Genomic DNA, 57,671 nt, shown 5'->3' with positions numbered 1-57,671 from the left:
CGTGTTTCGGTTTAAACATACATATCCTCCTTTCTTATAATATTATTTTTCAAATTCGACAAAATATCGCATCATTTTTAATAAAGATGACGAAATCGTCACTTCAAGAACAGTTATTTATGGGTATAATAAAACTAATGCGAAAGGATGGATTTTGATGGAAATTTTATTAATTGAGGATGACTCATCAATTATTATGGGATTAAGTTTTGCCTTGAAACAAGAAGGATTTCAGGTTCAATCAGTTGGTACGGTTAAAGAGGCTAAAGCATTATTAAACCAAAAGACGTTCGATTTGTTGCTTTTAGATGTTGGATTACCTGACGGTGATGGCTATGAAGTGTGTCAGTTTTTAAAAAGTTCAAATGCCACTCAAACACCTGTTATTTTCCTAACTGCTTGTGACGCTGAAGTTAATATTGTGATGGGATTAGAACTAGGAGCTGATGATTATATTACAAAACCTTTTGGTATTCGGGAGTTAATTGCACGTATCAAATCTGTGCTTCGCCGTAGCGGCAAGACACAAGCACAACCAAGTTCGTTAACATTTGGCAATGTCAGTTTAGATCTGGCTAAAGCTAAAGTATATAAACATTCCAAAGAAGTTTTGTTAACCGCACTTGAGTATCGTTTATTCTTGATACTTGTTCATCATAAAAATCAAGTGTTAAGTCGCGTTCAGCTACTTGATAGCATTTGGGATGTGGCTGGTGATTTTGTGAACGATAATACTCTAACAGTTTATATTAAGCGTCTTCGTGAAAAACTTGAAGACAATCCACAAAAACCAACTTTAATTCAAACCGTCCGAGGACTTGGCTATAAGTTAGAGGTGAAGGAATGAGCCGAAATAAAGAATTTTTCATCTTCATGAGTATCCAATTTATTTTAATGTGTTTAGTAACTATCGTTTGTCTGATCGTGAATGTACGCTTAGGGCTTTTTGTATTAGGGATGCAGGTGTTAATGTGGATTGCTTTTTTTATGTATCATCGCTGGCGATACATTCAAATAGCGAAGCTTTCTGAAACATTACGGCGCGTCAGTCTTGGACATTATGAATTAGAAATTCGAGATAATCAAGAAGGTGAACTTAGTATTTTAAAAAGTGAACTGTATAAAGTGACGTTACGGCTCAAAGAAGCAAATGAGTTACTTGAACAAGAAACACAGTATTTAGCAGATGCCATGTCTGATATTTCTCATCAATTAAAAACACCATTAACCTCGATGCGTATGATGAATGAATTATTAGCTGATCCCAATTTAGATGAACAAACACGACTGATGTTTATAAGTCAAAATAAAACTCAACTCGATCGTTTACAGTGGTTAGTCAGTTCATTATTAAAATTTGCGAAGCTCGATACAAAAACTGCTGATTTTAAACAAGAGATACTCTCAGTTAAAACTTTAATTCAACATGCGATTGAACCTTTAATGATTCCACTAGAAATTAAAGAGCAACAGTTTATCGTTCAAGGAGACGAGTGCAAAATTGTCGGTGATTTTCACTGGACTGTTGAGGCATTAACTAATATTTTTAAAAATGCGATTGAACATACGCCCGTTTGTGGAACGATTCAAGTAAATATACAAAAAAATCCGATTTATACAGAGATTACAATTAAAGATAATGGGGAAGGAATTGATAAAGAGGATCTTCCGTACTTATTTAAACGATTTTATCGTGGGAAAAATGCAAATCGTGATAGCGTCGGGATTGGACTGGCCATGGCCAAAAGTATTATTAATGAACAAAATGGTGATATATTAGTCGAAAGTATACTAGGTGTTGGAACAACCTTTAAATTAAAATTTTATAAACTCATTGTTTAAGTGACTATTCTGTCACTTTTTTAGTCACTAAGCTGTCACCTTCGAACGGTATACTTAAGTTATCAAATCAAACAAGGAGGATTAGAAATGGAAATTTTAAAAGTTGAACATGTTAGTAAAGTATATGGCGAAGGACCAACAGCCGTTAAAGCTTTAGATGATATTAGTTTTTCCGTTAATAAAGGAGAGTTCGTTGCGATTATTGGACCTTCAGGTTCTGGAAAATCAACATTACTTCATATTTTAGGGGGAGTCGATTATCCAAGTAGTGGGAATGTTTATATTGATCAAACAAATATTTATGACTTAAATGAGACACAGTTAGCTGTATTTCGTCGCCGACAAATCGGATTAATTTATCAATTTTATAACTTAATGCCTGTATTAAATGTACGTGAAAATGTTGCACTTCCTCTACTTCTTGATCACCGTAAGGTTGATGAAGCTCAATTAGATGAATTATTAAAAACACTCGGCCTAAGTGAACGTGTCAATCACCTTCCTAATGAATTATCAGGTGGTCAACAACAACGTGTTTCAATTGGACGTGCACTGATTAACTACCCTGCACTTGTGTTAGCCGATGAACCTACTGGAAATTTAGATGGGAAGAACAGCCAGGAGATCTTAGAATTATTAAAGTTATCGAATAAAAAATATAATCAAACATTAATTGTTATTACACATGATGAGAAAATTGCTTTACAAGCTGATCGTATCATTTCAATTGAAGATGGTCGCATCATGAAAGATGAGGTGATTCGTCGATGAACATTATTCAAAAGTTAACGATTAGTTATTTAAAAGAAAATAAAAGACAAACATTAGTGACATTAATTGGAGTTATTTTATCGGTGACGATGATCACAGCCGTTGCCACTTCAGCAGCATCATTTATGGATTTACTTCAACGACGCACGATTCAAATCGATGGAAACTGGCATGTTTTATATGAAGATGTTCCGAAAGAATCTTTATCTGTGATTGAAAATGACTCAGATACAAAAGCTACTTTCTATTCTCAATCACTTGGGCATGCTCGCTTAGATGAGAATAAGTATTCTAGTAAACCTTATTTTCATCTTCTTGCTTTTAATGAATCTGCACAAGAAGCTTTTCCTGTTAATTTAATTCAAGGACGTTTCCCTGCTAATTCACATGAGATTCTCTTATCAAAAGATGCAATTTATAATAGCGGTGTTAATTATCAAATTGGGGATACGATTACTTTGACGGTTGGTCAACGTGTGAATGAGTTTGGAGAGTATTTATCTCCAAGTGATTGGGGAGGTGACTGTAACATAGAAACATTAGTTGATACAAAAGAATATACATTCACTATTGTTGGAATTACTTCTGAACCACGCTACATTTCGTCATGGGGCCCTGCTTTTACGGTGATTACTGCTTTAGATTCTGAATTAGATGCTACTCTTTCAAGTGTAGATGTTTCCGTGCAACTAAGTCATATTACACCAAAGCTTTATAACCATGCGATGCAAGTAGCAAGTGAAGCAAATGTTCCTAAAGACGCAACTGAGAGTCCAATGATTGCCTTTAATAAAGAGTTATTACGATTTTACGGTGTGACAGGAAATGATTCAATGAATCTGATGATTTATTCCCTTGCTTTCTTCTTTATGTGTGTGATTATGATAGGATCTGTGAGTGTCATTTATAATGCCTTCTCTATTTCAGCGAGTAAGCGAATGAAGCATTTAGGGATGCTTGCAAGTGTTGGGGCAACAAAAGCTCAAAAACGTAGCGCGATTTTGTTTGAAGGTGTTGTGATTGGAACAATTGCCATTCCACTAGGACTTTTATTTGGAACAATTGGAATGGGAGTCACTTTCAATCTTGTTAATCCTATTTTTCAATCAGCCGCTAATATGACGATCGCGCTTCGACTCGTCATTTCTGCTCCTTCCATTATTATTGCGATTTTATTTTCTATCTTAACTATTTTTATTTCAGCATGGATTCCTGCTCGTCGTGCAGCAAAGGTCTCACCGATGATTGCAATTCGTCAAAATACTGAAGTGAAAATTCCACGTCGAGCAGTCAAAACATCAAAAGTAGTCTCAAAGATCTTTGGAATTGAAGGTGATTTAGCTCTTAAAAATATTAAGCGCCAAAAACGCCGCTATCGTGCAACTGTCTTTTCCCTTATTTTAAGTTTTTCTTTATTTTTAATAACCACTTATTTTTTAAATACTTTACAGTCTGCTTATAATTTAACGTTGGAAACAATTAATTATGATTTATACATGAGTGGAGATAGTACTGATTATGGATACGCTCTAAGTCATTCTTCAGAAAGTCTTTTAATCGATGAAATTGTTAGCTTACCAAGTGTCAAAGACTATAACTATATTCAAAAAGCTTACACTTACACTTCAATTACAGAAGATCTTTTAACTGAACAAGCAATTGAACTTTTAAAAGGCGAACAATCAGATACAGACTTTTCAGCTTTACTCAATCAGTTTGAATTAAAAATTTATGGAATACGAGATGATGTCTTCAATCGTTATATTGATCAAAATAATGAAATAAGTAATTCGTCAACAATTCCAATCGTTGTCATTAATACAAACCAATTCTTAAAAGATAATAAATATATGCAGGTTAATCTATTAAAAGAAATCGATCATTTAACCTTTCACTCAAACGAATATCAATTTAACGTACTTGGTTATACAAGTGAGCTACCTATGGGAATAACTTACGATTTCCTTTCAAATAACATCCCTGTAATTACTCCTCTATCAGCTATTGAAGGGATGTTTGAGCAAGGTGTATTTGACGGAGGTTATAGCAATTTATCTCTCTATTTAACAAGTGATGATACTTCTACATTAGAGAATGAAATCGTCAATTTATATCAGGAAGCTAATTCATTAACAATGCCTAGTATTTTTAGTCTTCAAAAGTCGCATGAGTCACAGAAACAGCTAGAACTATTAATTTCAATTTTTGCCTATGGATTCATTTGTTTAATTACGCTTATCTGTCTCGTGAACGTGTTTAACACAATTACAACTAGTATGCTTCTTCGTACGCGTGAATTTGCTATGATTCGCTCGGTTGGAATGGATTCAAAATCATTTAATAAAATGATTCGATTTGAAAGTCTATTTTATGGATTAAAAGCATTATTATATGGAATCCCACTCAGTATCGGGTTAATGTACATCGTTTATCAAATTTTAAAATCAAATTTTGAAATACCATTTACTCTACCCTGGTCTTCATTTATCATTGCTATCTTTGGAATCTTTATTTTTGTTGGATTATCGATGTGGTACTCACTCATTCAAATAAGAAAACTAAACATTATCGACGCTTTGAAACAAGAAAATATATAAAAAGAAAGCTCATCAACAAATAGCAGTTGATGAGCTTTTTTAATTTTATAGGCTAGGACGCCTCTCATTCTAATGATTATATTATTTCCTCTAAACTAAGGATGAAAGTTAACATGGTAGCTATATAGAAACAGAAATGTATTTCATCATTCTATATCAGTCTTAGTTAATCGATTGCTTTAATACTAAGACAGACTATAGTCCAGCTAAAAGTTTTCCGATATGAAAAACTTATCTGGACTTATATATATTAAATTTTAATAAATTTCTTTAAGTTAAAAACATCTATTAGAAATAGCTGTTATATTTTTTGTTGATTTTTAAGTCGATGATAGCGGCGTGTTAAATAAATTTGTGCTAAAGCCGCTGATGGAATAGAAACAATCATTCCAACCATTCCTAAATAGTGTCCACCAATTAAGATAGCAATTAAGACCCAAACTGGATTTAATCCAACACTATTACTTAATAACTTTGGTTGAATAACATTTGCATCTAATTGTTGATAAATGGTTAATAAAATTAATGATAAGATGGCTAAATTTAAGCTTGAGAATAACCCCAGGACACAACCTAACAAAGCTCCTAAAATTGGCCCGATGTATGGAATAACATTTGTGACTCCTGTTACAAGTCCAACTAAGATGGCAAATGGATGACGAATGACTAATAAAATTAATGTTGAGAATACTCCAGCTAGGATTGCTGCAATTAATTGAGCAATTAAAAAACCACCAAACACTACATCTAAATCATGAAGCAGTTGTTTCATACGTTTTAAAAGTCTTGGTGATAATAATGCTTGAGCACCTTTATCCACCGAATTAATTAAGATTTCTTTATCTTTTAAGAAATAGATCGACAAAATAATCGTTGTTAACGTACTAATGGCAAATCCAGTTACATTCGTAATGACTCCAGTTCCTAACTGTAAGATTTGGGTCCCTATCGCACTTAGTAAATTAGTAATAAAGTTCGATATTTGATCAATTTGTTGTTGATTAATAAAGGATTCCACATACGGACCTAACTCTTTAATGTAATAATTCATACTTTCTTGAAACATTGGTAATGATTCTAATAATAATCGTAAATTTTTCATAATTGGTGGAATAATGCTATTAAATAAAACGTAAATAGACCCGACTACAAGGATGAATAAAAGTAAAATGGTGAATCCTCGACTAGCACCTGATGCTAGCTCCTTTTTAAATATTTTGCGACTTAAGTCTTTTAGCTTTTTTTCAATATATATCATTGGTCGATTTAAAACATAAGCAATTCCAAAAGCAATAATAACCGGACGAATTAATAAGATGAATGTATGAATCTGATTAGTAATCAGGCCTAAATTCTTTAAAATATAATAGATAAAGATTAATCCAACTCCGACAATGAATATACTTAAACAATTTAACCATAATTGCTTATTCTTTTTCAGTTGTTCTAGCATGACTAACACCTCATTTCAATAAATAGCTATGACATCATTTTACCATTATTATTATCTTTTTAAAGTTTTCTGTTTCTTTTTTTCAATATCATACAATTTTTATAAAATTTTTTGATATTGAAAAAACCTAGTAGCTAAACTACTAGGTTTTTAACTATATAAAAACAGAGAAATAATCTACATTTTCAGAATCATCCTCAGTTTCTAGTCCTTTTTAAGTTCAAGGCCAACTATCGTCCAGGGGTCACCTGGCGATTATCAAAGATAATCTAATCCTCCACTGCTAGGGAATGGGTCACCTACGATTTCTGAAAGAAATCTAATTCCCTACTATTAGGGCTTGGGTCACCTACCATTTTCGAAGAAAATGTATCTACCGTTAGTAGGGCTTAAATTTTCTATGAAGAAAATTTATCTGGACTTATATAAATATATTTTTAGTGCTATTCTACTCTAAACATATATAAGACTTGAGCTTGGTAATTATCTGCTTCATTTTCATATGCGATAAATACTGAGTAACTCCCTGTTTCGTATGAAGTGGTATCAAATGAGATTACACCATTTTCATTCATACTTGTTGCTAAATCAATAGGCATTTCTGTAAAGGTTTGATTATGACGCACCATAATACTCGATGGAATAACACGCTCACCTTGACGGTTAATTACTTTATGATCAATAGACACTTTATTTTCTGTACGCTCTAACATTCCTCCCTCAATAATTTGCCAATCTGCAACAATTTTTGTTAGTTTTGTTAAATCTTTTAAGGGAGATAAATCTGTGACTTCAGCATGAGGGAACACAAGGCTCTCTAAGTTTTTAGCATATTGTAATCCCTCTAAATTTTTAACACGATTACTTAACGTAAGTGATGTTAAATTTAATAGATCACCTACTGTTACTTCATTTTTTTGAAGGTTTAACGTTTTGATTATTTCAGCTTTTAAGTAGTCATCTTTAATCCCAACCACTTGATTTAAATCTTCTGATTTTTCTAATTGATTAATTGCAGTTTGAAGTTTTTCAATCATTTGATCGACTTCTGGTTGAAGTGTTGCATTTTCTACTAATGCTTTTGCTTGCTCTAAAGTAGTTTGTAACTGTTCAACACTTTCAGACGTGTAAGCTGATAAGTCCATCTCTTCTACAGTTGTAATTAATTGAACTAATTCATCAAAACTAACAACCTTTTCTAGTTTCTCGTAAGCTTCTTGTAAAGTAGCTGTTAATTGATTGATTGTTTCTTGATTATATCCCGCTGCTAATTGTGTAGTTACTTCTTGAAGAACTTGCATTAAGTTTAACCACGATGATTCAGTATAATCAGAAGCCGTTAGTGAGTCAATTTCTTCTAATAAAGTATCTAATGATTCACGGTTAATTTCTTCACGTTCACTATTAGCAAAATGAAGTTTTGTATCTCCCCATGTTGCATGGTCTGATCCGTCACCATTTCCACCATCTGTCACCACAAGTTTTAATTCTTTCGCACCTGCTAAATTAACCTCTACATACTGTTGTGGGTCTCTTGAATTCATTAATCCGCTATCAAACTGTTTTTCCCCATCAACATAAACTTGAAAAACAACACTTCCGACTGAACCATACATTTGACGATCGACCCCAACATATGAGCTGAAAAATTGATAATCTTTATCGCTTAAATCATAGATAATCGTTGACGTTGAATGAGCACCAATTCCGTGTTCATAAGTCGCTACTGATCCATCTTCATTTGTTAATCTCAAGGTATTTCCACTTGCAGAGATATCTTTTTTCGCACTTCCATAACTTTGATTTGCTGATTTCCAGTCGTAATCTGTTAGATACGTAAAATCATTCATATCAACGACTGAAATCGTACGAGTTTTTTCAACTTGATTCCCATCTGAATCTGTAACAGTATAAGTAATTGTATATTTTCCTGGACAATCGAAGTTAACGTTTTCTGCTCCTGATACTTGTACTGATCCTGTTAATTCTCCATCTTCAGCATCTTTTGCCGTGTATGTACCGATAATGTCTTCTAATTTTTGTCCTACTTTCACAGCTGCATCCTTTGGAATTGTTAATTGCGGTTTGGCATTATTTGTAATTAATTTCGGATTAGCGATTATAGCATGGTCTGACGTATTTCCATTCCCTGCATCATTTATCTCAATTACTAATTCCTTAACTCCTTTAACTGGCACATCGACAGATACCATATTATCGGCATGTTTTAAAATTGGCGTCTTTGCTAAAACTTGACCATCTGCAATAACCTTCACTTGTAAACTTGAATTTAATTGAGAGGCAATATTCATGTCTACCCCAATTAATGCTTCAAATCGATCATAGTCTAAATCTGTTAAATCATACGTTATTTTTCCATTCGCATGAATTCCAAATCCTTGTTCAAAGGTTTGAATGTCACCATTTATACGACCTTTAATATTTTCATTTCGTCGTGGTGTTCCCCATACTGTTTCAACATCTGTCCATTCAATATCTGATAAATAGTCATAGTCACTAACCACTTCGACTTTAATAGTTTTAGCCGTTGTCATTCCTTGATCTTCGGCCATGAAAGTGACTGGATAGATTCCTTTTTGACTCATATCAACTGAATGATTAACTGTTACTGCATTCGTCATCTCTTCACCAGTATATGTATAAGCTTTTGCAAGATTCATCGGTTCAAATGCCTCATTTAATTTGAATATTACCTTTTCTTGACTAGTCATAATTGTCGGCGCTAATGAATGAAGATGAACTTCTTCACCTGGATTTAACTTCTTATCATAAGGAATTACCTTGTACTCAACCGCTTCTCCAACTTCAGTCGTTGTATCAATAAAACTATTTGTTGAAGTAAATCCGATTAATTCTTCATCTTTAAAAATCTCATATCCTAAAACATCAGCGGCAACATCAGCATTTACTTTGAATACTAACTGATTATGTTCACCATGCGTTAAACGTTCAACCACTAATCCTGTCTCTTTTTCAAAGCCATTTCCTTTATATTCAATATAGTCATAATTTGCATACCACGTTTTAACTTCTGGTTTTTTATATTGGCTGACAAATTCTTTTGTCTCATCTGAAACAAAGAACCCATGGCGTTCAAAATGTTCAGTTAAATCTAACTCTAACGCAATACTTGAGTATTTTGCTAATTGATTTAATTTATCGTTTGCTGAATCTTGTGAATCTAATACAACATTGTTCTCACGATATTGTCGATTAAGTTTAGCCCAATAACCAGGATAAATCATTTCTAATTGCCAAAATACTGCTAAATTTTCAAAGTATGAACCTGAATAATACTCATTATTATCTTTGGAAATTACATTTTTATAAATATGACTTTCAAATGGGATACGCTTATCTGGTTTATTATAGTAATACGATGAATTCTGTGGAATCATGTTATTTGTAACTTCTCCGATTGTTCGAACTCCAATATCTAATCGATGACCCATTTCATGGTCAACACCCCAACCACCGACACTCGTTAACATACTAACCATAACATCGCCTTGAACCCCGATATGATTTGTATAAGCATACATATATCCAAATGGTTGAGCTAGACGAATATTTTCACGCGTATACTTCACATCATTTAATTCATTGCTACCATCCAATCCTAAATATTCAAATACTAAATCCATGTGGTCATTATACATGTTTACAGTTTGAAGTGGACTAAACTCTTGGTTCACATAGGCTTCATATGCACCGGTTGCTGTTCCCGTGAATACTAAATGATCAGATACAATTTCAACGATATCAATCATTTGACGATTCATAACATCTGGATTTGCTTTTTTATCTGCATCTAATCGCGCTTTATAATCTTTTAATAACTGTAAAAACTCTTGCTCATCTGTATTTTTATCCATCATTGGGAATACTTCAACACCTTTAGCAAATCGGATAACTGGTGACTTTCCTTGTTGCTCCTCTGTATAAGGATTAACAATATATACCGCTCCACCCGGTGTTACTGAATGATGGTACCACCCATCATTTTGAGTGACTTCTGGCACTGTAATGACATTTTTTCCAGCATGTAAACTAACCGTTCTTCCCCAGTTTGCAAAACTTCCCTCTTGCTGTGAGAAAAACAGTTGAGGTAATGGTTTTCCTGGTTCAGCATCAACATAAACAACAACTGTATCACCTGGTTTCGCCAACACTCCAGTTGGTTGATTATTATTTCCAAATCCAAACTTTAAATTCTGATTACTGTGTGCAGTTCGGTCACCATGTTGCTCTACGGTAACTGTTTTTACCGTTTGTAATTCATTATTAATAATATCTTTTGCTAACTGAATATCTTCTTGATAAATAGAAGCTAATGGATGCTCACTCACTTTATTCTCTAAAATTTCTAATTTTTCAATTGTATTAAAAGCTTCAGATACTTCATTCATCAGTCCATTTGTAAATAGATTTTTCATTTGATCTGCAGTAGCATCTTCCTTATAAACACGGATATCTCCAATAGATGACCAATCTTGATGAGCTTCTTCAAAAACAAATTTAATACGCTTTGCTTTTGTTGAATCAAACTTGATTTCTAACAGGTCATTTGTCACCGCATAGTGACCTTCCGAAACTTTTTGGAAGTTATCCCCTGTAGCAACTGGCGAAATATAGATACTAAATTTTGTTGGGAATCCTTTATTAATCGTTCGAGCTTTATAAGTTAAACGATCGACTTCTGTTGTTTTTTCTAACGTTAAAATAACTTCATTTTTAAATGTATCACTATTAGGTTTCCCAGTCTCCCAATGTGTTGTGACATCTTCATCAATTGCATATTGAAGTGGGGCTCCTGGATAATTTCCACCATTATTACTAATCGCAGAAATAGGCACACGGAACATCTCATCATATTGTTTGATATATTCTGTATAGAATGGTGTAAATTTACTTACATTAGAAGTTCCCGATTGGATGGTACCAAATTCTATTAACTCTTTAGCAATGTTCAACTTTTCCATATACTCATCGGCAAATGGATGATTTTTTACCTGTTCAGTCAATGATTCTATCATTGCAATTGTAGCAAATTCCGGGTTTAATTCACTCATAGTCTTATCTATGAATAAGCGATCCATTACTTCAGAGATACTATCTGGTTTATAAATTCCAAACTCAGAAGCAATTGCCCAGTTTTCATATCCTTCTGTAAACACAAATTTAATACGACGTGCATCTGTTGGATTAAATAAAATCTCCATCGTATTTTTTGTATCAATCGCCATCTCTCCAGCTGTTACTTTTTCAAATGTATCACCTTGAGATGTTTTTGAGATATAAATTTCAAATGCTTGGGCATATCCTCTAGAGTGATTATTTGAATACATTAAGCGATTAATTGTTGTTAATTCTTCTAATGTAATAATAACTTCATTCGTATGGCTTGAACTATTTTGAGATCTCGAATGCCATCTTGTATTGATGTCATTATCCATTGCATTTAAAATGCTATGACTTGCATAATGACCACCATTCGTCGTGATACTTGTGATTTTTTCAGAAGGCACTTTATATAATGCATCATAAGCCTCTAATCTCTCATCATCAAAAGAAGTAAACGTTGAAATCATCGCATTCATATAGTTAACTTCTGTTAATTCTAATAAAATTCGAGCATTAGCAATATCCTCTTTAAAATCATCATAAAATGGATGTTGCTGTGCAAGAACCTCAAATTCATTTAACTTCTCAATGGTATTAAATTCTTCACTTAGTTCATTTTTAGACTCATTCGTAAAAATGTGATTCATTTGATTCAGAAGTGCATCTTCTTTATAGAACCAAAATTCTGATGCACTGGCCCAATCTTGATTAGCTGATTTAAAAACAAATTTAATTTTTTTAGCTTGAATCGTATCAAACTTAAACTCCATCATATTTCCTGTTGTAGTATGACTTCCAGTAACAGCTAATCGAAAATCATCATCTTCCCCAGACAACGAAGCATAAATTTCAAATTCATTTGGGAATCCTTTTCCTTTAGCCACATCTTATCGAGTGGCATAAACAATACGATCAATAGATTTAATCTGATTAAATTCAATAATCACTTCATTGATAAATGAGGAAGTATTTTTTGTTCCAGTTTCCCAATGAGTTGATAAATTATTATCAAATGCTTTATCTAACGAACTTGAATTATATTGTCCCCCATTATTTGAGAATGAGACTATCTCATCTCGTGAGACGCGATACTTTTCATTGTAAGCATTAAAGTTATCATAGCTATTTAATGCAAAGCCTCTAACAATCGCTTCACTCACTTTATTTTCTTTAGTTTCTTCTTCTGAAACTTTCACTTGTGTTTGCCATTCATTGGCGAATACACTTAGTGTTGGCGAAAAATTTGAGATAATTAGTGATAATGCTAATACACTCGGTAAACTTTTTTTCATGATCTTACCCCTTTTTCTTAATGATAATTCGAAAGTGATAAAAAACTACTCATTTCTCTTATTGCTTATATAAGCAAGAAGGGTACCACGCCTAAGAATAAAAAAACTACCTATAAAAGGTAGTTGCCATCTTATTTCAATATCACAAAAAAACATCATAAAAAAAGCCTGTTCAAAGCTTGTTATTATTTCTTTTATGAAATACAAAGAATTATCATTCTTCGGCAACTGGCTGGCATAGTTTATATAAACCTTAGCCCCTTTAGCTTTGCGCCTCTAGATTTCCCTAGATTTGCCAATATATTCACTTTACACATACATTTTATAATATTTTTTCCATAATTAAAATATTTTTTCGAATTTTATCCATATTTTTTCTTTAACAGCAAGGTTAATTTATAAAATTTAGAATGATTACCATTATTTTTAATACATCTAATTTTTTTCTCTTATCTAATGATCTGATTATTTTTACTTTTATGGATTAGTTCTATCATTTTAGTAAATGATAACGATTATGGAGGTGAATTACGATGTCTGGTAAAATGCATAAGTATAATGAAAAGAAAGTGAAACAACCAGGTAAAATTTATGAACCTGGTGAACCTGTTCCTGGAACAGGTGTCACAACAAAGAAAAAAGAACAAAAACATTAACCTTTAACGCATATCGAACCATAGAATACACTAACAAAAAGACTGCTAGGACGCTAGCCAGTCTTTTTTGTTAGATTCACTTCTCCCAAACTAATTGAAATAGAACGAGATAAACCAAGACCGCCACTTCTTTTCCAAGTACCAGTGTTGATAATGGATAAGTTAAAAGTGCGCCTAAAATCCATGTTCCTATGATTTCATCTGATACAGCTAACTCAATTTGTTTAATAAATATCCTGCTAAAAAAAGCTCCAACTATACTTCTAGGAAACTCTAATCCACTTCCTATTAAAGTATTCTTTCAAAGTAAGCGGGTAATATAAACCTGTCTATTTTGACCTCCAACTTTGAGCTAAAATGAAGCTATCAAAGAAAAGGAGGTCAATTTTTTTATGAAAGAAAATCCGATCATTGTTCCTGTTCAGTTGAATCAACCTTCATCTGATCAGCGCTATACCGATATCCCTTCATGTTACTTCAAAATAAACGGTGCTGAAGCGACGTTTTATAACGGAGTTGATAAACATATCTTACATGCCGTTTTAGCGGAGATGTCTAAATATGCTCGTTAATTTCTCGAATGTTCAAAACATATTTATTCCCTACCAGTGGAGGAGATATTTACTTCGTAAATGGTAGGTGACCCATCGTTTGTGGTCACACTGATATGCGCTGTGGCATTGATGGACTAGCAGGTATCATTACGAACAAGTATAATCTTGATTTATTTAACGATGCCCTTTTCCTATTTTGTGGACGAAAAAAAGATCGATTCAAAGCCCTTTATTGGGATAAAGACGGTTTTATCTTATTATATAAACGGATTGAGAAGGGTAACCTTCAATGGCCACGAAACCAAGAAGAAGTCAAAAAATTAACGAGTCAGGAGCTTCGTTGGCTACTTGAAGGCTTATCTATCCAACAACCTAAAGCCATTAAACCAGCTCAAACAGGATGTCTGATTTAAATCATTATAAAATGGTAATAAAACCTGTATTTTCTATCTACTTTTGGGCATACTAAGCCTAACATGAATCATTTAGAAAAAGAGGTGGCACCGTTGAGTACGTTTGAATCAAAACTAATCAAAGAAAATCAGAACTTATTAAAAAAACTGGATCAACAAACTCAACGAATCACTCAACAAGATCAACAAATCACTGAGCAGACTCTAAAAATTCAACAATTAACGGAACAAGTAGAATTTCTAACAAAAAAGCTTTTTGGATCCTCAAGCGAGAAAACTAAAGTTGATCCCAATCAACTCTCACTTTTTGAGGATCCTCATTTAGAAAACCACGAAACAAAGACTGAACCCACAGAAGAAATCACGTATCGTCGACGTAAGGTATCCGGTCGTAAAGCCGAGTTAACCAAAGATTTACCGATTGAAGAAGTTCACTGTGAGTTACACGATGAAGCTTGCCAATGTGAGTCTTGTGGTGAAAAGATGAAACCGATAGGAAAGAAAATTATTCGTGAAGAGGTTTGTTTTATCCCAGCCAAGTTATATAAAAAAGTGTACTATTCACACGCTTATAAGTGTGATTGTCATGATGATTTCTATGAACCACAGCCCATTCAATGTGCTGAAGTCCCTAAAGGACCGATCCAAAGGAGCTTAGCTGGGCCTAGTGTTCTAGCCTGGATGATTCATCAAAAGTATGAATTAAGCCTCCCCCTTTATCGTCAAGAGAAAGAATGGAAGACGTATGGTTTAGAATTAAGTCGACGCACCATGGCGAACTGGATGATCAAAGTCGCCAATGATTGGTTACGCCCACTTTACGATTATTTCGCCAAAATCTTAGTAAAAGAAGAAGTTCTTCATGCCGATGAAACACACTATCAAGTGTTAAATCGAACGGATGGACGTGACCCAACCTCTCAAGCACGAATCTGGTTAATTCAAACAGGTAAAGAATGCGAAACACCCATCGTTTATTATCACGCAGATTTAACTCGTGCAAGAGTCGTCGCTGAACAATTACTCGATGGATTTAAAGGCTACCTGCATTGTGATGGTTATTCCGGATATAAGAACTTACCGAATATTGAATTAGTGGGATGTTGGGCGCATGCCCGTCGCAAGTTCAAGGATGTGCCAGGGAAGAATGGGAAAGCAAAACAAGCCATTGACTACTGTAACCAAATTTTTAAGATTGAACGAGAACTCCAGGAATTATCGCCTGAGGAGCGTTATGAGCAACGTCAGTTACAGGTCAAGCCAGTGATCGAAGCTTTTTATGACTTTCTAGGGAGCTTCATTCCCATGAAAGGTAAGTTACAAACTGCGGTTCACTATGTTTTAAATCAAAAGAAAGAACTGATGGCATTTTTGAAAGATGGACGATTAGAAGTATCGAATAATCGTGCCGAACGTGCCATCAAAACCGTGGTGATTGGACGGAAAAATTACTTATTTTCAACAAGCTTATCAGGGGCTGAAGCCAATACGATCATTTATAGCGTCATCGAAACGGCTAAGGAACATGGCTTAAATGTCTATAAGTATTTAACTTATTTATTTGAACACCTACCAAATGTTGAGTTTTTAATGAAACCAAAGCTCTTGGAGGACTTTTTACCATGGGCAAAAAATGTTCAAGAATATTGTAAAGGAATCTAAAAGAAAAGAGACCTCATCTGTACTTTCAGTCTACAGGTGAGGTCTTCTTTTTTCTATACGTGTTATTATTACCCGCTTACCTTTCAAACTTTATTTTCAAAAAAATAATAAAAACATTGATAAAGTCGTGATATCAAATTCTAAACAAAGAAATCAGTAATGAATTATAAGAAATTTAAAGAGGGACATCTCAAACGAGGTGTCCCTTTTAGTTATAGTTCTAATTGATAATAGTCAGCTGATGTGACGAGGGTGAAGTTTAAAACTTCGTGTTCGAAGTTATTTAAAATTTGTGTGGCTAATTGATTGTTTGTTTTTGCGACATAATCAACTAATATTTCTTTTAAAATCTCGATATGACGATTTTTCATGTCAAATGCTTTAACATAAGATTCATTTAATTTTTCATTTAAATATTTTGCTTTGTATAGATATAGTAATCCACCTGTCATTCCGGCTCCAACATTCGCTTGAACCGATCCAAGTGAGACAACAACCCCGCCTGTCATATATTCACAAGCATGAACACCCATTCCGTGGTTGACGGCTGTTGCTCCTGAATTACGAACAGCAAAACGTTCTCCAACACGACCTTCTAAATAACATGTTCCTGATGTTGCTCCATAAAGAATCGTGTTCCCAGCAATTAAGTGATGATTTGTATAAGTCGGATCTTGATCGGCTTTTTTACGTGTCGTTTCGTCTGCTTTAACCGTGATATGTCCACCGCTTAATCCTTTCCCAACATAATCATTTGCATAGCCTGTATGGATTAACTCAACACTTTCATTCATAAGAGCTCCAAAACTTTGTCCCGCATAGCCATATGTTTTAAATGTACGTGCTTCCTCACTCACAAATTGAACCCCAAGTGTTCTTAAAGACGTATCAATCGTATTAACTTCATTCGTTGACAGATTGACTGCATTAAGTGTCGGATTCACCACATTCATTTCTTGTGTCACTGGTAATGATTCTAACCAGTCAAGCTTTAAATGATATGCATTTTCTGTTGGAATTTGAATCAATTCTGTACGTCCACGAAGCTCTGCTAACGTGCGAACACCTAAATTAGCCATTAATTCACGAGTTTGACGAGCAACAAATGTCATATATGTTTTTAACATTGTTGGATCCTCTTTTAAACGTGAACGTAATGTTTCATTTTGTGTCGTAATTCCTGCTGGACATTTTCCAGTATGACATTGCTTACATCCAATACAGTCTACCATGACTAAGCACATCGTTCCGAATCCAAATTCATCCGCTCCTAAGATTGATCCTAAAACAACATCATATCCTGACTTAATTTGTCCATCTACTTGAATCAGCGTTTCATGACGTACATCATTTTCAAGTAATGATTTATGAGTTTGGAATAATCCATACTCCCATGGTAGCCCAGTATATTTTAATGATGATTTTGGAGAAGCTCCGGTTCCGCCATTAAATCCTGAAATAACAACTTTTTTTGCACCCGCTTTAACAACTCCATTCGCAATGGTTCCAACATTAGCTAATGAGGCTAATTTCACACTCACCGTTGCGCTTGGATTTGTTGTTTGTAAATCATAAATTAATTGAGCTAAATCTTCAATTGAATAAATATCATGATGTGGAGGTGGTGAAATTAAATCTACTCCTTGTTTCGCATAGCGAACACGGGCGATATGTTCATCGACTTTTGATTTTGGTAAGTGTCCACCCTCTCCTGGTTTTGCTCCCTGTGCCATTTTAATTTGAATTTCTTGGGCACTTCTTAAGTAATCATACGTCACTCCAAAGCGGCCTGATGCGACTTGTTTCACTTTTGAGGCTGTGATTGTCCCAAAACGCTCAACCAATTCTCCACCTTCACCACTATTTGAAGCCGCTCCTAGTTCGTTCATCGCACGAGCAATCGTACGATGAGCTTCAATCGACAAGGCCCCATATGACATGGCTGAGGCAACAAATTGACGAACGATTTCTTCTTCACTTTGTACCTCTTCAAGTGGTAATTGAGTCTCACTCTGCAATTCTAAACAGTCACGTAAGTTGATTTTACGGTTACGCTCGGCTTCCATAATGGCTTTGAACGCATCATAATCATTCGCAACAACAGCTGCTTTAATCTCTTTAATGAACTTTTTCGAGTAAGCATGGTTCATGAAAGTTGAATCCATATTTTGATATTCGTTTACTTTATTTAAGTCAAGACCTTCTCCAAGCAGATTGGCATCAAGGTCTTCAAATGATTTTCCACCAAAAATAGAAGCTTTTGTTGTGAATAAAGATGTGACTTCTTCATCTAGACCAACGACTTCAAATACTTTTGATCCACGATAAGAAGCAATCGTTGCAATCCCCATCTTCGCCATTAATTTTAATAAAGCAGCATCGCATCCTTTAATATAAGTACTCAATGCTTCATCTTTATTTTCTACCTGACGCGCAATATATTCATAGCAGAAATATGGAAAAATAACGTCTGCTCCATAAGCAATTAACATCGCATGATGAATTGGTAAACGTGCATCTGCCGATTTCACAACTAAACGAACTTCTAGACGTTTTCCTAAGTCAACTAATACATCATGTGCCACCGTCGTTGCCATTAATGACGGAATAACTTTTCCCGCTGCTTCTTGATCTAAAATAATGACCTTTGTTCCTTCATTAACCGTCTTTTTAATATTAGCTTTGAAAATTTCAATCGATTCACAAAGGGTTGTTTGGCAAGCTAAGCTAATAATCGCTGGATTAAATTGCTTCTCATTTAAAATGGCTTCAAACTGATCACTCGTGATTAACGGTGTTGAAAATTCATAAACTGGGAAATCGAGTTTACCATCATGTAATGAAGTAACAGACGTTAAGCTGGAAGTTAATGAGAAGACTGATTTTTCACGAATCGAATCTAATGGTGGATTCGTGACTTGAGCAAAGTTTTGTTTAAAGAAATCAAAGAATAATTGTGGACGATCTTGTAATAAATTTAAAGCCGCTGTATAAGGGAATGAGCCAATGGCTTCTTTTCCAGTCTCGACTAATGATTTTAACTCTTGTAAATATTCAGCTTTTGTGTAAGCAAATTTTTTCTCATTTTCTTCAAAGTTCTGAATATCTGGACAGAAGTTGTGCGTCGCATTTGGTTTAATGACTTTCTCACTTAACCACTCGCGATAAGGTTGTTGTGTCGCTAAAACTGCTTTGATATCTGCATCTGTCGTAATCGTTTGTGTATCTAAGTCCACACAAAGAATTTCACTTGCTTGGATACGACTTGCGACTTTGATGTCTTCAAGTGGTGTATTTAAAACTCCGATTTCAGAGGCTAAAATAATTTGATTTTCCGTTTGAATGTAGCGGAATGGACGTAATCCATTACGATCAAGGGTCGCAATTAATTTATGACCATCACAGACGATTACCCCTGCTGGTCCGTCCCATGCTTCTTGTTTTAATCCACTATATTCATAATAAGCTTTTAAGTCATCGCTTAATCGTGCATCTTGCTCATAAGCTTTTGGTAATAAACGAGTCACTGCATCTTCTAACTCGAAGTTTTCATGAAGAAGTGCTTCGAGTGTTCGGTCTAGGTTCGCACTATCTGAGTGTCTCTCATTACAAATTGGATACACTTCTTGATGAGTCGCTAATCCCACACGCGCATTTGACCATTTAATATTCCCTGACACAGTATTAATTTCCCCGTTGTGTGCTAAGTAGCGGAATGGTTGCGCTAAATTCCATGAAGGTTTTGTATTCGTACTAAATCGTTGATGAACGATACAGAAATTTGAGGTAAAATCTTCATCTTTTAAATCTAAATAATAGTTTGGAAGCTCTTCTGGTCGTAATAACCCTTTATAAACAATCGTTTGTGATGAACATGATAAAATATAACATGCTCGATCTGATAATTTTGCATCTTTAAAGTGTTGTTCAATACGACGACGAAGTTTATATAACATGGCCTCATCATAATTAGTCATATCAAAGATAAATTGAGTTGGAATTGGCTCTGTTTTTTTGGCTGTCGGCGTTAAAAATGTTGAGTCAACTGGTACTTCAATTTCTTTAATGACTTTCATATTAAAATGATGAACAGCCTCATAGATACTGTCAACGGCTACTTTGCGATCTTCAATTTCTTTTGGCAAGAATGCCATCATGACCGCAAATGGCCCACTAATTCCATATTTTTTGTGATAAAAATGTTTTGGGATTTGTAATAGGATGCCACATCCATCCCCTGTTCCATCTTTTGATGTTCCACCACGATGGCTAAGGGCTTTTAATAAAGTCATCCCTTGTTCAATAATTTCATGACTATATGCCCCATCTAGATTGGCAATGGCCCCAATCCCACAATTCGAATGATCAAACATATGTTTCCTCCTTACTCCCATACCCACTATTTTTAGGTACTTATACTAATTATGATATGAATGAATATTCCCGTCAACTCTCCCTCCATTTTTTTAACTAATTTTAGCCATTTTACAAAAAAATTGTTTTATTTTATGAAGATTTGAGTTAAAAGAATAAGAAGTATGTAAAAAGAAGTGTTTCATCAGTTTGATGTCATTAATTTATAGGCTATAATAATATTAAATATAACTTTTAAAAATATTAGTAGAGGTGACATATGGGAAAAGGTTTATTAGATCCAAAGGTAGATTTCGTCTTTAAAAATATTTTTGGTTCACCAAAACATCCAAAAGTTTTAATTTCATTTTTAAATGCCGTTTTAAAACCACTCAATAAAATCACAAGTGTGGAACTTCAAGGAACTGAGATTGGTAAGCAGTTTATAGAGGATAAATATTCAAGGTTGGACGTTAAGGCAAAAACAAGTAATGATGAAATAATTAATATCGAAATCCAGTTAAAAAACGAATATAATATGATTAAACGAAGCTTATACTATTTAAGTAAAATGTATGAAGAACAGTTAACATCAGGTGAGGACTATTCACAATTAAACCGTACAGTTTGTATTAATATTTTGAATTTTAAATACTTAAAGTCTAAAAACTATCATACCGGGTATCGTTTTAAAGAGATTGACACACATGAAGAATTAACGGACGTACTAGAGGTTCACTTCATTGAAATACCTAAGCTACCGAAAAATCTTGATGCCACCGATATGCTTGTTGCATGGACGGAGTTTCTAATTAATCCAGAAAGCGAAATTGTTAGAAGCTTAGAGATGAATATCGAGGAAATCCGTGAAGCAAAAGATGAACTTGTTAAGATGAGTAACGATAGTGAGCAGCGACAAATCTATGAAATGCGTGCAAAAATTTTAAAAGATAAAATTAGTGCCTTAAATGAAGCAGAGAGAAAAGGAATAGAAAAAGGAATTAGCCAAGGTCGTGCTGAAGGCGAACGAAATATGGCGATACAAATTGCAAAAAATCTATTAGATGTACTAGATAATGAGATGATTGCAAAGAAAACGGGATTAACAGGTGAAGAAGTGGAAGATTTAAGAAAAAATAAAGGTAATTTATAAGTATACTAGAATATAACCACCAGTGTGAACTGGTGGTTTTCTCTGCGGCTGAAAGCCTCTATTGCCGGCCTAGGCCTGAAAGGCCTCCTGAAGTCCTTAACTTCTGCACCACATTCACTTATTAATCCTCAAAGGATTTCTTGCTTACTCTCTTCATCTTGTTTTTCAGCAACCACTCATTCAAGCGTCATCAGACCAGTTACCTCTTTTCTATCTCTTGACTACCAGCTTATCGAATTTTTACACGAATTATCTTGTCACCTTTAGCCTTACTTTCTAAATAAAGTGAAATCTTCTTTTATAATTACATTCTACCTCTTGTCTCACTTCTCTTAATATTCGTCTACTTTTTACTCTAAGTACCTTTTGATTACCACGCTAAAAGCTTTCCGGAACCACCTGCATAGCAGGTGGTTTTCTCTGCGGCTAAAAGCCTATTTTACCGGCCTAGGCCTGAAAGGCCTTCTGAATTTCTTAACTTCTGCACCACATTCCCTCTTAATCCTCAAAGGATTTCTAGGCTACTCTCTTAATTTCATTTTTTTCAATTCCCTATTTACACCTACGCTTATTAGTTACATCTTCTTTGTCTCTTTAGGACCTACTTTTTTTCATCTCCACATAAATAATCATCTAACCTTTAGCTTTACTTTCAAAACAAAATAAACTCTTTTTTACTATTACTTGTTATCCTATGAATAACTTCCCTTAATATTAGATGACTTTTTCCTCCAAGTATCATCTTATTACCACGCTAAAAGCTTTTTAGAACCACCTGCATAGCAGGTGGTTTTCATTTATACAAAAAAGGAGTAAGTTGTTCTTAGAACAACTTACTCCTTTCTCTTTACTTCATCAACTTTGATGTTTTTTTTCACTAAAGCTTATCGATATACTTTACCGTTAATGCTTGTTTGTCCATTTGGAACTATTTTAAAATAGTACCCTTTACTTGTTGATAAATTTAATGCGTGAACAATAACTTCATCACCTTTATCAAGAGTAATTTTTAATATTTGTTTATTTGTTCCTTGCTCATATAAGTAGAACTTATATGTTTTCTGGAATAAGCGTTGTCCATAGTACTCTTCTAAAAGAATATTCATACGCCCATTATGATTTGTAAAATAATAGTTTGAATAAATATCAGATACGGATGCATTCACTTGGAAATAGTATGGCGATGACAGACTCAATGCTGATCCTGGTCTTGATAACCCACATGTTGCAGGTAGATATAATTGATTATAATGATCAACTTTATCCCAAAATCTCGCTAATGCTAGATCATTTTTCGTAATAACTACTTCAACTTTTGGATCATTAATGATAACTTCACTTGCAAATGATGTCTTACCAGTTGTCATTAAGATAATAAACAAAAACATACCTGTTAATATTTTTTTCATTTTCTTCCCCCTCTTTCTAAGATCATCACCAAAATTATACCATTTTATACAAATTATTGATATAATTTATTTAAAATAGAAAAGGTGGTAAATATGGAATACTTCATTTTAGGCATATTAATCGCTATCCTCATCTTATGCCAGATTTATCGTATTAAAAAGAGAAAGTGCAAATTAAATATTGGAGAAATTTTCATCTTTTTATTTCTCATATATCTTATAGTATTTATTAAATTAAATCTATTAGCAGATACACAATTTACACTTAGCCTAAGTAGTACTATTAAACAAATAAACTTAATTCCTTTATTCACCCTTGATTATGGTCTGAATCAAGGATTAAAGTCAATTATAATCGCTATTCCCTTCGGATTCTTTATTTCTCTCTTCTTTTCAGGTTCCCGAACAGCTCCAAAACTTATAAGATATGGATTCATTATCTCATTTATCATTGAATTATTACAATTATTCAAAACCACTGATTATTTCGATATTAACGATATCATATTTAACGTTATCGGTATCTTAATCGGTGGATTATGTTTTTATATTTTATCGAAAATATTAAATTTTATCAATAAAAGTCAATTAATAGAACAAATAGAAAAAACAAACATAACTCCTGTAATGGTAAGTTGGAAAACAACAAGTTTATTAATTATTAGTTATATTTGTAGTGTATATTTCGTACTGTTTATCCAAACTCAACCTCTCTCTATATTAGATAATAGTAATGTGATAAATATTGAATCATTTGAAATTACATTAGAAGAAAAAATATCTCATATTAACATTAATGTTTACTATAAAACCAACTTTAATAGACTGAGTCAACTTTTCTCTGCCAAATTACCATTAACAAGTGAACCTGTATATGGAGTATATACATTAAATGAACCTTATAAACCCCAAAGTGATATTATGTATGGCATTTTGATTGTTGGATGGAATAAGGATGCAACTAGAGTTGATATTACCTATAAAGATACTACTTATAGTAGTGAATTAAATTCTGGATTATTTGCTGTAGGATATCCTGACTTAGTTATTAATCCACCAATATTAGATATTTATACTCTTTCAGCTCCTAACCTTAATATAACCTTTTATGATCAATTTAATAATATCGTTGAAATTGCATTTAGGCATTCTTTATCAGAATAATAACTTCATTTAAAAGCAAAAGGCAACAAAAAGGAGCAAACATTGCTGTTTGCTCTTTTTATTTATGTTTAATTTTTTTGATTTGGTTAACTGAGTTTCCTTTGAAGGGCCAACGGTTAGCTAGTAGTAGATAGGTTTCAACCCCAAGTATGAGTGTTGATAAGACATATAGTGGGATACTAACTTGGAACATGACAGCTGTGATTCCGAATAGGTGTCCACTTTTTAACATACGACTTCGGCTACATTCTCGATAAGTGTAGCCATGTAATAAAAATAGAATGAATAACGTTAGTTCGTTAATCAGAAGTCCCCCAAATAGTTGGTCAACAAAATTTTTAGTCACAGGTGCTAACATTAAAATAATAAGCAACTGAATAAGCACAGTTGTTAACTTTAAATAACCAATTTCTTTTCTAATCACAACACCATCCCCTCCGATCTCTTTACTATAAAATATGAAAGAGCCTAGAAATGGGAACTGATTTATTTACTGATAAATTTTTTCAATGTCTTTAAAACTAATCAAGGTTACTGTCATCCAATAGACGTTAAAATTTTTAGGGTATTGAAAGACACATTAAATCAATAATCATCAATTCTTATTTTAATGATTGCTAATCGCTTCCTATTATTAAATTCATTCATTTTATCTATAGGTGTGATATACTATTATCAAATAATAAAACTTTTAATAGTGGCAGGTGACCCAATATGAACTTAAACCATCTTCAATACTTTCGAGTTTTAGCTAAGTTAGAACATTATACACAAGCTGCTGAACAACTCTCTATTACTCAACCGAGTTTAAGTCATGCCATTGCTTCACTTGAAAAAGATCTTGGAACATCTCTTTTTGAAAAACACGGACGAAATATTCGTTTAACAAAACACGGACGTTTTTTCCTAACTTACGTCGAAAATGCCTTAGATGAATTGGCGTTAGGCGAAAAAAAATTACGTGAATTAACTAATCAAACAAATGGTTCAATTGAGTTGGGGTTCATTTATACGTTAGGTGCGAGCTTTATTCCTCATCTTATCACGGAATTTTCAAAGCATGAGACTCATCAAAATATTCGCTTCTCATTTGGGCAAGGTAACACAAAACAACTGATTCAAGATTTAAAATCCGAAAAATACGACTTAGCTCTCTGCTCCTATGTTGAAAATGAACCAGACATCGAATTTATTCCAATTACTCAGCAAGAATTGGTGATGATTGTACCGCCTCAGCATCCTTTAGCACAAAAAGAAACGATTGATTTAAACGAGACCATTGATTATCCATTTATCTCCTTCAATAAAGAAAGCGGAGTCCGTAAGATCATTGATTCTTTGTTTAATGCAGCAAATATCCATCCAACCATTCGTTGTGAAGTTGAAGAAGATACTGCAGTAGCAGGTTTAGTCTCTGTGAATTATGGTATTGCAATTATTCCTCGAATTCCATTTTTAGAACAATTCAACGTCAAGATTTTACCGATTACAAACCCTAAACATGAACGTTACATTTATCTGGCATCAGTTCGAAACCAATATGTCACCCCATCCATTACAGCATTTAAAGATTTTCTTTTAAGTCATAGTCAAACGTTGTTAGAAAATACAAAAAAGTAGGTCGAGCGAAACCTACTTTTTATTTAAATCATTTTTTAACTTATCTAAGTATTTCGTTATTAAATTATAATCATCTTCACTTAACATACGATCTTCTATCATTTTAATAAGCATTACTTGTAGTGACTCAATATCATGATTGTTCTTTATCATCTTTAAATCCTTCCCTAACGATACGATATTCAATTCCTTTAATATCATGCTGATAATCATGATCATACACCCATAAATCAATACGGTTGTCCCAACTACAAGCACCACATGCATCTAAAACAATAGCTTTTTGTGTATCTCCTTCTGGATAAGTAATTTCTAAAACTGTTCCATAGTAATTAGGAATGCCACGTTCATTTAGTCCCACTTCTAATACTTCATCAATGTTTATCGCAACAATAGGAAGCCATTCATATTGAGCATCATAATAGTGCATCACGTTATCAATCACCTTAACGCTATCATCTTGATAAGTAAGACCATACCCGACTTTAACCTCACCACCTGTTACACTATAAAATGTCTGACGATAATCTTTAAAAACAGTCTCCGTTTCATCTACTTTACTATCAGAATTTGAGATCGTTGATAGTGGTATCACTTTTACAATTTCATCACCTGAACTACTAAGCTTGAATGCTTGATTTGAAACTTCTTGTTGTGGGTTCTCTTCTAAGTCTTCATTTTGACTTTCACTTAAAGCTGCCTGTAGGTTAGCTAAAGCTACCTTTTTCTTTGCTTCATCTTCCTCTATTCTAGGAATATCACTTACTTCAGAAGATGAGTTCACTTTGTGAAGTTCTTGTGACTCCTGTTTTTGATTTGATGGTGTATCATCATTAGATTCTTTATTTAAAAAACTAATTTGTGTTTCATTTTCCTCGGTAGAAATTAATACATTCATTAATTGTTGTGATTCAATTTGGTTTTGCTCGAGATTAGTAACTAATACGTTTGATGATGACAAGATAGACATCACCGTTAATAGTATGTTCGTTATAATATTTAGCATAATTCACCTCAGTTTGGACTGTTTAACAGAAATCACGTTTTTATTATGAACCAAATCTGAGATATTAAACACGTTTTCACTTTTTTTAGTAATTTGAAACATAAGAATTGTTTAAATTCACATACTATTGGGAGTGTTGACTTGGATTGACAGTTATGAGAACTTGTCAAATCAGATAAAATAAAGTATAATGTTTTATGTAATCAAATTAACCTGGGGATGTTACGGATTCGACTGGGGCATTTGAGCTTAATAAGCAAGTCGTGTTAACCCACGTTAAAAGGTCGAGGTTTTAATAACCGGAAAAACAAACTTACAATTAGCTGCTTAATATAACGTAGCTGCCTACCATTCAATCGCCCATGTTGAATGACTAGGCTCACTGTAGTGGGATACGCTAGTCTGTGCCGTTTGAATAGCCTAGAAGAGATGATCAAACTCGCGGTCTGACAGGTGTGTCGCCTAACCAGTCACCCGTTAAATTTAATAGGAGACTAAACTTGTAGAAAGTTAAGTGGTCGGTGTTTTAGGACGGGGGTTCGACTCCCCCCATCTCCACCATAATATCCACGTCCACAACTGTTACAGGAAAATTAATCCAAATAAAAACCATTATCTGAGTTCAGATTAAATCTGATTTGAGATAATGGTTTTTTTATTTTTTTCTAATACTAACAATATTAAGATAATATATATTCTTTAAGATATGATTTCCTCTACTACCCATTCATCTTCGAGATAATTCTCATAAATCCAATTAATAGCTTCTTTTTTATCAGTAAATATATTCCATTTAGTTTCAATATACTGATGATTAATCCAAACATCATTTAACCACAAAGTTTCACCATGATAATACCCATTATCTAAATCTAAGTAATCACCACTATTGAAATAATATTCAATCATATAGTAACACATTTCACAATAACTATTATCTAGCCCAAGTTTAATTTCTTCAATATCGATTTCTGTTAATTCATACCCTTCTTCTTGTATCATTCTTACAACTGCATCACTCGTAAGTTCTACAATTACGAATTCATGTATACCTTTTTCAGTATCCATTTTAAATTGATGTTGTTCTAACTTGACATACTTTTTATGTTGAGCCTCTATTCGATACACCACATACTCTTCAAATTCATAAGTACAAGAAGGTTTATATACCCACCAGAAATCTAGACTCTTCAATTCTCTGTCACTACAGTACTTTGTAACCAACTTGTTAAATCTAACTATGAAAATAAAATAAACCTATGAAAGTTTATAAAAAATCATTCTAAACCTTTGATATTACGATATCCATAAGTAAAACTTATTTTTTTCATTACATATCGGAATATAAGCTTAATCATACTCTGTTTTATATATTAGTGGCAAGATGGTGGCAAGTAAAGAAAATGGAGAGATAAAATTATGAATAACGATGTTATTAACAAATGGCTAGAAACACACCGACTCCCGCTACAAAAATTAGCAGTTAAACACAACGTCTCCTCAGGAGAAGTACTGGAAATCACAGAGCTTTATTTACTGATTAATTGTACCACAGATGTAATGTACCTTTACAATCAATTAGAATGGTATGGGAATAACGAATTTCAAAAAGAAATCAGTGACTTAGTTTGTGAGACATTTTAAATAAACCCTGACAAAAATTTAAACAACAGATAGTGAGTAATAGTTCATCATATTCTCTCCATCTGTTGTTTTTTGTTATACCTCTAAATAATCAAAATTTGAATTTTCTAACGCTTTAAGTGAATTGTCAATCAACATGTATTTCAAACACAAGAACAATTAGGCTATGAAATTGCAGACTACGTTAACTAGTATCATAACCATAAAATCCATTCTTCAATAGGATACTTATCTCTGGTTGAGCATCGTGCCCCCCCCTTAAAAAGTTGTTTAGTTTAGTGTTGCCATTCCAATAAAACTTTTTTTCGTTACATATCAGAATATAGATTTATTCATGCTCTATTTTAGATATTCGTAGTCAATAAAAAAATAAAGAGATAGATAATGATATTATAAACGAATTGTTATCAACATATTAAACAGGAATTCAACACCAAATACAATGTCTAATGAAAGGAAATCATTGAGATCGTAGAGCTGTATTCATTGATTAACTACTCCCATAGATATACCATATCGTTATAAACAGTTAGAATGGTAAAATAACGATACTAGTCCCAGCTCCGCTTAGCCTATAAGAATTAATCTTAGATTCGTATACAGTATATGCCTGATTAATTTTAGTTACTACAGTTGACTTTCCATTCACATAGACACTTGTTCCCAGTAACAGTCGCTCAACCAATGATTAATACGACACTAGAAGATTATTCAATATGATAATTTTGCTAGTGTCGGCTATCCACGTACTACTGTAACCGCTCCATTCGTTTCATTTAGAATCCAGTTATAATAATAATCACCGCTACTCTATCTTCATGGTTTCCATCTCCGATTTTGTAATACCATTTCGCTTTCCATAATCAACCCAATAATTTGTAGATGCCTTAATAAACAACTTCTTTGATATTGGCATAGTAATATTTAAACTTTCAAATCTATTATTATAAATAGATTTTGATAACCTTTTTATTTTCCATCTAACAAGAAATCTAAATGGTGTATCTAAAATTGCTTCCCCACTACCTATTGATAATACCGATCCAAAAGTATATCTATTTTGTTTACAAAATAATCTAATCATATCAATACAAACTTCATTTTGTGAAGGCTCTATAAAACCACAATTTATCATTATATTTATATTAGGTTTATTTTTAGGAGGATTCTGTTCCAAAAACTTTAAAAAATTAAGTAATGTCACAGGAATCCCATCTGCATATAATGGAAAAATAAATAAAATATCGCTATATTCTTCTATTTTGCTACAAATATCGTTATGATTATTCTTCGTAATATTAAAAGTATCTGTATCGCCTTTATAAAAACATCTAAAAATATCTCCATAACGTTTAGAATTTGATTTTGTCGCCCTAGGACTACCGTTTATAATAATTACTTTTCCCATTTTTCAACCTCCTCCATCACTACTTTTTCCAAATTTTCTTCATCTACAAAAAGAATCTTGAAACTCTTAAAATTCATATTGTGAGCATTGCGCTCTATTAAACGTTTAAATATTTCTTGTTCTCCCTGCTCTATATTGCCGTATGCAATAATAACTGCATTTTTCATAGCAACATCACGTTGCACATGATGTGCTTCTCCATCTAAAAGGCGAATAAAAGCTTGTTGAATTGGAATAGCACGCTCAAGCATAGTTTTCATCACTGTGTCATAGCAACCATATTTTATTTTACTTACATAAATAATCTCATCACTCTTCGCAATAATAGGATAAACCTTCACTGCATCATCACGAATAACACACTTACCTGGTGTTCTAGTCCAACAGCCAAAGCACCCCACACAGTTGGAAATTTTAAGATTAGAGAGGTTAATATACTTATTTTCATCACTTTCTATAAAGTTAATATGCACATGTTTATCGCTTAATAATAGTTTCATTTCTATTTCCTCCTATAATACCTTTACACACAGTTTCAAGCATATACTCTACTTCAGAATCATTTATTTCTACAGTTTTTGTTGCAATCATAGTTGCAATCCCATGACAAAATAACCACATAATCTTATATATTTCATCGGCTTTAGATTTGTCTACAAACTCTGTTTTACATATTAGGTTAGTTAAAAAATGTATGTTCGAATCATCTACAAAAATATTTTCATCTTTTGAACGTTCACTCATAAAAAGGAGCTTAAATAATCCCTTTTCATTACGTGCAAACTGAATATACCTAATTCCAGTAGATTTATATGATGAAATACCTTCAATTGGTACACGCAAAAAATCGCTAAAATTTTTATGCGCTTGCTTTAAAGTTTCACTCTTAACTTCTTCCATATTATTGAAATACCAAAATATAGGTTGTGTTGAACATTTAAGCTCTTTACTCAATGTAGAGGCTGTTAATGTTTTCTCCTTTCTAATCAAATCAACCGCTTTATCTATAATTTGTTCTTTACTAATTCTTGCTTTTGGTGGCATTCTTTTCTCCTCTTAATAATATAATATCTATTATATAACATTTATTATACAAGGGATATTATATAACGCAATATACTATAGCTGTTTTTATAAAAAATTCACACCTCTCATATTGTGACAAAGACACCTTCGTTATGACAATAGTCATCTCTATTGATAAAAAATTACTCTTTTTACTACTTCTTAGATGCATTTATACTACTTTAGATAGAATTTTTTTACAGTTGAAAATGTAACAAAATGTTCTTGTAAGTAAAATAAGCTATACAAATGTTTCACTAGGTCATCTATCTTTTTATAGGTAATTTTATAGTGCTAAATTTAAATAATTAGATGATTTTATTATTCCATATAAATTCAAAAAAATTCTTATGATAAATAATGTATCACTTCTTTTCATTAAGCGCTATTAGACAATTTTGCTGATAAGGACTGACTTGGATTGCCCACACAAAACTAAACAACCTTTTTAAGTACTCTATTAACTTCAAGTCGATAGATTACTTATTTCAACATGTTCATCTAACAGAGCCTTTCATTAAAATTCCCTATAGTAATTAAAATATAATTTTTATACATATTTTCTAAGACCTTGTCAAGTTAAGTGTGTAAACTAATTTTTAAAATTATAGATAAGGTGTTAAACGATCTGGATATAAGATTAATAGTTGATTTAAAATTTGACTCCAATTTGAAAGTTGACGTCGCCACTTCTTAGTAACTTCCATGGTTTGAAGATAGATTAATTTCATAACAGATGTTTCATTTGGAAAAGTTCCTTTTCCCTTTAGCACTTTTCTTAATTGGCTATTGTAGCTTTCAATGGCGTTCGTCGTATAAATCATTTTTCGAATTTCTTTAGGGAACTGAAACAGTTGATAAACCTCTTCGATGTTATTTTCCCAAACCCTAACGGCTAAAGGCACTATGGGACTCCATTTATTCTTAAAGATTTCAAAGGCTTGTTCTGCTGCCGATCGGTTAACCGCTTGATAGATTTGTTTTAAATCATAACAGAATGATTTTCTATCTTGATAAGAAACAAATTTTGTTGATTGTCGGATTAAATGAACTAAACAACGTTGAACGAGGGCATGAGGAAAAACAGCTTGAATGGCCTGTTCAAAGCCACTTAAACCATCAACACAGGCAATACAAATATCTTGCACTCCACGAGCCTTTAATTCATCTAATAAACTCATCCAATAAGAAGCACTTTCGGCTTCTCCGATAGAGAGACTTAAAACATCTTTACGGCCATCCAATGATACTCCTATGATACAATAAACAGCTTTAGTTGAAGCACTCATTCCATCTCGCACTTTAACATGAAGTGCATCTAAGTAAACGATAGGATAAACAGCTTCAAGGGGTCTTTGTTGCCATTCTTTAATAAGTGGAATCACTTTATCAGTTACAGCAGAGATTGTTTCATGTGACGTTTCAAAGCCATAAATCTCTTCTAACGTTTTAGAAATATCACGTGTTGATAATCCTTTAGCATAAAGCGATAGAATCTTTTCTTCAATTCCGATGACATTTGTTTGACGTTTAGGGACGATTTGGGGTTCAAATGAACCTTCCCGATCTCTGGGAGCCTGAATCATTGTTTCACCAAGACGCGTTTGAATGGTTTTAGATTGACGTCCATTTCGTGTATTTGAAGTTGATTTATTACGAAAATCATATCGGCTATATCCTAAATGTTGATCTAATTCAGCTTCTAATGCCTGTTCAATAAAGTTTCCAAACATGTTTAATAAGGCAGCTTCGATATCATTAGCAGACTTAATTTCGTATTCATCTTGCATGAGGTTAAATAATTGCTTCATTGCAGCTTTTCTTGTCATAAACAATAAACTCCTTTAAATTAGTTAACTTATTATGGTAACTGTTTTAAGAGTTTACACACTTTATCTTACAACCTCAAAAATTGTCTAATTTATTGTAATCTATCTAAGCCATAAATAATATACTGTCATGTACTTTTTAATAAAATAAGGAGGGTTAAGGTATGATGAACTATATGCTTATTTCTGTTTTAAGTATGTTGATTATTTTTATTTTACTAAGAAAAACAACTAGTAAATTATTGATTTTGATTAGCGTAATTACTTCGGTTGTTTATATCGGATGGCGATTCACAACAATTCCTTTTAACAACATAATTTCGACAGCTCTTGGGATTTTATTATTAATTGCAGAAACCTTAGGATTTATTCAATTCTTAATTTTTTGCTTAGTATCTAGTAACGAACCCCAAAAAACAACATTTGATATATCCAGAACATCCCTTCCAACAATTGATATTATTATCCCAACATATGGTGAACCCGTTGAATTATTAAGAAAAACATTAGCTACAGTATTATCGCTAAAGTATGAAAAAGGTAAAAAAGAAATTTATCTCTGTGATGACGGTAAAAGAAAAGAAGTTAAAGAATTATGTGATAAATTTAATGTGCACTATGTTGTAAGATACGATAACTCACATTCTAAATCCGGTAATATTAACAACTGTTTAAAGGTTGCCAAAGGAGAATTAATGGTAGTATTTGATGCTGATATGATGCCGAAATCCAACTTCTTACTAAAATTAGTTCCTTATTTCTTTGATGAAAAAGTTGGATTTGTTCAAGCACCACAAACATTCTATAATGCAGATATTTTTCAAAAAGCATTCGGAAAAAATATTCCATCAGAACAAGATTTTTTTATGCGTGATGTACAACCACGACGATCAGGTTTAAATTCAGCAATTCATGTCGGTACAAATGCGATGTTCAGGCGCAAATGTATTGATGAAATTGGAGGTTATCCAACTTTTTCAATCACTGAAGATATCGCAGTTGGTATGATGATTCAAGCACTTGGTTATGACATGGTGTATGTTAACGAGTGTTTAGTTTTAGGTCTACACCCTACGAACCTCAGAGATTTCTTAGGACAACGAGATAGATGGTGTCGGGGTAATTTACAATTATTAAAATACAAAAACCCTCTATTTCAAAAAGGATTAAATTGGAAACAAAAGCTTGTTTATTTTGACGGGGTATTTTTTTGGTATACTTCATTAATCAAATTATTATTCGTCATTGCTCCCATGTTATTCTTAATCACCGGTACATTCTTTATCGATGCACCTATAGAGAGTTTAGTTATATTTTTTATTCCTTATTATGTTAGTCAATATATTGTATTTACAACAGCTTACAGTAAGACGAGATCAATGTTATGGGCTAATATTTATGAAATGATTATGTGCCCGTATTTAGCTTACAGTTGTTTAAAACAATTATTTTTTTCTAACGATTTAGTTTTCAAAGTAACAAATAAAGACAAGAATGCTGAGAATAAATTCTATTTAAAAGAAATTATGCCTCATTTAATTTTAATCACTTTAACGCTATTAGCATCGATTTTAGGTACCCTAAAACTATTAGATGGAACAGTAACGCCTACTGTATTTATAGTTAATATTGTTTGGTTACTATACAATTTACTTCCTATGGTTTTAGCCATCAAATTAGGTAAGGAACGAGAGGATGAAGTCACTAATGAAGTAGTTATATTAGATAAAGATTATCGGGTTACAATTAATGATATAGAAACACGGGTTTATTCAGTATCCTACAATAAGTTAGTAGTCTATCAAAAACCAGATAACATTTTATTAAAAAATGATAAGGTCATCATCGAGTCTACCAATGCAAATTATGATATGTATGAAGGAATTGTAACTGATGCATTAAAAGGAAAAGCAACCATTGAAGTTGACAATGATAGCTTACAAACATTTTGTCGGTTTGCTTCAGCTTTTATTGATAATTTAACTCCATATTATAATATTGAAACTGATATTAAATCAGATTATGATTTAAAAATTAATAGTAAGGGGGATATTGAATGGGAAATCAACGAGTAGATTTAAATACAAAAATCTGGACAATAGCAGTTGTTGGCAGCATATTAACTGGTGGAATGGCTTTAATTGAATTATCTGAAAACGAAGAATCATTAATTACCCATATGAATGAAGAAGTATTAGAGAAAAATAATGATAAAAAAGAATCTCAATCAACTCCTGAAGATAAATTTGAACAACAAACAGATACCGCAATTGAAGAAGAAGTCACGGATGAACAGCTTATAAACGAGCCGCTTGATTCTGAAATAATTGAAACAGAGTTAAATTACTCCTCTAACTATATTGACACATTTAAAACAAAAGGAAGCTATAATATCACTATTAATAATGGAAAATCATTTATAAAGTACGACAATTTAACAGACTTTGAAAATATTTATGCAGATGTTTATAATTATAATCATTTATATAACACACTAAATATTGATTTGGGTAATATTGGTTCTGTTGAAAATATTACGTTAAATATTATCGATGAAAATAATAATACAGCAACAAACACTTATGATTTATCTAAATTAACAAATGGAATTTACCAAATAGAGTTTAATTATAAAAAAGAAAACTCAAACATTGAAAAAGTTACTCGTATTGAACTATTAATTGACTCAAATCCATTAATTAAACAGGAAAATAGAGAGGGTTATATTGAAGTTATTTCAGCTTCATTTTCTTATAAAGAGTGATAAAAATATCACTCTTTTTCTTTTAGCTTTGATTCTAGTATAGTTTTATGAACACACTTAAGTTAAGTCATTACAATAGACTTAATAACCGGATCGTGGAAATGAATTTCAAAACGAATGGTTTCTTTTTGTCTGGTGGTTCAATTATAAAAGAATTCATTCTACCTTGGGTTATCTCAGCCCAATAGAGTACAAAAATCAAACACCTTAAGGAATTTGTCCAATTTACTGTTGACTATCCAGTTTTTTTAGACTTTGTATACAATAAATTTAATACTATTTTAATTAATAGAAATAAAGCTAAATACAAACAAACACGTTGAAATATTGGGACGTGGATACTAACCGGAACGCCCCATCTCCACCATAATATCCACGTCCGCAACTGTTACAGAAAAATGAACAAAACAAAAACCATTATCTGAGTTCAGATTAAATCTGATTTGAGATAATGGTTTTTTAGTTTCTATTTATTCTTTTCTTTCAGATGATCTAAGCCAATACCGATAGCTACAGTAACCACTGTCACCAATACTTTTCCTAGTCCATCAAGCAATTTTGGATTCATATCAATCACCTCCTTTCAATTCATATGACGGGCTAATAGTCTACATCTGCTTGTTCACCACTTCCATCACAAGCTGGGCATATATGCGTTCCTGTTCCTCCACATCCAAAACAATCTTCATCCGCAAAACTTGGTCCACAACCTCCCGTACAATCACAGGCTACTGTTCCAGATCCTAAACATTCTGAACATATTTCTTTATAAATCATTTCTCTCTCTCCAATCATTGATAAATGAAAATACTTACTTGAATTCATCTATTAAAAGTTGTTTAATCCATCTTTCTGAATACCCAAGATAGGTGGCTATCTCTCTAATATTTTTACCATCATAATATTGAGCTAAATACTTTCTAATGTATTCCTTTGAATGTAGTCTCATTGGACAACAAATTTGATGTCCTTTGAAATGATGATGAAATTGTCTGGTAATCTCATCTCCAAAAATCTCAAAAATATCTGCATAGATTCCATTATAGTCTGTTGATTGACACACCATCCATCACCTCCTCACCTCTTTAATCATAACGTTTCTTCAAAACATTATCTCATCCGTTTTTCCATGTAAAATTCCATGAATACTTCCTTATTAACTCACCTCCTTTAAAGGTGAATAAGCATAGATCTCTTTCTTTGAATAACTCTTCATTTCTATCAATACCACCTGTTTGAATTCAATAAAAAAGCCACCGAGATTGTATTCAACCTCGATGGCTTCATTGTTTACGATAATTTTATGAATGAATCGTGATAAGATATATTTCATCATGTCATCATTATTTTTTAAAACATACTCCTTAGCTTCTTCTAATACTTCTTTCATTTGATCTAATGTAAGATTAACTTCTGATTGTTTCACTTGATGATTTTGTATCTCATTTGTTAAGACAATCTTTTGTTGTTCTAATCGTTGTAATTCAGCAGTAATCGTATCAATACTTCCTAATCCTCCAACTGCAATCGCTTGAACTAAATTGGATGCTTTTTGATTCACTTCTTTTAACTGTTTTTCTAACTTTGGTAAATCATGATCCATCTCTGAAAACTTTTGTTTAAGCTTTTCATTCACCTTCTGATGTAACAGTTCTAAATGTTGAGGATTCAAAATAGTTGTAAATAGTTGATTGACAATGAACTCATCTAATAGCGTTCTATTAATCTCTTTACACTTACATGGATTCTCGATTTTCTTACGTTTTGAGCATCGATAAGAAACGTATTTTTGTTTATTTCTACCTCCAATTCGTGCACTTCCATGATAAGGACTTCCACATTCACCACACTCTATAAGCCCTGAAACTAAGTAAACTTCTTTTGCCTTTGAAGCCCCTTTAGAACGTTGACGACTAGCTAATAGTTTTTGGACTTGTTCAAATGTTCCTTCGTCTACAATAGCAGGTAATCCATTTGGCACACGAATGATTTCTGATTCATCTTTGTTTTTACGATGCGATCGTTTCATTCCTGGTTGTTTAGGTTTAGACAAGCTACGTCCAAAGACATATTCACCTTTGTATTTTGAATTCACGAGGATATCATAGAAAGATGAATTAGCAGAAAATTTATTACCTATTTTAGTACGATACCCTAATACATTCAGATATTCTGCTAATTCTCGATAACTCCATCCTTCTAAGAACTTTTTAAAGATAATACGAATAGATTCTGCTTCTTTTTCATTAATGATGTACTGCTTCGTTATAGGATCAACATCATATCCTAACGGTGGTAAGCCTCCGTTATGCAAACACTTGTAAGCGTTTTCTCTCAGTCCTTTCATCACTTCTCTTGCCAAATTTTGGCTGTAATATTGACCGACACCTAATTGGATGATTTGTTGTAATTGTCCTTCAGGTGTATCTGCAAATTGTTCAATAACACTAATCACCTTTACTCCATATTGAGCTAATTCACTTTCAATATTTAACGTATCACGAACATTACGAGAGAAACGATCCATTTTATGAACGATTACTACATCAAATAAACCTTTCTTAGCATCTTCTATCATTCGTTGGAAGTTTGGTCGATCGGTATTTGTCCCTGTCAATGCCATATCAATATAATCACCAACAGGTGTATAATCATGTTCACCCATAAATTTGTAGATGGCTCTTAATTGTGCATCAATCGATTCTTCTCGTTGATTACTACTACTGAATCGACAATATGCGACCGCCCTCACTTTCGAACTCTTCCTAATCATTGCTAATAACCTCCATTGATTCATGTAACTTTTAAATAAATCAATAATATAATATCTGCTTTAAAAGCTATTCATTACTTCCCTTACTAAAATTGTATGGAGCAACTATTATTGTAATAAATGCGATAAATGCCAATTACATTTATCGCATTTTAAATAAAATCCATTATCTAATAAACTCAATGAATTTGATTTTCCCATTTAATATACTTTTTAATCTCCCATCTCTCATCACACATCAAATTACCAATCGATAGTTTCAACAGATTTGATAACCCCATTCAAACCACTTCTTAATTGATGACCTTCTAAATGATATCCAGATTGTAAAACTAACTGTAATGATTCTTCATTAATTTCCTCTTCTAAAGATAAGTGATAGCTACCATCTAAAGAATAGTGAATAAAACCTGTAAAATCAAAAGGACATTCCTGCACTAAATGGCAATCAGAATCGTCATAGGTTTTAAAGTAACCTTGTTTAAATCCTTGTCCAACATAGCAATTGCTTTCAACTTCATTACTTAAAGGCCCAATTAAATGATATGAATAACTAAATTCTAACCCAAAGATATCTAATTGATCCAATAAATCAGCTAACGTCATTAATGATTTTGGATAATCTAAAACATCCTTAAATAAAACGGGTTTATTTGTTTCCCAAATAAGTGTAACTGTACCATCATCAACACTTGTAAAAATTACTTCTGAGAACTCATACCCATAACCTCTAAATGTTTGTTGTAGTTGACGAAGTGCGACATCGTATGATTTCGCAAAGTTATTTTGTTGACCAAATGGTGAACCATATTCTAATAAAGATTTGATCCCGATTTCAGCACTAAATCGTACATAAGTAGGCCTATTTGATACCATACTTAACATCAATTCTTTATGTTCATTAACGTACTCAATAGCACGTAATTTCTGAGAATAATCACCCTCTGAATAGAATCTATCCTTCATATCCTCAAGTACTTCCCAGATCCACATTTCTAACTTCATATCATTAGAAACATGATTTTCAATTAAACCTTTTAACTTACTTGCTACTTCTTCCACGTTTTCTACTGTTACATTAATTTCTGTATTTTTCATATTAATTGCTCCTTTTCTCATCAGTTAATTTAAATTCTGATTTCATTTATTAACTAGTCATACTAGCATCTTTTTTTACATGACGACTAAAATGATGCTCGATTAAGTAATTCGTCAGCCATTTAGCTAAATCATCAACATATAATTCAAAATCGATTGATAATTCACTTGTCATACCTTTTTTCAATTCTTCTTTTGTATATATTTTCTTTTGAGTCATGAAAATTCTCCTTAATAAATCATGGGTAAAAAAGGTGGTGAAGGGGGTAAAGAAACTTCACCATCGTATAATAGAAACAAATTCATTCCATACAACTAAACACACTCCACCCTTTCTACCCCTCATCACTATTGGACTTTTATACCATAGATACGTTTCATTCCACGAACGCTCGTTTCTGAAATACTCCATTGAAATTTTTTTATTGTCGCATAAAATATTTTCCAAAACTTTTGGGGTGATTTTGTACCATGATCCGCTATCGCATTATCATCCAACCATTTTCCATATGCCTCTATCAAATCTTTACGCATAATTCGACTATCCTCACTTTGAATAATACACTCTTTGCAGAATTTCTCTACCGGGTTAATATTATCCTGATAAGTTTGAAGAAGTTTTTCGGAATTTTTACTTTCAGTAAATACATAACCATTAGCGATTAATCGTTTTAATCCTTCTAGAGCCCAATTGAAGATTCCTGGTAATTCAACTAACAATTCTTCCGTTAAATGCTTATTTTGTTCTTGAATGGAAAATTGGCGGTTAAAAGGAACAATAACCAAACGACGTATCAAAGCATATGAAGAATCTGAAAAGGTAGGAAGATTATTCGTCACAAAAATCAACTTAGTATTTAATCTCCTATTGATCGCTGTTCGTCCTTTCAAGTCAATATTAACTGCATCTCCCGAGGTGATAGCCTTAAAATTTTCATTTGAAAGAATAAAGTCTGCCTCATTTTCACTCGCAATATTCAATTTCTTATCTAGTAATGGTTCCATACCAAAACGAGTTTCTAAGTTTTTCAATGACACATTAGAAACTAAAGATTTAGAAACTAAGGCTTGAAAAACATCTGCCATGACTGATTTTCCCGTTCCGCCTGGGCCGTACAAGAAAAAAGCTTTATTAGCTTTTGTTTCATTACTAATAACATAGCCAGCAATTTCTTGAATTAAATGAATTAATTCCGAATCATCTTGAAGGGTCTCAGACAAGAATTTATCAAATTTGGGACAGAGTGCTTGAGGATCATATGAAATCCCTAGAGATTGAGTACATAAATGATTTGAAGAAAACTTTTCAACTTCTAATGTTTCTAAATTTAATGAACCATTCATTAAGTTAATATGCGTTTTGTTAAAATCACTCGCATGTATAACGACTGAATCTCTCATCAATAAAGCAATCATTTCTTTTTCAAAAGTTGTTGTCCACTTAAAATCTGAAATCATTTTACTAGCCCATCTAATGATTCTTCCAATGACATAATTATCATGAATATATGAACCCGTTTTCTTATTGTAAACATATAAAGATTCATCACCATTTTCTAGTTTCATGACTAAAAGTGTCGTTATAGACCTTATAAAATCTCCCAATATCTCCTCATCAATCTTTACTTTTCCAGAGCGAGACCTATAGCCACCACATAATCGACTAATTTGACTTTTGTAATAGATCCGAAGCTCATTAAGTAATTGATTACCAACTTTATCAGCGGCTTTTGTCACTAACATTTGATATCCAGATTGAGCATCCTGATAATCTATTTGAGTATGTAGTGAAAGAATTTTAGAAAAAATTAATTCTTTTTCAGATGTCATCAAATTCGTCAATTGATGACAAGCAAGAGCTAATTTTACTGTATTAGGATGAGCTAGCAACTCAGTGGTTGCTAGCTCATCTCCTTTTAACCAATTTACAAAAGAGGTCAATACTATAAAGTCATCATTAATTGATTGAAAACTGATGGCTTTCTCCAAATTCAAGTAAGGATCTAAGGTTTGTTGTTTTGATTGCATTGACATTCATCTCACCCTTCTAAACATAATTCATAATTCTAAACTTTACAGAAAAAAATCATCCTCTACATCTACACAATCTGTAGAATCAAGAATTGTGTCTAACATATCATTACTTGAAGTTTTTGTAAGTTTCTTGATTGAAACTATATTTTTAAACTCACCATTGGTTTTGACTTCAACCTCAACAGGAACGTTACATAATTCATCAAGATTAGGTCTTTGTCCTAAAATAAGCTCAATATTAAACACTTCTAGTAACTTCTCTAGATGCTTATTATAAAAATTAAACTTAGTAACATATGATACTTCATAGTTACCTCCTTCACTATCTACTGATACTTTAAGTGAAAACATTGGAGTCTTATCTTTTTTTGACATAAAGATGGAATATGATTTAGTGACTCCTTCATATGTTCCATCAGCAAGTGTATAATTTTCATAAAATGCATCTTCAACTTGATCCCAATTAACGTAATTATCTGTTGTACTCATAAGTAAACTCCTCCTATAATGATGATAAAATCAAATTTAACGTCCTATAAGAATTAAGAAACTTTTCACAATTCATCTAATTGTCATAGAACATTTTGTAATCACTATCTGTTTCAGATTACATATTTATTGTAAAATAGCTCAATACTTAAGCAGAGGAATCTTTAAATAAATATTTTTTTCTTTACATAATAAAAAAAACATGGTATAATCCATGTTTTTTTATTGGTTATTTATTAAATTATTAAAAAATTTATGAATACTCTCGGCACTTTGTTCATCTCCAGGTGCAACTAATTCTAATACTCTCTTTCGCATTTCTTCAATTTCATCTATACTTCTTTTCTCCTTCGGGAATAAAAGCATATCATCAAAATCACGAGCTATTTGACTTTCTTTCAACTCTTTTTCAATATTCTTCATAAATATATCACTAATCTTCACAATGGCCTTTTTATAGCTTTTAAGGGCCTGTAACCTTCTTTCACTACTATAAATCTGTGAAATATTTTCAATATTTTTTTCTATTAATGAACTAAGGTCATTCCATACTCTGTTAGCTTCATCTAAATACGTGTTTTTAAATCTATCTTCCATCCATCTATCAATGATTGGATATATCGGATCATTTTTAAATTCTTTTTTAATCAACTCTTGAAAAATTATCCCTATCTTCATCATTTCAATATCCCCAATTTCTTCACCTAAATTTGACTTCTCCATCAACTTGCTTACTGTCTGCCCTTCAATTTCTGAATTGTACAGACGTGAATAAAAATCTAAATATTTAGGATATTCTTCTACTGGAATTTGTAACTTATTCTTTATTATTCCTAAATCCTCTTTACTATTATTTAGGAATAATCCTACTATATTAATCATCTTTCTAATATTTTTTGATTCCGAACTATGCGATAAATTATCTTCACTTAAACCTGTAATATCAGAAGTCAACTTTCCAATACTATAGTAATCCTTACTAACATTTACATTTGTCTCATTTACCATTCTTGCTCTTCTAGTTTGTTTCATATGAATACCTCCTAATTGACAAATATAATTATATTTTGTAACTATTCAGCCTAGTAGAAAAGAGTATCACAAAAAGGAGTGCTCATTTAGTGAAGTACTCCTTGTGAATGTTATGAAAATTGAATCGTATTTCCCATTAAAATGGTTTCAATACTTTCGATAATATTTAATCCTTGCTTTTGACAAGTAGAGATGAAACCTCTGATTCGGGCGAAACAATGAGCACCTTTTTCTGTTCGGAAACATCCGGATATTTTTTGTTTAGTTTTAGTCATTCGGACATCACGCTCAGCTAAATTATTATCAAACGGAACTTCAACTTGATACAGAAATTCTAATACTTCTTCTTGTCGTTTCGATAAACGATTGAGTAATCGAACGGAATCCGTATTCTTTTCATGCAGTTTTAAAGGATTCTCACGGTAACCCTCTTCGATGATTTGTTGGTATCGTTTCTCAAACTCCTGTATTTTAGATAAGGGTAAAGGATATTCCGTCTCTTCTGAATAAGTTTTAGCTTCAAGTAATAATTTCGTCATGTTTTTTGCCCACTGTTGGTTCTCAAAATCGATGATTCCTTTAAACTCTCTTAAATGATGAACGTTACATAAAGCATGCGTACAATCATCATATTTAAAATACGGGGTCCAATGGTCATGGATGACGGTTCCTTTGAAAGAGGGAAGAATGCCATTGGCTTCAATTGCTTGAGAGCCACGCTTTTCATGAACAAAGTAATGCGTGAATTTTTGATTTGAAGTCACGTGAAGCCAGTGTCTCTTTCCATTGACATAACAGCCTGTTTCATCTAAATGAAGATGATTTGATGCCAAAAGATTTTCTTTGATTGAAGCTTCAGTCGTTTCTAATAACTCATCACATCGTTTCGTCATATTCACCAGTGTTCCTTGGCTGATGGTCGCTTTGAAAATATCTTGAGTCAATTGTTTCAGACGGTTGAAAGGAATCAATTGATAGTGACTGAAATAAGTTAATACACTTGTTAAATGTGGCCCATATTGTGTCGGTTGTGTGACATGTTTCGGAAATAGTCCTTCATTTTTAAAGTGACAGTTAGGACATACTTTAATTTGAGATTGATGCTCAGTGACTTGAAGCCTTAATCTCGGTAAATCAAAAACTTGACGTCGAATCGTTTTTTGAGGTTCAACGTTTTCTAAACAACACCCACACCCTCGGCAAATTTTCGGATGATGTGTGACGACATGATCCGGATCTTTTATCATTTTTAAGGTTGAACCTTGATGTCCGACTTGACCACCCGGTTTTTTATTTGAAGGTTGACGCAAACTTTTTGTCTTTTTAAAACCATCGGTTGAGGGAGGCAAACTACTGTTTTGACTTGTTTTATTTGATTGTTTTTCAAGTTTTTTAAGGCGAGCATCTAAATCTGAAATGATTTTATTTTGTTTCTCAATCGTTTGAGATAAATCAGAGATTTGAGTGGAAAGTCCTTGAACTAAAGTAATGACGGATTGAATTCCTTCATGATAAACTTTGATGATTTCAGATTCTGACATAAGATGACACCTTCTTCTAAAGTTGGAATAGTAAGGATATTATAACGTAAATCTTATAAATAGGTAAGTTATTCACGAGAGCTACATATCATTAACAAAACCACCAATAAACGGAATTCGTTTACTTGGTGGCTGAATAGTTACATTTAATCATTTCTAAAATTAATGTTAAGATCAATGATAAGGTTAACCATCCGATCCAATTTATCATGTCATCACCTCCTCGCTCGCTTCTTAATCATAAACAGTATCACAACTTCTTCTTTCATTCAAGACGCTCAAAAGCGATCCTATCAAAACGTTAAATGAAGTGTTACTTTTATTTACATTATACCTTAATGATCTTTATTCATTTGTCACAATAAGCAACAAAACGCAAGTCCTTTTATTTTTATCCATAATTGATAAAGGATGTTAAAAAAAGATTCATATCGAATCATGTCTTTTCATAAAATGTAAAGAAACAAATACGTTGAGAAGGTGATCTTGTTTATTCATGGATGGCCTTTAGATCATCAGATGTGGGAATATGAAGTGGAATATCTCATGGAATTTGGTTATCGTTGTATAACGGTTGATTTACGTGGATACGGCCGCTCTGATCGTCCATTTGATGGATATGATTATGACACAATGGCTTCTGATATTAAAGCGGTCATTGAAGCGTTGAACTTAAAAGATATTACACTCGTCGGTCATTCGATGGGGGCTGCCATTGCCATTCGCTACATGGCTAAATATCAAGGGTATGGAGTCTCAAAACTTTGCTTATTATCAAGTGCAGCGCCATCGTTTGTCCAAACAGATGATTGGCTTTACGGTTTTTCGCGAGATCAAGTAGGTGATTGGATTGAGATGATTTACAACGATCGCCCGAGCGCCATTGTCATCATCCGAAATCTGATGTTTTATCGCTATGCCGATCCTTCGACTGACAACTGGTTCGATACAATGTGTTTAGAAGCCTCTGGATGGGCAACTGCTAAATCATTATTGGCACTCGATGAAGAACGACTGTTTGATGATTTGGATCAAATTCAAGTGCCAACACTCATTATGCATGGCGTTCATGACGTCATTTGTCCGTATTATTTTGCGACTTACTTAAACGAACACATTAAAGATTCTAAGCTACTCAAATTACATCAAAGTGGTCATGCGGCGTTTTTTGAGGAAAAAGAAAAAATTTGTGACGCAATTAATAAATTTATTAGAGATCGTTTAGTTGTGCCTAAAGAGAATGAAGAACCGATTTAAACACCGCCTACACTGAATAAATTCAACTCATAAAAAAGATTAATCGAATGGAGATATCTCCATTATGATTAATCTTTTTTAGTTCTATTGGATAAAATGATAAATGGCTTGTGCCACTCCACCGTGTTGATTATCAGCTGTGATGTAATCAGCCTGTTCTTTGACTTCAGGCGTCGCATTTCCCATAGCGACACTCACTCCAGCAACTTTTAGCATCGATAAGTCATTTTCACTATCACCAATACACATCACATCATCATAAGAAATATTTAAATAATTGGCTAAGTGTTGCACGGCTTCTCCTTTAGAACTTCCTTTTTTCATGATTTCAAAATTATCATTCCATGAAGAGACGACTTCTAAATGAGGATGAGTTTTCTTTAGCTTTTCTTTTAACTCAACAAGAAGTGAGTGATCCTCACCAATACAAACTCCTTTTAAAATGTCCTGCTCATACTGACTCAGTTCCTCTAATGATGAGATGACCTTTAAACTAATCTTTTCGCTTTCAGGTAACGTTTGATTTAAAACTTTATAAATATTTGTTTCAGGTAATTCCACTGTTGAGATAATGCCAAAATTAGCCGTTAAATACGAGAGAACGCCTGCTTCTTGGGTGAGTGTCATGAAATCATGAACATCTTGAAGATCCAGTGGATTGTGATAAATCACCTCGTCCTCTACCCCACCAATAAAGGCTCCATTTGATGCGATGATTGGCGTTTGTAAGCCAATTCTTTTAGCATATAATCGAGCACAATTATAGACACGTCCCGTCGTAATTGCCACATGCACGCCTTGATTAAGTGCATACTCAATCGCTTCTTGATCCACTAAAGCAATGTCGTGCTGATTCATGAGTAATGTTCCATCCATATCAATACAAATCAATTGAATTGCCATCGTTAACCTTCTTTCATTATTTAAAATTAATGTATCCTACTTCATTAACATACGACGATTCAGTCATTTAATACCATAATTTCATGTTAACGTTTATTTTTTTGATGAAAGTGATAATAAATCACTAGAAAAAGAAATGTTGGTAAATTGCATAATAACAGTGTATAAATCACTTGAATGATGAATTGAAATAGAGTTTCACCCTCAACCAACATCAGGTTTAATACCGTAAAGATAGATAGGATAAATGTAAGGCTTGGTAAAATAAGTCCATAAAATCGAGAGATTTTTTTAGATAAATAAATTTGCAATAAGATAAGGCCAATGCTTAAAAGTAAAAAAATCACGATATTTTTCATTTCATTCTCTCCTTTTTATCCGTGACTGATCAAAAGAAAGCTATTAATGAGAATTAAGGCGACGGTACATGCTAAAATCAATTGAAATCTTGTTTTCTTCGTTACATCTTGTTTGTATTCTTCACGATAAGAAAATAAGGCGAACAATGAACAGAGCATGGTCATTAGAATTAATGGTTTATTCATGACTCATCGTCCCTCCTTTAAACATCTTTTCATTATACCAAAACATATTCCATTTATAACCATAAAGTGGAAGAACTCATAAAAAATACCCTAGCGAGCCACTCTCGGTAGGGTATTTTTAAAGTCTAGTTATGATAAAGCCTTTTGCAATGTTAAAAACTTATCTAGCATAGATGAAAGGTATTTAATTGAGCAACTATCCGATGTCTTCTAAGACATATTCTCCACATTTCGCGTACATCATTTTTAATGATTTCTTTAATAAATTTGCCGACTTCACTTTAAACGCAATATAGTCAAGCATTTCAATCTCATAACGTCCGGCGTTTAATTCTTCATGAATCTCTGTAATTGTCGTACATTCTCGCTCAAATACGTTATAAATACATCCATATTGCAAGCATTGGTGCGTATCACTTCCAGCAACGACCGGCTTATTGAAACGAGCTGCTAATTTCTTGATTTTTTCTTCCATTTCTAAATCTTTGCTGCAGTCTTTTCCATTTAGATCAAAGAAATCAAACTGTGATAACACGTCATCACTTAATGTCTTGATATTACTTCCTTCTCGAACTGCATGAGCAGCTCCTACTAAGACAGGATATTTTTTACAAAGTGTCATTAAGTCACTGGCTTTAATAAATGAATCTCCTCGCATATAACTTTCATAATCTAACTGCTTAGGGCCACTCATATAATCTTCTAACTGTTCATGAATAGCTAAAATATCATTAACATTTCCAATCACTAATACATGACCTGATTCTTCGATATCAACTTCCATGCCAATAAAAACTTTCAATCCTTCGACGTCATAGCAATCTCCAAGACATGGATAATGATTGACAATAAACTGTAGTAAATCACGATATCCTCGACTATTAAAATGTTCAGTTAAACAAATCGCATCTAATCCAAACTCACGTGCCTCTTTAAATAAATTGATGGTATATGAAGTTGAAAAAGGTAATCCCTTTGCTAATTTCCCATGTGTATGAAAATCAATTTTCATGTTTTTATCCTCCTATAATGTCATCGCAAATACAACGGCGACATATAAAATCGACGCTGATGCAAAGTAATAATCACGACTTGTAAATTGCAGGTGTGATAACTTCATTTGACGTACCGCCTTGTTACTCATTGCATATTTATAACCTTTCATCTCAAGTGCCTCAACGGTTGTTCTTGAACGCTTAGCCATATTTAGCATTAAAGGATAAAAGGATAAAATGGCAACCTTAATTTGATAAGCTAAAAAACGAAACTTTCCAATAATCCCTTTTGAATCTGGTGTTGTCCCACGTAAACGAAATGATAACATAATATTTTGAAATTCTTCCATAATTAACGGTAAAATTCGGTATCCAAAAGAAATACTAAATGAAAATTGATCGGGGCACCCAAAGGCTAATAGCCCATTCGCTAATTTATCAGGATCCATTCCTGAAAAGACAGTAATTGAGGCTAAAGAGACGACGGCGACTTTTAAACTTAAAACTAATAAAGCTAAAATAGTTTCCAAATTTCCCCCAAAGAAAATAGAAATAATAAACAAATAACCCGTTTGAGATAAAATCCCTAAACAAAAGACAAACATTAATAATGGAACTGTTTTGGCCAGCTTCGTTGTGATGATAACAAAGGCAAATAACGCTAGTAAAACCTTGACATCATCAACAAACCAAGGCACGACCCCAAAAAATAAATACCATAATAATAAAGTTCGAGGATCTAAACTCGCAATAAATGTATCATCATTTCCATACGCATTTTTTAAGACTTGATTACGAATATAATCAATCGAAAACTTGTCTAATATATTCTCAGTTGCTTTCATTTTACCCCTCCAAAGCCTCTACAAATTGTTCAATATGATAACAATTCATTCGATCATCGACTAACTTAGCTAATGAATAAATATCAGGTGGTCTAATTCCGGCTTGTCTACAAATTCGTTGATTACCAAAAATCTCATCTCGGCTACCATCTGCAATAATATAGCCATTATTTAACACAATAATTCGATCAGCCCACTCAGCCACCAGTTGCATATCATGTGTCGCAATAATCGCGGTTTGCATGACATCTTTTGTGGCATTTAAAATTTTCATAATCTCTTGTCGTGTGGCGATATCTAAATTAGCAGTCGGCTCATCAAGTAAAATGACCTCTGGTCCTAAAGCAACCCCAATGGCTAAAGAGGCACGACGCATCTGGCCTCCACTTAACAAGCGCCCATCACGGTCACGCAAGTTTTCTAATCGAAACATTTTTAAAAGTTCTTGAGTTCGTTGTTCATAATCTTCATAAGCTCTTAGTTTCATAGAAAAAGCAATATCATCAAAAATATTATCTTTAATAAACATCTGCTCTGGATTTTGATAAACTAATGAAACATACGAAGATAACTGTTCCGCACTAAAGGCTCTTGTATCGTGATCACAAACAGTAACAGAACCTTCTTTTGGTTTCATTAATCCAGTCATTAATTTTAAAATCGTTGATTTACCTGCCCCATTGTTTCCAATCAATGCAATTTTATCACCTTTATAAACATTCAAATTAAACTGATTTAACGCAACCTTATTGTCACCTTTAACCGCTCGATATTCGTGGCGAACATCTGAAAACTCGATGACACATTCATCACTTGGACGAACATATTTTTTGATTGAACTTCTTTGTAGACGTTTCGATTGAAATAAGTGTGCAGCCTCTTCTATTTTGATGGGATAAAGGCCATTAACTTCAATTTTTTGACACTCATGCGCCTGTTTAGAGGCTAATGTAACTTGTGGCGGAAAGACATGAATGCCTTGCAATTCTTCAATTCGATTTAAAGCCTCTTTTGTTGGTAATTTCCAAGCAATACGCCCATCCTTCATCATCATCACTTCGTGACAATAATCAGCAATAAATTCCGTGTGATGCTCAATGACGATGATCGTCATCTTCTGTTCTTCATTTAATCTTTTTAATAACTCATAAATCATCGTGGCATGTTGAGGATCTAATTGAGCAATCGGTTCATCTAAAATAACAATCCCAGGCGAAAGTGCGATCGCTCCCGCTAACGCTAATAAATGTTTTTGTCCTCCACTTAATTGCCAAATATAGGCTTCTTCCTTATGATAAAGTCCTGTTAATTGAAGCGCTTCACGACCGCGATCAATGTAATCTTTCATGGCATAATTCAAACAAGCAAACGAAGCTTCATCTAAGACTGTTGGACGAACAATTTGATTTTCAAAATCTTGATAAACGTAGCCAATTTCTTGAGCTAATTCTCCAATACTATAATCTTGCGTATTTTTTTCATTAATCCAGACATGACCCGAAAAATCCCCAGAAAAATAGTGCGGAATCAATCCATTCAACGTCTTACAAAGTGTTGATTTCCCACACCCATTATTCCCAACAATCGCAACGAAGTCCCCTTGTTTAATCTCAAGATCAACCTCATTTAATTGAGGTTGATCGGCACCAGGGTAAGTAAAACACAAATTCTCAATTTTTATCATACACTCACCTTTTCTTGTTTTTTCATGACTTTAAAAAAGACACCTAATGCGACAATAAGTGCTAACGCCATCGCCATAATTAATGCCGGTGTACTTTCTGCCCATTCTGCTTCCCAATCAATAAAATTAATTCCTAAGTCAGCCATGAACTCAAAACCAACAGCAGCCACGAAACATCCAACAATCGTTAACATCATTTTGGCATTAAACAATTCTGTTAATGAAACGGTATATTCTTTGCTACGTGGTTGAATCCCTAATAATGGCTCGATTTTTCCATAAAGACGTGGCACTAAATACATCGTTGGAATCATACAGAATAAAATCCCTGAGAATAAGATATCATTTAAACAAGCAAACCCTTCCGTAAAGTAAACACTCTCAGGTAATCCAGCGACCGCTTCAAACTCTTCAATGGCAAATTGAACTTTTAAAATATCAACGCCACATGCTAATAATTGATGAATCGCAACCCCTATAATTGAAGCCACTGCAATTTGACGACGATTTTTTGGATCTTTCACCATTAATCCTGCCACATACATCCCAAGTGAGAATAAGATAAACTTTTCAACTTCTCCAAACCCACCAAATTGCCCTAACATAATTTCACTAAAAATGATTTCTCCTGTTGCCGCTCCAATAGCGGCTGAAAAAGGATCAAATAATATACAAAGGGTTAAAGGAATAAATGCAAAATACTCCACCGAAAGTTCAACAAACCCAATTTGAAACTTAGGAATTAACTCCGTAAATAACATCGATAGTCCATACAATGACATTGATAAAACAAAAACCATCAATTTTTGCGATTGATTCAACTCATACTTTTTCTTTAAACTCATCTCAATATCCTCCTTAATCGTTTATAGCTCTACTTTATCACTATCATCACCATTTTTTGTTAACAAACTGTTAAAAAATGGTTAATTATTGATTTAAATATGAAGAAGGAGATTTTGAATTACCACATAAAGTCATAAAATCCATGTTAGCAATGAAATCCAATTTTCCTTAAACGTAAAACATAAAATAAAAAAATCATCACAACTATTTACGTGATGATTTTTTTACTATGGCAAAACATACAATAAGTACCAGAGGATTACCCAAGATGAAACAATGACCTTAAGACAGTGTATGAGTTCATCACTCTTTCGTTGGGGAAGGAAAATATATAAGTCCAAATAAATTTTCTTCAAACAATTTTTTTAAACCCTACTAGCGGTAGATCCATTTTCTTCGAGAATAAAATGTGAGTTCTGAACGATAGAATGTCTTGGTACGTCAAGTCATCATTGCTTTTTATAGACTATCTTAGATGTAGAATACTTATCTGTTTCTACTATGAAAATCAATGCAAACCCCCTGTGCGAAGGCAGCTTTGAAAAAACCTCCCTGATGTAAATCTTTAAAATGAGGAATAAAGGCATACAAATGAAAGACTCATCTTGTCTCCTTTTTAATCTATTAGGGTAAAATTAGAATCTAACATTCAAGAAGCCGTTTAGTTTCGTTTATACGAGTGCCGCTAGGGCGTTATGATCTATATAATAAATGATTTTTTCATTAAAACTTCAATATTTTTTACTTTGCAGCACTTATCAATTGTAAGCACGTAATATAAATACGTCTATTTTGACCTCCAACTTTAGGCTATACTGTAGCTATCAAAGATTAGGAGGTCAATTTTTTATGAAAGAAAATCCGATAATCGTTCCAGTCGCATTGAGTGACTCTGATTTAAAGTCTCACTCAGGATCTGCGACCAGTAAGGATAAACCTGTCTGTCACTTTAAAATTAAGGATGCTGAAGTCACGTTTTACAATGGTGTGAATAAGTATATTTTACATGCCGTTTTAGCGGAGATGTCTAAATATGCACATTAATTTTACGGAAGTTCAAAACATCTTTATTGTCTGTGGTCACACCGATATGCGTTGTGGAATTGATGGATTAGCTAGTGTCATCTCAGATCAATACAACTTAGATTTATTTAGTGATGCCATCTTCTTGTTTTGTGGAAGAAAAAAAGATCGCTACAAAGCTTTATACTGGGATCATGACGGATTTATGTTATTTTATAAACGAATTGAGAACGGTCATCTACAATGGCCAAAAGATCAAGATGAGGTTAAGAAATTAACGTCCCAGGAATTACGCTGGTTATTAGAAGGTCTCTCTATTCAACAACCTAAAGCCATCAAACCAGCTAAAACTGGTGACCTATATTAATAGAAATAAGGGATTTTCGACAAAATCCCTTATTTCTATTTTCATCTGTTGTGAGATTAGGTATACTAGGGTTAAGACATAGACATTTTGAAAGTAGGCGACTTGGATGACAGAACTTGAACAACACTTAATGGAACAAAATAAGGCACTTCTAGAACAAGTTCGCCAATTAACTGAACAAATTCAGTATCTAAATAAAAAGCTATTTGGATCTTCAAGTGAGAAGACTAGAGTAGCTGAAGGTCAAATTTCATTATTTGATCAGGATCATTTTTTGAAGACTCAGAGACAACTGAAGACCAAACCGTCGAAGAGATCACGTATCGACGTAAAAAACAAAAAGGAAGGTAACTATTCAGCCACCAAGTAAACGAATTCCGTTTATTGGTGGTTTTGTTAATGATATGTAGCTCTCGTGAATAACTTACCTATTTATAAGATTTACGTTATAATATCCTTACTATTCCAACTTTAGAAGAAGGTGTCATCTTATGTCAGAATCTGAAATCATCAAAGTTTATCATGAAGGAATTCAATCCGTCATTACTTTAGTTCAAGGACTTTCCACTCAAATCTCTGATTTATCTCAAACGATTGAGAAACAAAATAAAATCATTTCAGATTTAGATGCTCGCCTTAAAAAACTTGAAAAACAATCAAATAAAACAAGTCAAAACAGTAGTTTGCCTCCCTCAACCGATGGTTTTAAAAAGACAAAAAGTTTGCGTCAACCTTCAAATAAAAAACCGGGTGGTCAAGTCGGACATCAAGGTTCAACCTTAAAAATGATAAAAGATCCGGATCATGTCGTCACACATCATCCGAAAATTTGCCGAGGGTGTGGGTGTTGTTTAGAAAACGTTGAACCTCAAAAAACGATTCGACGTCAAGTTTTTGATTTACCGAGATTAAGGCTTCAAGTCACTGAGCATCAATCTCAAATTAAAGTATGTCCTAACTGTCACTTTAAAAATGAAGGACTATTTCCGAAACATGTCACACAACCGACACAATATGGGCCACATTTAACAAGTGTATTAACTTATTTCAGTCACTATCAATTGATTCCTTTCAACCGTCTGAAACAATTGACTCAAGATATTTTCAAAGCGACCATCAGCCAAGGAACACTGGTGAATATGACGAAACGATGTGATGAGTTATTAGAAACGACTGAAGCTTCAATCAAAGAAAATCTTTTGGCATCAAATCATCTTCATTTAGATGAAACAGGCTGTTATGTCAATGGAAAGAGACACTGGCTTCACGTGACTTCAAATCAAAAATTCACGCATTACTTTGTTCATGAAAAGCGTGGCTCTCAAGCAATTGAAGCCAATGGCATTCTTCCCTCTTTCAAAGGAACCGTCATCCATGACCATTGGACCCCGTATTTTAAATATGATGATTGTACGCATGCTTTATGTAACGTTCATCATTTAAGAGAGTTTAAAGGAATCATCGATTTTGAGAACCAACAGTGGGCAAAAAACATGACGAAATTATTACTTGAAGCTAAAACTTATTCAGAAGAGACGGAATATCCTTTACCCTTATCTAAAATACAGGAGTTTGAGAAACGATACCAACAAATCATCGAAGAGGGTTACCGTGAGAATCCTTTAAAACTGCATGAAAAGAATACGGATTCCGTTCGATTACTCAATCGTTTATCGAAACGACAAGAAGAAGTATTAGAATTTCTGTATCAAGTTGAAGTTCCGTTTGATAATAATTTAGCTGAGCGTGATGTCCGAATGACTAAAACTAAACAAAAAATATCCGGATGTTTCCGAACAGAAAAAGGTGCTCATTGTTTCGCCCGAATCAGAGGTTTCATCTCTACTTGTCAAAAGCAAGGATTAAATATTATCGAAAGTATTGAAACCATTTTAATGGGAAATACGATTCAATTTTCATAACATTCACAAGGAGTACTTCACTAAATGAGCACTCCTTTTTGTGATACTCTTTTCTACTAGGCTGAATAGTTACAAAAGAAATATTTAATTTTATCAATCCCCCTCCCCCTAAATTTCATAATCTTAATTTCTTTTTTAATATTTTTTGTTAATTATACCATACCTCAATTTCCTAACATATATCATATATCTTTTAAAACTTCCTATGAAGTTTTAAACACTAAAAGAATTAAGTTATGGATCTAGGTCAATATTTTGGACACAAAAAAGTTAAGTTTTTAAGCAATTTGTCGTGCAAGTTGCTCACATTCTTCTGGTGTTAAATAATTAATGGAACCATGAATTCTTTTGCGATTATACCAGCCTTCAATATATTGAAATAAGGCCATTCTAGCCTGTTCAAACGTCACGTATGTGGTTTGATACACTTCTTCTTTCTTTAAGGTGGCATGGAATGATTCAATACAAGCATTATCGTAAGGGCATCCCTTACGGCTAAAAGATTGAACGACATTAAGTTCTGAGGTTAAGTTTTTAAAATCTTCGCTGGTATACTGTGTCCCTAAATCAGTATGAAGTATAACCTTGTCTTTGGGTCTTTGAGAAACATAAGCATTCTTTAAAGCTTGAACAATAATGTCTGTTGTCATTTGCTTAGAAAAATGATAACCAATCATTTTCTTTGAATGTAAATCCATCACTGAAGTTAAGTAGCACCAACCTTCTTTTTGAACGTAAATATAAGTCATATCGGATACCCATTTTTGATTAATTGAAGTCGTCGAAAAATCCTGTTCTAGAATTTTATCACGTTCTAAAACAAGTTCCTTAGATTGTTTATACGGGGTATATTTCTTTTGAATAATCGAAGCTAAACCGCCTGATTTCATTAGTCGCTGAACACGTTTCAAGCTAACAGAGAATCCTTCTTTAATCAATTGACGGTGTACCTTAATAGCACCATATCGACGGCTACTTTCAAAATAAATCTTCTTAATTCGTTCAAGCAGTTGGTGATTTTCACGTTTCCACTTAGATTCAGTTTGATGCTTCGATTGATAATAAGTGCTTCTTGGGACACTTAAGACCTCACAAAGTTGCTTAATATCATGTTCTTGATGATGTTGATCAATAAACTGACATAATTCAGATTGAGTTACTTTCTCGTGAATGGGTCACCTGGCGATTGCTAACGGCAATCTATCCCCAACTGCTAGGGAAAGTGGTCATAGCCTTTTTTCCTAAAGGATAAGTGCAACTATGACTTTTTACAAAGTCAAGTTTTCTAATAAGATTTCATTTTCCTCTTGTAAACGTAACATCTCTTGTTTCATGCGCTTAATTTCCTCAAGTGTGATATCAGTATCATCTATTGAGGTAATAGGAGAAATCTGTTTAATCTATTCCCTACTAATGGTGGATACCTGCTAACGCAGGGCAGGGGCCCATTTATAAATCGTTACTTCTGATACACCATATTCACGACTAAGTTCTAAGACTTTCCGTCCAGTTTTATAAAGTTCAACAATCATCGATTTAAATTCAACATTATATTTTATATTTTGTTATATACACTTTCGATAAGATTGAACAATCATACGAATAAAGTTATAAACAACGAAAGCAACTGTTGCTGTAGTTAAATAAAGTTGAATTCCCGTTAATTGGTGTAAAAACTCTCCTATTATGAGATGTTGATGTTCTATTAAATAAGTACTAAAACGTTGAGTAGCTACTGTCCCAATCGCCATTGGAAAAGTTAGTCCTGCAAATCCTGGATGAAAAGAGAAGCGAAAGAATTGAGGAATATGATAGATAATATAAATAAAAGCACTAAAAATAATAATGTATAGTACATATAAAATCCAAGGATTTGGCTCCTGGTATACATTTAACAAACTGACTAATATTAAACATCCAGGTGCCATTAAAATAGCTGCCGTATGATACACTTGTTCAGCTAGCGGACGCTTGAAAATACGGAAAATCATAAATGGCATAATCAAAATAAACATAATTAATCCATAGATAACAATAATTTTTGAAATTAATGGTTCGTGCATATGTGATCCCACAACTGTTGAAACGAGTAATCCATCATAGGTAACAAACCAAGTTGGAATAAATGATTCTTTATCAAATCTTTTAATAACATGTGTATAAGTAAAAATAACAGTATGAATAAGATGTATACCAATCGCTATTAACCAAATTGTTTTTCCAATACCATAGAAGTAATCAGCAATAAAACTTCCTAAAATCATCGTTAACATCGCAAATGTGGCATATAAACTAGCAGGAATCACTTGTTTATATTCTAACTTTACTTTCTCAAAATGTAAAATTAACTTTAAAAGTGCTGCTAACCATACTAGTGTTGCCATCACAATTGAAAGATACTTAACCCAAGTATATCCCAATCCAAAATAAATATTAGAAAGTGTAACTAACCCAATAGCTGTTGCAATTATCCCCACTGGTAATCTTCCAATCTTATCTAAAAGTATTTTCATTTTA

At 33.0% G+C, this 57,671-nt stretch carries 49 protein-coding genes, 1 other RNA gene, 2 pseudogenes and 1 riboswitch (1 of these 53 cut by a window edge); of the genes and pseudogenes, 21 read left to right on the top strand and 31 right to left on the bottom strand.

Annotated elements, in window-relative coordinates; genetic code table 11:
• Positions 1-19 carry the 5' portion of a spore photoproduct lyase gene (gene splB / locus J0J69_RS11725; RefSeq protein ID WP_212726111.1) on the bottom strand. Its footprint begins 1,001 nt before the window's first position, so 19 of the gene's 1,020 nt are visible here — the first part of the coding sequence; its start codon is at positions 17-19; its stop codon lies off the left edge, out of view.
• Between the two features lie 138 nt (positions 20-157).
• Between splB and J0J69_RS11720 the strand changes: the two genes are divergently transcribed.
• The 4 genes from J0J69_RS11720 to J0J69_RS11705 all read left to right on the top strand — a co-directional run bounded on the left by J0J69_RS11720 (position 158) and on the right by J0J69_RS11705 (position 5,210).
• The gene (locus J0J69_RS11720; protein ID WP_055305793.1) at positions 158-847 is read left to right on the top strand and encodes a response regulator transcription factor; all 690 of its coding nucleotides are present in this window, start codon (positions 158-160) and stop codon (positions 845-847) included.
• Positions 844-1,842 carry a sensor histidine kinase gene (locus tag J0J69_RS11715; RefSeq protein ID WP_055305794.1) on the top strand — a complete coding sequence of 333 codons (999 nt, stop codon included), beginning with the start codon at positions 844-846 and terminating at the stop codon, positions 1,840-1,842. The genes J0J69_RS11720 and J0J69_RS11715 overlap by 4 nt, the downstream gene beginning before the upstream one ends.
• An 87-nt stretch (positions 1,843-1,929) precedes the next feature.
• The gene (locus J0J69_RS11710; protein ID WP_055305795.1) at positions 1,930-2,613 is read left to right on the top strand and encodes an ABC transporter ATP-binding protein; all 684 of its coding nucleotides are present in this window, start codon (positions 1,930-1,932) and stop codon (positions 2,611-2,613) included.
• Positions 2,610-5,210, top strand: a complete 2,601-nt coding sequence (locus tag J0J69_RS11705) for an ABC transporter permease (protein WP_212726112.1) — start codon at positions 2,610-2,612, stop codon at positions 5,208-5,210. Before J0J69_RS11710 ends, J0J69_RS11705 begins: the two co-directional genes overlap by 4 nt.
• 301 nt (positions 5,211-5,511) lie before the next feature.
• On the opposite strand, the gene J0J69_RS11700 is transcribed toward J0J69_RS11705, so the two are convergent.
• From J0J69_RS11700 to J0J69_RS11690, 3 genes are all read right to left on the bottom strand, one after another.
• Positions 5,512-6,663, bottom strand: a complete 1,152-nt coding sequence (locus J0J69_RS11700) for an AI-2E family transporter (protein ID WP_055305797.1) — start codon at positions 6,661-6,663, stop codon at positions 5,512-5,514.
• Positions 6,664-7,106: 443 nt separating this feature from the next.
• Positions 7,107-12,692, bottom strand: a complete 5,586-nt coding sequence (locus tag J0J69_RS11695; protein WP_256637879.1) for an NPCBM/NEW2 domain-containing protein — start codon at positions 12,690-12,692, stop codon at positions 7,107-7,109.
• Positions 12,693-12,695: 3 nt separating this feature from the next.
• Positions 12,696-13,100: a glycoside hydrolase family 6 protein gene (locus J0J69_RS11690; RefSeq protein WP_237252737.1), complete on the bottom strand. Its 405-nt coding sequence runs from the start codon at positions 13,098-13,100 to the stop codon at positions 12,696-12,698.
• A gap of 220 nt (positions 13,101-13,320) precedes the next feature.
• A riboswitch (cyclic di-GMP riboswitch) is annotated at positions 13,321-13,407 on the bottom strand.
• Positions 13,408-13,633: 226 nt separating this feature from the next.
• On the opposite strand from J0J69_RS11690, the gene J0J69_RS11685 reads away from it, so the two are divergent.
• Positions 13,634-13,756 carry a hypothetical protein gene (locus J0J69_RS11685; protein WP_256637878.1) on the top strand — a complete coding sequence of 41 codons (123 nt, stop codon included), beginning with the start codon at positions 13,634-13,636 and terminating at the stop codon, positions 13,754-13,756.
• A gap of 76 nt (positions 13,757-13,832) precedes the next feature.
• On the opposite strand, the gene J0J69_RS13570 is transcribed toward J0J69_RS11685, so the two are convergent.
• Positions 13,833-14,045, bottom strand: coding sequence for an energy coupling factor transporter S component ThiW (locus tag J0J69_RS13570; RefSeq protein ID WP_082417984.1), 213 nt, complete (start codon positions 14,043-14,045; stop codon positions 13,833-13,835).
• Positions 14,046-14,148: 103 nt separating this feature from the next.
• On the opposite strand from J0J69_RS13570, the gene J0J69_RS11680 reads away from it, so the two are divergent.
• The 3 genes from J0J69_RS11680 to tnpC (J0J69_RS11670) all read left to right on the top strand — a co-directional run bounded on the left by J0J69_RS11680 (position 14,149) and on the right by tnpC (J0J69_RS11670) (position 16,385).
• Positions 14,149-14,328 (top strand): hypothetical protein, encoded by a 180-nt coding sequence (locus tag J0J69_RS11680; protein ID WP_212723809.1) that lies wholly within the window; start codon positions 14,149-14,151, stop codon positions 14,326-14,328.
• 74 nt (positions 14,329-14,402) lie between these two features.
• Positions 14,403-14,723, top strand: a complete 321-nt coding sequence (gene tnpB, locus J0J69_RS11675; protein ID WP_305888119.1) for an IS66 family insertion sequence element accessory protein TnpB — start codon at positions 14,403-14,405, stop codon at positions 14,721-14,723.
• Between the two features lie 63 nt (positions 14,724-14,786).
• The gene (tnpC, locus tag J0J69_RS11670; RefSeq protein WP_256637870.1) at positions 14,787-16,385 is read left to right on the top strand and encodes an IS66 family transposase; all 1,599 of its coding nucleotides are present in this window, start codon (positions 14,787-14,789) and stop codon (positions 16,383-16,385) included.
• A 212-nt stretch (positions 16,386-16,597) separates the two neighbouring features.
• On the opposite strand, the gene gltB is transcribed toward tnpC (J0J69_RS11670), so the two are convergent.
• Positions 16,598-20,758 (bottom strand): glutamate synthase large subunit, encoded by a 4,161-nt coding sequence (gene gltB / locus J0J69_RS11665; protein ID WP_212726167.1) that lies wholly within the window; start codon positions 20,756-20,758, stop codon positions 16,598-16,600.
• Positions 20,759-21,018: 260 nt separating this feature from the next.
• On the opposite strand from gltB, the gene J0J69_RS11660 reads away from it, so the two are divergent.
• A complete protein-coding gene (locus J0J69_RS11660) occupies positions 21,019-21,891 on the top strand; it encodes an Rpn family recombination-promoting nuclease/putative transposase (RefSeq protein WP_212724472.1) in 873 nt (290 codons plus the stop codon).
• 884 nt (positions 21,892-22,775) lie between these two features.
• Here J0J69_RS11660 and J0J69_RS11655 read toward each other — a convergent pair.
• On the bottom strand, positions 22,776-23,300 hold the full coding sequence (locus J0J69_RS11655; RefSeq protein ID WP_212724473.1) for a hypothetical protein: 525 nt from the start codon (positions 23,298-23,300) through the stop codon (positions 22,776-22,778).
• 93 nt (positions 23,301-23,393) lie between these two features.
• Between J0J69_RS11655 and J0J69_RS11650 the strand changes: the two genes are divergently transcribed.
• Positions 23,394-24,464, top strand: a complete 1,071-nt coding sequence (locus J0J69_RS11650; protein WP_212724474.1) for a VanZ family protein — start codon at positions 23,394-23,396, stop codon at positions 24,462-24,464.
• Between the two features lie 58 nt (positions 24,465-24,522).
• On the opposite strand, the gene J0J69_RS11645 is transcribed toward J0J69_RS11650, so the two are convergent.
• Positions 24,523-24,888 carry a hypothetical protein gene (locus tag J0J69_RS11645; RefSeq protein ID WP_055305769.1) on the bottom strand — a complete coding sequence of 122 codons (366 nt, stop codon included), beginning with the start codon at positions 24,886-24,888 and terminating at the stop codon, positions 24,523-24,525.
• A 290-nt stretch (positions 24,889-25,178) separates the two neighbouring features.
• Between J0J69_RS11645 and J0J69_RS11640 the strand changes: the two genes are divergently transcribed.
• Positions 25,179-26,084 (top strand): LysR family transcriptional regulator, encoded by a 906-nt coding sequence (locus J0J69_RS11640; protein ID WP_055244139.1) that lies wholly within the window; start codon positions 25,179-25,181, stop codon positions 26,082-26,084.
• 12 nt (positions 26,085-26,096) lie between these two features.
• On the opposite strand, the gene J0J69_RS11635 is transcribed toward J0J69_RS11640, so the two are convergent.
• Positions 26,097-26,237, bottom strand: coding sequence for a hypothetical protein (locus tag J0J69_RS11635; protein WP_156343943.1), 141 nt, complete (start codon positions 26,235-26,237; stop codon positions 26,097-26,099).
• Entirely contained in the window at positions 26,218-27,090 is an 873-nt protein-coding gene (locus tag J0J69_RS11630; protein WP_237252767.1) for an RlpA-like double-psi beta-barrel domain-containing protein, read from the bottom strand. The genes J0J69_RS11635 and J0J69_RS11630 overlap by 20 nt, the downstream gene beginning before the upstream one ends.
• Before the next feature lie 215 nt (positions 27,091-27,305).
• On the opposite strand from J0J69_RS11630, the gene ssrA reads away from it, so the two are divergent.
• Positions 27,306-27,651: a transfer-messenger RNA gene (ssrA, locus tag J0J69_RS11625) on the top strand.
• Between the two features lie 138 nt (positions 27,652-27,789).
• Here the strand turns inward: ssrA and J0J69_RS11620 are convergent.
• Positions 27,790-28,284, bottom strand: coding sequence for a hypothetical protein (locus tag J0J69_RS11620; RefSeq protein ID WP_132942842.1), 495 nt, complete (start codon positions 28,282-28,284; stop codon positions 27,790-27,792).
• Positions 28,285-28,509: 225 nt separating this feature from the next.
• Between J0J69_RS11620 and J0J69_RS11615 the strand changes: the two genes are divergently transcribed.
• Positions 28,510-28,734: a hypothetical protein gene (locus tag J0J69_RS11615; protein WP_155235680.1), complete on the top strand. Its 225-nt coding sequence runs from the start codon at positions 28,510-28,512 to the stop codon at positions 28,732-28,734.
• Positions 28,735-29,539: 805 nt separating this feature from the next.
• Here J0J69_RS11615 and J0J69_RS11610 read toward each other — a convergent pair.
• The 4 genes from J0J69_RS11610 to J0J69_RS11595 form a co-directional block, all read right to left on the bottom strand.
• Positions 29,540-30,142, bottom strand: a complete 603-nt coding sequence (locus J0J69_RS11610) for a hypothetical protein (RefSeq protein WP_132942843.1) — start codon at positions 30,140-30,142, stop codon at positions 29,540-29,542.
• Positions 30,130-30,642: a flavodoxin family protein gene (locus J0J69_RS11605; protein WP_132942844.1), complete on the bottom strand. Its 513-nt coding sequence runs from the start codon at positions 30,640-30,642 to the stop codon at positions 30,130-30,132. The genes J0J69_RS11610 and J0J69_RS11605 overlap by 13 nt, the downstream gene beginning before the upstream one ends.
• Positions 30,620-31,186 carry a TetR/AcrR family transcriptional regulator gene (locus J0J69_RS11600; protein ID WP_132942845.1) on the bottom strand — a complete coding sequence of 189 codons (567 nt, stop codon included), beginning with the start codon at positions 31,184-31,186 and terminating at the stop codon, positions 30,620-30,622. The genes J0J69_RS11605 and J0J69_RS11600 overlap by 23 nt, the downstream gene beginning before the upstream one ends.
• 626 nt (positions 31,187-31,812) lie before the next feature.
• On the bottom strand, positions 31,813-33,036 hold the full coding sequence (locus J0J69_RS11595) for an IS256 family transposase (protein WP_212726166.1): 1,224 nt from the start codon (positions 33,034-33,036) through the stop codon (positions 31,813-31,815).
• A 164-nt stretch (positions 33,037-33,200) separates the two neighbouring features.
• Between J0J69_RS11595 and J0J69_RS11590 the strand changes: the two genes are divergently transcribed.
• The 3 genes and pseudogenes from J0J69_RS11590 to J0J69_RS13565 all read left to right on the top strand — a co-directional run.
• Positions 33,201-35,111, top strand: coding sequence for a glycosyltransferase family 2 protein (locus J0J69_RS11590; protein WP_212726165.1), 1,911 nt, complete (start codon positions 33,201-33,203; stop codon positions 35,109-35,111).
• Positions 35,093-35,800, top strand: coding sequence for a hypothetical protein (locus J0J69_RS11585; RefSeq protein ID WP_212726164.1), 708 nt, complete (start codon positions 35,093-35,095; stop codon positions 35,798-35,800). The genes J0J69_RS11590 and J0J69_RS11585 overlap by 19 nt, the downstream gene beginning before the upstream one ends.
• Before the next feature lie 115 nt (positions 35,801-35,915).
• Positions 35,916-36,011 (top strand): annotated as a pseudogene (locus tag J0J69_RS13565) (IS3 family transposase); the annotation flags it as partial.
• 389 nt (positions 36,012-36,400) lie between these two features.
• Here J0J69_RS13565 and J0J69_RS11580 read toward each other — a convergent pair.
• The 9 genes from J0J69_RS11580 to tnpC (J0J69_RS11540) form a co-directional block, all read right to left on the bottom strand.
• Positions 36,401-36,577, bottom strand: coding sequence for a hypothetical protein (locus J0J69_RS11580; RefSeq protein ID WP_212726163.1), 177 nt, complete (start codon positions 36,575-36,577; stop codon positions 36,401-36,403).
• A 34-nt stretch (positions 36,578-36,611) separates the two neighbouring features.
• Positions 36,612-36,866 carry a Mor transcription activator family protein gene (locus J0J69_RS11575; RefSeq protein ID WP_212726162.1) on the bottom strand — a complete coding sequence of 85 codons (255 nt, stop codon included), beginning with the start codon at positions 36,864-36,866 and terminating at the stop codon, positions 36,612-36,614.
• Between the two features lie 90 nt (positions 36,867-36,956).
• Positions 36,957-38,573 (bottom strand): recombinase family protein, encoded by a 1,617-nt coding sequence (locus tag J0J69_RS11570; protein WP_212726161.1) that lies wholly within the window; start codon positions 38,571-38,573, stop codon positions 36,957-36,959.
• A gap of 243 nt (positions 38,574-38,816) precedes the next feature.
• Positions 38,817-39,671, bottom strand: a complete 855-nt coding sequence (locus J0J69_RS11565; protein ID WP_212726160.1) for a hypothetical protein — start codon at positions 39,669-39,671, stop codon at positions 38,817-38,819.
• 49 nt (positions 39,672-39,720) lie between these two features.
• The gene (locus tag J0J69_RS11560; protein WP_195454982.1) at positions 39,721-39,891 is read right to left on the bottom strand and encodes a hypothetical protein; all 171 of its coding nucleotides are present in this window, start codon (positions 39,889-39,891) and stop codon (positions 39,721-39,723) included.
• 128 nt (positions 39,892-40,019) lie between these two features.
• Positions 40,020-41,705, bottom strand: coding sequence for a DNA primase family protein (locus J0J69_RS11555; protein WP_256637877.1), 1,686 nt, complete (start codon positions 41,703-41,705; stop codon positions 40,020-40,022).
• Positions 41,706-41,744: 39 nt separating this feature from the next.
• Positions 41,745-42,194 carry a hypothetical protein gene (locus J0J69_RS11550; RefSeq protein ID WP_212726158.1) on the bottom strand — a complete coding sequence of 150 codons (450 nt, stop codon included), beginning with the start codon at positions 42,192-42,194 and terminating at the stop codon, positions 41,745-41,747.
• 222 nt (positions 42,195-42,416) lie between these two features.
• Complete coding sequence (locus tag J0J69_RS11545; RefSeq protein WP_212726157.1) at positions 42,417-43,226, bottom strand: hypothetical protein; 810 nt, start codon at positions 43,224-43,226, stop codon at positions 42,417-42,419.
• A gap of 110 nt (positions 43,227-43,336) precedes the next feature.
• Complete coding sequence (gene tnpC / locus J0J69_RS11540; RefSeq protein ID WP_256637860.1) at positions 43,337-44,767, bottom strand: IS66 family transposase; 1,431 nt, start codon at positions 44,765-44,767, stop codon at positions 43,337-43,339.
• A gap of 486 nt (positions 44,768-45,253) precedes the next feature.
• Here tnpC (J0J69_RS11540) and J0J69_RS11535 point away from each other — a divergent pair, with 486 nt between their 5' ends.
• Positions 45,254-46,024 carry an alpha/beta fold hydrolase gene (locus tag J0J69_RS11535; RefSeq protein WP_237252825.1) on the top strand — a complete coding sequence of 257 codons (771 nt, stop codon included), beginning with the start codon at positions 45,254-45,256 and terminating at the stop codon, positions 46,022-46,024.
• 84 nt (positions 46,025-46,108) lie between these two features.
• Here the strand turns inward: J0J69_RS11535 and J0J69_RS11530 are convergent, their stop codons facing one another.
• The 5 genes from J0J69_RS11530 to J0J69_RS11510 form a co-directional block, all read right to left on the bottom strand.
• Positions 46,109-46,927 carry a Cof-type HAD-IIB family hydrolase gene (locus J0J69_RS11530; protein ID WP_212725259.1) on the bottom strand — a complete coding sequence of 273 codons (819 nt, stop codon included), beginning with the start codon at positions 46,925-46,927 and terminating at the stop codon, positions 46,109-46,111.
• Positions 46,928-47,668: 741 nt separating this feature from the next.
• Positions 47,669-48,484, bottom strand: coding sequence for a PHP-associated domain-containing protein (locus tag J0J69_RS11525; protein ID WP_212725258.1), 816 nt, complete (start codon positions 48,482-48,484; stop codon positions 47,669-47,671).
• Between the two features lie 12 nt (positions 48,485-48,496).
• Entirely contained in the window at positions 48,497-49,312 is an 816-nt protein-coding gene (locus tag J0J69_RS11520; RefSeq protein ID WP_212725257.1) for an energy-coupling factor transporter transmembrane component T family protein, read from the bottom strand.
• Position 49,313: 1 nt separating this feature from the next.
• A complete protein-coding gene (locus tag J0J69_RS11515; RefSeq protein WP_212725256.1) occupies positions 49,314-50,996 on the bottom strand; it encodes an ABC transporter ATP-binding protein in 1,683 nt (560 codons plus the stop codon).
• Positions 50,993-51,841 carry a DUF8171 family membrane protein gene (locus J0J69_RS11510; RefSeq protein WP_212725255.1) on the bottom strand — a complete coding sequence of 283 codons (849 nt, stop codon included), beginning with the start codon at positions 51,839-51,841 and terminating at the stop codon, positions 50,993-50,995. The genes J0J69_RS11515 and J0J69_RS11510 overlap by 4 nt, the downstream gene beginning before the upstream one ends.
• Positions 51,842-52,691: 850 nt before the next feature.
• Between J0J69_RS11510 and J0J69_RS11505 the strand changes: the two genes are divergently transcribed.
• The 4 genes from J0J69_RS11505 (at position 52,692) to tnpC (J0J69_RS11490) (ending at position 55,154) form a co-directional block, all read left to right on the top strand.
• Positions 52,692-52,886: a hypothetical protein gene (locus J0J69_RS11505; protein ID WP_212725254.1), complete on the top strand. Its 195-nt coding sequence runs from the start codon at positions 52,692-52,694 to the stop codon at positions 52,884-52,886.
• A complete protein-coding gene (tnpB, locus tag J0J69_RS11500) occupies positions 52,876-53,232 on the top strand; it encodes an IS66 family insertion sequence element accessory protein TnpB (RefSeq protein WP_212725253.1) in 357 nt (118 codons plus the stop codon). The genes J0J69_RS11505 and tnpB (J0J69_RS11500) overlap by 11 nt, the downstream gene beginning before the upstream one ends.
• 106 nt (positions 53,233-53,338) lie before the next feature.
• Positions 53,339-53,602: an IS66 family transposase gene (locus J0J69_RS11495; protein ID WP_212725252.1), complete on the top strand. Its 264-nt coding sequence runs from the start codon at positions 53,339-53,341 to the stop codon at positions 53,600-53,602.
• Between the two features lie 121 nt (positions 53,603-53,723).
• On the top strand, positions 53,724-55,154 hold the full coding sequence (tnpC, locus tag J0J69_RS11490) for an IS66 family transposase (RefSeq protein ID WP_256637860.1): 1,431 nt from the start codon (positions 53,724-53,726) through the stop codon (positions 55,152-55,154).
• 278 nt (positions 55,155-55,432) lie between these two features.
• Here tnpC (J0J69_RS11490) and J0J69_RS11485 read toward each other — a convergent pair.
• Positions 55,433-56,713 (bottom strand): annotated as a pseudogene (locus tag J0J69_RS11485) (IS3 family transposase).
• A gap of 6 nt (positions 56,714-56,719) precedes the next feature.
• On the bottom strand, positions 56,720-57,667 hold the full coding sequence (locus tag J0J69_RS11475) for a TDT family transporter (RefSeq protein WP_132942865.1): 948 nt from the start codon (positions 57,665-57,667) through the stop codon (positions 56,720-56,722).
• Positions 57,668-57,671 lie beyond the last annotated feature (4 nt).

Source organism: Turicibacter bilis, from assembly GCF_024499055.1.
In the GTDB taxonomy this organism is placed as follows: domain Bacteria; phylum Bacillota_I; class Bacilli_A; order MOL361; family Turicibacteraceae; genus Turicibacter; species Turicibacter bilis.
Note: the sequence above shows the minus strand (reverse complement) of the source record. Positions and strands in the feature narration are given on the sequence as shown.

Excerpts from the sequence above, each read along its gene's own strand:
- J0J69_RS11720 (WP_055305793.1), top strand. The coding sequence starts at position 158 with ATGGAAATTTTATTAATTGAGGATGACTCATCAATTATTATGGGATTA.
- J0J69_RS11715 (WP_055305794.1), top strand. The coding sequence starts at position 844 with ATGAGCCGAAATAAAGAATTTTTCATCTTCATGAGTATCCAATTTATT.
- J0J69_RS11710 (WP_055305795.1), top strand. The coding sequence starts at position 1,930 with ATGGAAATTTTAAAAGTTGAACATGTTAGTAAAGTATATGGCGAAGGA.
- J0J69_RS11705 (WP_212726112.1), top strand. The coding sequence starts at position 2,610 with ATGAACATTATTCAAAAGTTAACGATTAGTTATTTAAAAGAAAATAAA.
- J0J69_RS11700 (WP_055305797.1), bottom strand. The coding sequence starts at position 6,663 with ATGCTAGAACAACTGAAAAAGAATAAGCAATTATGGTTAAATTGTTTA.
- J0J69_RS11690 (WP_237252737.1), bottom strand. The coding sequence starts at position 13,100 with ATGAAAAAAAGTTTACCGAGTGTATTAGCATTATCACTAATTATCTCA.
- J0J69_RS11685 (WP_256637878.1), top strand. The coding sequence starts at position 13,634 with ATGTCTGGTAAAATGCATAAGTATAATGAAAAGAAAGTGAAACAACCA.
- J0J69_RS11680 (WP_212723809.1), top strand. The coding sequence starts at position 14,149 with ATGAAAGAAAATCCGATCATTGTTCCTGTTCAGTTGAATCAACCTTCA.
- tnpC (WP_256637870.1), top strand. The coding sequence starts at position 14,787 with ATGAATCATTTAGAAAAAGAGGTGGCACCGTTGAGTACGTTTGAATCA.
- gltB (WP_212726167.1), bottom strand. The coding sequence starts at position 20,758 with ATGTTTGATCATTCGAATTGTGGGATTGGGGCCATTGCCAATCTAGAT.
- J0J69_RS11660 (WP_212724472.1), top strand. The coding sequence starts at position 21,019 with ATGGGAAAAGGTTTATTAGATCCAAAGGTAGATTTCGTCTTTAAAAAT.
- J0J69_RS11655 (WP_212724473.1), bottom strand. The coding sequence starts at position 23,300 with ATGAAAAAAATATTAACAGGTATGTTTTTGTTTATTATCTTAATGACA.
- J0J69_RS11650 (WP_212724474.1), top strand. The coding sequence starts at position 23,394 with ATGGAATACTTCATTTTAGGCATATTAATCGCTATCCTCATCTTATGC.
- J0J69_RS11640 (WP_055244139.1), top strand. The coding sequence starts at position 25,179 with ATGAACTTAAACCATCTTCAATACTTTCGAGTTTTAGCTAAGTTAGAA.
- J0J69_RS11635 (WP_156343943.1), bottom strand. The coding sequence starts at position 26,237 with ATGATAAAGAACAATCATGATATTGAGTCACTACAAGTAATGCTTATT.
- J0J69_RS11630 (WP_237252767.1), bottom strand. The coding sequence starts at position 27,090 with ATGCTAAATATTATAACGAACATACTATTAACGGTGATGTCTATCTTG.
- J0J69_RS11615 (WP_155235680.1), top strand. The coding sequence starts at position 28,510 with ATGAATAACGATGTTATTAACAAATGGCTAGAAACACACCGACTCCCG.
- J0J69_RS11610 (WP_132942843.1), bottom strand. The coding sequence starts at position 30,142 with ATGGGAAAAGTAATTATTATAAACGGTAGTCCTAGGGCGACAAAATCA.
- J0J69_RS11605 (WP_132942844.1), bottom strand. The coding sequence starts at position 30,642 with ATGAAACTATTATTAAGCGATAAACATGTGCATATTAACTTTATAGAA.
- J0J69_RS11600 (WP_132942845.1), bottom strand. The coding sequence starts at position 31,186 with ATGCCACCAAAAGCAAGAATTAGTAAAGAACAAATTATAGATAAAGCG.
- J0J69_RS11595 (WP_212726166.1), bottom strand. The coding sequence starts at position 33,036 with ATGACAAGAAAAGCTGCAATGAAGCAATTATTTAACCTCATGCAAGAT.
- J0J69_RS11590 (WP_212726165.1), top strand. The coding sequence starts at position 33,201 with ATGATGAACTATATGCTTATTTCTGTTTTAAGTATGTTGATTATTTTT.
- J0J69_RS11585 (WP_212726164.1), top strand. The coding sequence starts at position 35,093 with ATGGGAAATCAACGAGTAGATTTAAATACAAAAATCTGGACAATAGCA.
- J0J69_RS11580 (WP_212726163.1), bottom strand. The coding sequence starts at position 36,577 with ATGATTTATAAAGAAATATGTTCAGAATGTTTAGGATCTGGAACAGTA.
- J0J69_RS11575 (WP_212726162.1), bottom strand. The coding sequence starts at position 36,866 with ATGGTGTGTCAATCAACAGACTATAATGGAATCTATGCAGATATTTTT.
- J0J69_RS11570 (WP_212726161.1), bottom strand. The coding sequence starts at position 38,573 with ATGATTAGGAAGAGTTCGAAAGTGAGGGCGGTCGCATATTGTCGATTC.
- J0J69_RS11565 (WP_212726160.1), bottom strand. The coding sequence starts at position 39,671 with ATGAAAAATACAGAAATTAATGTAACAGTAGAAAACGTGGAAGAAGTA.
- J0J69_RS11560 (WP_195454982.1), bottom strand. The coding sequence starts at position 39,891 with ATGACTCAAAAGAAAATATATACAAAAGAAGAATTGAAAAAAGGTATG.
- J0J69_RS11555 (WP_256637877.1), bottom strand. The coding sequence starts at position 41,705 with ATGTCAATGCAATCAAAACAACAAACCTTAGATCCTTACTTGAATTTG.
- J0J69_RS11550 (WP_212726158.1), bottom strand. The coding sequence starts at position 42,194 with ATGAGTACAACAGATAATTACGTTAATTGGGATCAAGTTGAAGATGCA.
- J0J69_RS11545 (WP_212726157.1), bottom strand. The coding sequence starts at position 43,226 with ATGAAACAAACTAGAAGAGCAAGAATGGTAAATGAGACAAATGTAAAT.
- tnpC (WP_256637860.1), bottom strand. The coding sequence starts at position 44,767 with ATGTCAGAATCTGAAATCATCAAAGTTTATCATGAAGGAATTCAATCC.
- J0J69_RS11530 (WP_212725259.1), bottom strand. The coding sequence starts at position 46,927 with ATGGCAATTCAATTGATTTGTATTGATATGGATGGAACATTACTCATG.
- J0J69_RS11525 (WP_212725258.1), bottom strand. The coding sequence starts at position 48,484 with ATGAAAATTGATTTTCATACACATGGGAAATTAGCAAAGGGATTACCT.
- J0J69_RS11520 (WP_212725257.1), bottom strand. The coding sequence starts at position 49,312 with ATGAAAGCAACTGAGAATATATTAGACAAGTTTTCGATTGATTATATT.
- J0J69_RS11515 (WP_212725256.1), bottom strand. The coding sequence starts at position 50,996 with ATGATAAAAATTGAGAATTTGTGTTTTACTTACCCTGGTGCCGATCAA.
- J0J69_RS11510 (WP_212725255.1), bottom strand. The coding sequence starts at position 51,841 with ATGAGTTTAAAGAAAAAGTATGAGTTGAATCAATCGCAAAAATTGATG.
- J0J69_RS11505 (WP_212725254.1), top strand. The coding sequence starts at position 52,692 with ATGAAAGAAAATCCGATAATCGTTCCAGTCGCATTGAGTGACTCTGAT.
- tnpB (WP_212725253.1), top strand. The coding sequence starts at position 52,876 with ATGCACATTAATTTTACGGAAGTTCAAAACATCTTTATTGTCTGTGGT.
- J0J69_RS11495 (WP_212725252.1), top strand. The coding sequence starts at position 53,339 with ATGACAGAACTTGAACAACACTTAATGGAACAAAATAAGGCACTTCTA.
- tnpC (WP_256637860.1), top strand. The coding sequence starts at position 53,724 with ATGTCAGAATCTGAAATCATCAAAGTTTATCATGAAGGAATTCAATCC.
- J0J69_RS11475 (WP_132942865.1), bottom strand. The coding sequence starts at position 57,667 with ATGAAAATACTTTTAGATAAGATTGGAAGATTACCAGTGGGGATAATT.